General features: G+C 38.5%; 57 protein-coding genes (2 of these 57 only partly in view). 27 read left to right on the top strand and 30 right to left on the bottom strand.

The window, feature by feature from the left end; all coding sequences use genetic code 11:
- From glmS to FY048_RS09550, 8 genes are all read right to left on the bottom strand, one after another.
- Positions 1–1272 carry the 5' portion of a glutamine--fructose-6-phosphate transaminase (isomerizing) gene (glmS, locus tag FY048_RS09585; RefSeq protein ID WP_446090964.1) on the bottom strand. It extends 567 nt beyond the left edge of the window, so 1272 of the gene's 1839 nt are visible here — the first part of the coding sequence; it begins with the start codon at positions 1270–1272; its stop codon lies off the left edge, out of view.
- A gap of 12 nt (positions 1273–1284) precedes the next feature.
- Complete coding sequence (gene glmU, locus FY048_RS09580; RefSeq protein ID WP_017388915.1) at positions 1285–2649, bottom strand: bifunctional UDP-N-acetylglucosamine diphosphorylase/glucosamine-1-phosphate N-acetyltransferase GlmU; 1365 nt, start codon at positions 2647–2649, stop codon at positions 1285–1287.
- A 15-nt stretch (positions 2650–2664) separates the two neighbouring features.
- Positions 2665–3180, bottom strand: coding sequence for a phosphatidylglycerophosphatase A family protein (locus FY048_RS09575; protein ID WP_005044357.1), 516 nt, complete (start codon positions 3178–3180; stop codon positions 2665–2667).
- On the bottom strand, positions 3158–4075 hold the full coding sequence (thiL, locus tag FY048_RS09570) for a thiamine-phosphate kinase (RefSeq protein ID WP_056482025.1): 918 nt from the start codon (positions 4073–4075) through the stop codon (positions 3158–3160). The genes FY048_RS09575 and thiL overlap by 23 nt, the downstream gene beginning before the upstream one ends.
- Positions 4076–4091: 16 nt before the next feature.
- Positions 4092–4541: a transcription antitermination factor NusB gene (gene nusB / locus FY048_RS09565; RefSeq protein ID WP_005037915.1), complete on the bottom strand. Its 450-nt coding sequence runs from the start codon at positions 4539–4541 to the stop codon at positions 4092–4094.
- 3 nt (positions 4542–4544) lie between these two features.
- Entirely contained in the window at positions 4545–5015 is a 471-nt protein-coding gene (gene ribH / locus FY048_RS09560) for a 6,7-dimethyl-8-ribityllumazine synthase (protein ID WP_002119264.1), read from the bottom strand.
- A gap of 11 nt (positions 5016–5026) precedes the next feature.
- Entirely contained in the window at positions 5027–6148 is a 1122-nt protein-coding gene (gene ribBA / locus FY048_RS09555) for a bifunctional 3,4-dihydroxy-2-butanone-4-phosphate synthase/GTP cyclohydrolase II (protein WP_003654193.1), read from the bottom strand.
- A gap of 241 nt (positions 6149–6389) precedes the next feature.
- Positions 6390–7697: a hypothetical protein gene (locus FY048_RS09550; RefSeq protein ID WP_446090963.1), complete on the bottom strand. Its 1308-nt coding sequence runs from the start codon at positions 7695–7697 to the stop codon at positions 6390–6392.
- A 59-nt stretch (positions 7698–7756) separates the two neighbouring features.
- Here FY048_RS09550 and serB point away from each other — a divergent pair, with 59 nt between their 5' ends.
- On the top strand, positions 7757–8980 hold the full coding sequence (gene serB / locus FY048_RS09545) for a phosphoserine phosphatase SerB (RefSeq protein WP_446090962.1): 1224 nt from the start codon (positions 7757–7759) through the stop codon (positions 8978–8980).
- A 23-nt stretch (positions 8981–9003) separates the two neighbouring features.
- Here serB and FY048_RS09540 read toward each other — a convergent pair whose 3' ends face one another.
- Positions 9004–9276, bottom strand: coding sequence for a hypothetical protein (locus FY048_RS09540; protein ID WP_446090961.1), 273 nt, complete (start codon positions 9274–9276; stop codon positions 9004–9006).
- A 113-nt stretch (positions 9277–9389) separates the two neighbouring features.
- On the opposite strand from FY048_RS09540, the gene aciT reads away from it, so the two are divergent.
- Positions 9390–9725: a ciprofloxacin tolerance protein AciT gene (gene aciT, locus FY048_RS09535; protein ID WP_446090960.1), complete on the top strand. Its 336-nt coding sequence runs from the start codon at positions 9390–9392 to the stop codon at positions 9723–9725.
- 251 nt (positions 9726–9976) lie between these two features.
- Positions 9977–10456 (top strand): hypothetical protein, encoded by a 480-nt coding sequence (locus FY048_RS09530; protein WP_035366362.1) that lies wholly within the window; start codon positions 9977–9979, stop codon positions 10454–10456.
- 43 nt (positions 10457–10499) lie between these two features.
- Here FY048_RS09530 and dtd read toward each other — a convergent pair whose 3' ends face one another.
- The gene (gene dtd, locus FY048_RS09525) at positions 10500–10943 is read right to left on the bottom strand and encodes a D-aminoacyl-tRNA deacylase (RefSeq protein WP_322902810.1); all 444 of its coding nucleotides are present in this window, start codon (positions 10941–10943) and stop codon (positions 10500–10502) included.
- A gap of 168 nt (positions 10944–11111) precedes the next feature.
- Here dtd and pncB point away from each other — a divergent pair, with 168 nt between their 5' ends.
- The 5 genes from pncB to FY048_RS09500 all read left to right on the top strand — a co-directional run bounded on the left by pncB (position 11112) and on the right by FY048_RS09500 (position 16362).
- Entirely contained in the window at positions 11112–12326 is a 1215-nt protein-coding gene (gene pncB / locus FY048_RS09520) for a nicotinate phosphoribosyltransferase (RefSeq protein WP_446090959.1), read from the top strand.
- 140 nt (positions 12327–12466) lie between these two features.
- Positions 12467–13315: a sulfurtransferase gene (locus FY048_RS09515; protein ID WP_446090958.1), complete on the top strand. Its 849-nt coding sequence runs from the start codon at positions 12467–12469 to the stop codon at positions 13313–13315.
- Positions 13312–14163, top strand: coding sequence for an archaetidylserine decarboxylase (gene asd / locus FY048_RS09510; RefSeq protein ID WP_004790127.1), 852 nt, complete (start codon positions 13312–13314; stop codon positions 14161–14163). Before FY048_RS09515 ends, asd begins: the two co-directional genes overlap by 4 nt.
- 429 nt (positions 14164–14592) lie before the next feature.
- Complete coding sequence (locus FY048_RS09505) at positions 14593–15813, top strand: acetamidase/formamidase family protein (protein ID WP_446090957.1); 1221 nt, start codon at positions 14593–14595, stop codon at positions 15811–15813.
- Between the two features lie 129 nt (positions 15814–15942).
- Positions 15943–16362, top strand: coding sequence for a hypothetical protein (locus FY048_RS09500; RefSeq protein ID WP_049837554.1), 420 nt, complete (start codon positions 15943–15945; stop codon positions 16360–16362).
- A gap of 71 nt (positions 16363–16433) precedes the next feature.
- On the opposite strand, the gene FY048_RS09495 is transcribed toward FY048_RS09500, so the two are convergent.
- The gene (locus tag FY048_RS09495) at positions 16434–17195 is read right to left on the bottom strand and encodes an AcfC family putative adhesin (RefSeq protein WP_446090956.1); all 762 of its coding nucleotides are present in this window, start codon (positions 17193–17195) and stop codon (positions 16434–16436) included.
- Positions 17196–17427: 232 nt separating this feature from the next.
- On the opposite strand from FY048_RS09495, the gene FY048_RS09490 reads away from it, so the two are divergent.
- Positions 17428–18624 (top strand): alpha/beta fold hydrolase, encoded by a 1197-nt coding sequence (locus tag FY048_RS09490; RefSeq protein ID WP_446090955.1) that lies wholly within the window; start codon positions 17428–17430, stop codon positions 18622–18624.
- Between the two features lie 68 nt (positions 18625–18692).
- On the opposite strand, the gene phoR is transcribed toward FY048_RS09490, so the two are convergent.
- The 3 genes from phoR to FY048_RS09475 form a co-directional block, all read right to left on the bottom strand.
- Positions 18693–20051, bottom strand: a complete 1359-nt coding sequence (gene phoR / locus FY048_RS09485; protein WP_446090954.1) for a phosphate regulon sensor histidine kinase PhoR — start codon at positions 20049–20051, stop codon at positions 18693–18695.
- A 9-nt stretch (positions 20052–20060) separates the two neighbouring features.
- Entirely contained in the window at positions 20061–20771 is a 711-nt protein-coding gene (gene phoB, locus FY048_RS09480; protein WP_446090953.1) for a phosphate regulon transcriptional regulator PhoB, read from the bottom strand.
- A gap of 253 nt (positions 20772–21024) precedes the next feature.
- Entirely contained in the window at positions 21025–21696 is a 672-nt protein-coding gene (locus FY048_RS09475) for a TetR/AcrR family transcriptional regulator (RefSeq protein ID WP_009391386.1), read from the bottom strand.
- Positions 21697–21909: 213 nt separating this feature from the next.
- Here FY048_RS09475 and FY048_RS09470 point away from each other — a divergent pair, with 213 nt between their 5' ends.
- The gene (locus tag FY048_RS09470) at positions 21910–22743 is read left to right on the top strand and encodes an SDR family NAD(P)-dependent oxidoreductase (RefSeq protein WP_446090952.1); all 834 of its coding nucleotides are present in this window, start codon (positions 21910–21912) and stop codon (positions 22741–22743) included.
- A gap of 57 nt (positions 22744–22800) precedes the next feature.
- Here FY048_RS09470 and FY048_RS09465 read toward each other — a convergent pair whose 3' ends face one another.
- From FY048_RS09465 to FY048_RS09445, 5 genes are all read right to left on the bottom strand, one after another.
- Complete coding sequence (locus FY048_RS09465; protein WP_225623387.1) at positions 22801–24168, bottom strand: MATE family efflux transporter; 1368 nt, start codon at positions 24166–24168, stop codon at positions 22801–22803.
- A 105-nt stretch (positions 24169–24273) separates the two neighbouring features.
- Positions 24274–25428, bottom strand: coding sequence for a pyridoxal phosphate-dependent aminotransferase (locus FY048_RS09460; RefSeq protein WP_446090951.1), 1155 nt, complete (start codon positions 25426–25428; stop codon positions 24274–24276).
- A gap of 28 nt (positions 25429–25456) precedes the next feature.
- Positions 25457–26767, bottom strand: coding sequence for a DUF445 domain-containing protein (locus tag FY048_RS09455; RefSeq protein ID WP_446090950.1), 1311 nt, complete (start codon positions 26765–26767; stop codon positions 25457–25459).
- A gap of 13 nt (positions 26768–26780) precedes the next feature.
- Complete coding sequence (locus tag FY048_RS09450; RefSeq protein WP_004640061.1) at positions 26781–27344, bottom strand: CC0125/CC1285 family lipoprotein; 564 nt, start codon at positions 27342–27344, stop codon at positions 26781–26783.
- Between the two features lie 59 nt (positions 27345–27403).
- A complete protein-coding gene (locus FY048_RS09445) occupies positions 27404–27943 on the bottom strand; it encodes a DUF924 family protein (protein ID WP_446090949.1) in 540 nt (179 codons plus the stop codon).
- Positions 27944–28111: 168 nt separating this feature from the next.
- Between FY048_RS09445 and gshA the strand changes: the two genes are divergently transcribed.
- The 6 genes from gshA (at position 28112) to FY048_RS09415 (ending at position 37183) form a co-directional block, all read left to right on the top strand.
- Positions 28112–29689, top strand: coding sequence for a glutamate--cysteine ligase (gene gshA, locus FY048_RS09440; RefSeq protein ID WP_446090948.1), 1578 nt, complete (start codon positions 28112–28114; stop codon positions 29687–29689).
- A gap of 16 nt (positions 29690–29705) precedes the next feature.
- Positions 29706–30227, top strand: coding sequence for a disulfide bond formation protein B (locus FY048_RS09435; protein ID WP_062850310.1), 522 nt, complete (start codon positions 29706–29708; stop codon positions 30225–30227).
- A gap of 157 nt (positions 30228–30384) precedes the next feature.
- Positions 30385–33768, top strand: a complete 3384-nt coding sequence (locus FY048_RS09430; RefSeq protein WP_446090947.1) for a type VI secretion system Vgr family protein — start codon at positions 30385–30387, stop codon at positions 33766–33768.
- A gap of 3 nt (positions 33769–33771) precedes the next feature.
- Complete coding sequence (locus FY048_RS09425; RefSeq protein ID WP_017391067.1) at positions 33772–34308, top strand: hypothetical protein; 537 nt, start codon at positions 33772–33774, stop codon at positions 34306–34308.
- Positions 34305–36701: a M23 family metallopeptidase gene (locus tag FY048_RS09420; protein WP_446090946.1), complete on the top strand. Its 2397-nt coding sequence runs from the start codon at positions 34305–34307 to the stop codon at positions 36699–36701. The genes FY048_RS09425 and FY048_RS09420 overlap by 4 nt, the downstream gene beginning before the upstream one ends.
- Positions 36702–36709: 8 nt before the next feature.
- Positions 36710–37183, top strand: coding sequence for a hypothetical protein (locus tag FY048_RS09415; protein WP_202743193.1), 474 nt, complete (start codon positions 36710–36712; stop codon positions 37181–37183).
- Positions 37184–37462: 279 nt separating this feature from the next.
- Here the strand turns inward: FY048_RS09415 and FY048_RS09410 are convergent, their stop codons facing one another.
- On the bottom strand, positions 37463–38128 hold the full coding sequence (locus tag FY048_RS09410; protein WP_446090945.1) for a haloacid dehalogenase-like hydrolase: 666 nt from the start codon (positions 38126–38128) through the stop codon (positions 37463–37465).
- A gap of 82 nt (positions 38129–38210) precedes the next feature.
- Between FY048_RS09410 and FY048_RS09405 the strand changes: the two genes are divergently transcribed.
- The 4 genes from FY048_RS09405 to FY048_RS09390 all read left to right on the top strand — a co-directional run bounded on the left by FY048_RS09405 (position 38211) and on the right by FY048_RS09390 (position 40849).
- On the top strand, positions 38211–38561 hold the full coding sequence (locus tag FY048_RS09405) for a DUF5991 domain-containing protein (protein WP_446090944.1): 351 nt from the start codon (positions 38211–38213) through the stop codon (positions 38559–38561).
- 210 nt (positions 38562–38771) lie between these two features.
- On the top strand, positions 38772–39317 hold the full coding sequence (locus FY048_RS09400; protein ID WP_446090943.1) for a hypothetical protein: 546 nt from the start codon (positions 38772–38774) through the stop codon (positions 39315–39317).
- Positions 39318–39526: 209 nt separating this feature from the next.
- On the top strand, positions 39527–40171 hold the full coding sequence (locus FY048_RS09395) for a hypothetical protein (RefSeq protein ID WP_446090942.1): 645 nt from the start codon (positions 39527–39529) through the stop codon (positions 40169–40171).
- 144 nt (positions 40172–40315) lie between these two features.
- Complete coding sequence (locus tag FY048_RS09390; protein ID WP_198496675.1) at positions 40316–40849, top strand: hypothetical protein; 534 nt, start codon at positions 40316–40318, stop codon at positions 40847–40849.
- Positions 40850–40896: 47 nt separating this feature from the next.
- On the opposite strand, the gene FY048_RS09385 is transcribed toward FY048_RS09390, so the two are convergent.
- Positions 40897–42240, bottom strand: a complete 1344-nt coding sequence (locus FY048_RS09385; RefSeq protein WP_003654142.1) for a PGAP1-like alpha/beta domain-containing protein — start codon at positions 42238–42240, stop codon at positions 40897–40899.
- A 210-nt stretch (positions 42241–42450) separates the two neighbouring features.
- Between FY048_RS09385 and FY048_RS09380 the strand changes: the two genes are divergently transcribed.
- Complete coding sequence (locus tag FY048_RS09380) at positions 42451–43032, top strand: YqiA/YcfP family alpha/beta fold hydrolase (RefSeq protein WP_348948471.1); 582 nt, start codon at positions 42451–42453, stop codon at positions 43030–43032.
- Positions 43033–43046: 14 nt separating this feature from the next.
- Positions 43047–44930, top strand: coding sequence for a DNA topoisomerase IV subunit B (gene parE, locus FY048_RS09375; protein WP_151744183.1), 1884 nt, complete (start codon positions 43047–43049; stop codon positions 44928–44930).
- Positions 44931–45048: 118 nt separating this feature from the next.
- Here parE and FY048_RS09370 read toward each other — a convergent pair whose 3' ends face one another.
- Positions 45049–45552: an ureidoglycolate lyase gene (locus tag FY048_RS09370; RefSeq protein WP_446090941.1), complete on the bottom strand. Its 504-nt coding sequence runs from the start codon at positions 45550–45552 to the stop codon at positions 45049–45051.
- Complete coding sequence (gene alc / locus FY048_RS09365; protein WP_446090940.1) at positions 45549–46559, bottom strand: allantoicase; 1011 nt, start codon at positions 46557–46559, stop codon at positions 45549–45551. The genes FY048_RS09370 and alc overlap by 4 nt, the downstream gene beginning before the upstream one ends.
- A gap of 200 nt (positions 46560–46759) precedes the next feature.
- Between alc and hpxO the strand changes: the two genes are divergently transcribed.
- Positions 46760–47917, top strand: coding sequence for an FAD-dependent urate hydroxylase HpxO (gene hpxO / locus FY048_RS09360; protein WP_446090939.1), 1158 nt, complete (start codon positions 46760–46762; stop codon positions 47915–47917).
- 52 nt (positions 47918–47969) lie between these two features.
- Here the strand turns inward: hpxO and FY048_RS09355 are convergent, their stop codons facing one another.
- From FY048_RS09355 to puuE, 5 genes are all read right to left on the bottom strand, one after another.
- Positions 47970–48695 carry an outer membrane protein OmpK gene (locus FY048_RS09355; protein ID WP_446090938.1) on the bottom strand — a complete coding sequence of 242 codons (726 nt, stop codon included), beginning with the start codon at positions 48693–48695 and terminating at the stop codon, positions 47970–47972.
- Positions 48696–48816: 121 nt separating this feature from the next.
- A complete protein-coding gene (locus tag FY048_RS09350; RefSeq protein WP_446090937.1) occupies positions 48817–50184 on the bottom strand; it encodes a nucleobase:cation symporter-2 family protein in 1368 nt (455 codons plus the stop codon).
- A gap of 24 nt (positions 50185–50208) precedes the next feature.
- The gene (uraH, locus tag FY048_RS09345) at positions 50209–50532 is read right to left on the bottom strand and encodes a hydroxyisourate hydrolase (protein ID WP_016139842.1); all 324 of its coding nucleotides are present in this window, start codon (positions 50530–50532) and stop codon (positions 50209–50211) included.
- On the bottom strand, positions 50529–51032 hold the full coding sequence (gene uraD, locus FY048_RS09340; protein WP_446090936.1) for a 2-oxo-4-hydroxy-4-carboxy-5-ureidoimidazoline decarboxylase: 504 nt from the start codon (positions 51030–51032) through the stop codon (positions 50529–50531). The genes uraH and uraD overlap by 4 nt, the downstream gene beginning before the upstream one ends.
- Before the next feature lie 99 nt (positions 51033–51131).
- Positions 51132–52097 carry an allantoinase PuuE gene (gene puuE, locus FY048_RS09335; RefSeq protein WP_446090935.1) on the bottom strand — a complete coding sequence of 322 codons (966 nt, stop codon included), beginning with the start codon at positions 52095–52097 and terminating at the stop codon, positions 51132–51134.
- Between the two features lie 252 nt (positions 52098–52349).
- Between puuE and FY048_RS09330 the strand changes: the two genes are divergently transcribed.
- From FY048_RS09330 to dsbD, 4 genes are all read left to right on the top strand, one after another.
- Complete coding sequence (locus tag FY048_RS09330) at positions 52350–52700, top strand: HPF/RaiA family ribosome-associated protein (RefSeq protein WP_016139845.1); 351 nt, start codon at positions 52350–52352, stop codon at positions 52698–52700.
- A 152-nt stretch (positions 52701–52852) separates the two neighbouring features.
- The gene (locus FY048_RS09325) at positions 52853–53398 is read left to right on the top strand and encodes an ankyrin repeat domain-containing protein (RefSeq protein WP_252611249.1); all 546 of its coding nucleotides are present in this window, start codon (positions 52853–52855) and stop codon (positions 53396–53398) included.
- Between the two features lie 12 nt (positions 53399–53410).
- Complete coding sequence (locus FY048_RS09320; protein WP_005300589.1) at positions 53411–54178, top strand: transporter; 768 nt, start codon at positions 53411–53413, stop codon at positions 54176–54178.
- 18 nt (positions 54179–54196) lie between these two features.
- The gene (gene dsbD / locus FY048_RS09315; RefSeq protein ID WP_446090934.1) at positions 54197–56023 is read left to right on the top strand and encodes a protein-disulfide reductase DsbD; all 1827 of its coding nucleotides are present in this window, start codon (positions 54197–54199) and stop codon (positions 56021–56023) included.
- Here the strand turns inward: dsbD and FY048_RS09310 are convergent.
- Both FY048_RS09310 and FY048_RS09305 read right to left on the bottom strand, forming a co-directional pair.
- Entirely contained in the window at positions 56018–57211 is a 1194-nt protein-coding gene (locus tag FY048_RS09310; RefSeq protein ID WP_446090933.1) for a GGDEF domain-containing protein, read from the bottom strand. The genes dsbD and FY048_RS09310 overlap by 6 nt on opposite strands.
- 174 nt (positions 57212–57385) lie before the next feature.
- Positions 57386–57671: the final stretch of an alpha/beta hydrolase gene (locus FY048_RS09305; RefSeq protein ID WP_446090932.1), read on the bottom strand. It continues 626 nt past the right edge of the window; 286 of the gene's 912 nt are visible here — the last part of the coding sequence; its start codon lies beyond the right edge, outside the window; it ends in the stop codon at positions 57386–57388.

Here is a 57671-nt window from a genome sequence, read left to right as displayed (position 1 = left end):
TTGTCCAATTTTCAAGATTAACAACATAAGCGCAGCGAGCTGAGTCGTGAACGCTTTAGTTGAAGCAACACCAATCTCAGGACCAGCAAGAGTCAATAAGTGATGATCAGTTTCACGAACCATTGAAGACGTAGCAACGTTACAGATAGTCAAAGTCTGAATATCGATATTGTTTGCTTTCGCACGCTTTTGAGTTTCACGTAGAGCAGCTAAAGTATCAGCAGTTTCACCTGACTGTGAAATACAAATATAAAGTGTATTTTCAACAATTACAGGGGTGCGATAGCGGAATTCACTCGCGATTTCAACTTGGCAAGGCACACCAATGAGTTGTTCAAACCAATATTTCGCAATCATTCCTGAGTGGTAACTTGTACCACAAGCGATGATTTGTACGCTTTGAATTTTGTTGAAATCTGCTTCAGAATTTTTCAAGAAATCATCACGTAAGCTATTGCCATCAAGCGCTTGAGAAATCGTTTGCTTGATTGCTTCTGGCTGCTCATAAATTTCTTTGAGCATGTAGTGTTTGTATTCACCTTTTGATGCACTGCTTACGGTTGCATCAAGCTCTCGCACTGGACGCTCAACGCGCTCGCCATTTGCAAATACTTCAATTGAAGTACGTGTAAGACGTGCAATATCGCCTTCTTCTAGGTACATAAAGCGGTTAGTCACCGGTAAAAGAGCAAGTTGGTCTGAACTAATAAAGTTTTCACCAATACCTACGCCAATCACTAAAGGTGAACCTTCACGTACAGTAATCAGTTCATCTGGATAATCGCTGTGGATAATACCTAGCGCGTAAGCACCTTTAAGCTGAGGTACAACAGTTTCAACAGCATCTAAAAGGCTATCTGTGCTTTTTAGAGCTTCAGCAACTAAGTGTGCAACAACTTCAGTATCTGTTTGAGAAGTAAAAACGTAACCTAAAGCTTGTAGGTCGTCTTTTAACTCTTGATAGTTCTCAATGATACCGTTATGTACAACAGCAACCTTACCAGACATATGCGGGTGAGCATTGTTTTCAGTTGGCTTACCATGGGTCGCCCAACGTGTATGCGCAATGCCGATAGCCCCTGTAAGTTGGTGTTCAGCAACTGCATCTGCAAGATTGATGACTTTACCTACACGGCGCTCACGTAAAATTTGTTGATTATTCAGTAAAGCAACACCCGCAGAATCATAACCACGGTATTCAAGACGTTTTAAACCTTCAATTAAAATCTCGGTTACACAACGCTCTGCAACGCCTCCGACGATACCACACATACTTCAATCCTCTTATTTTTTAACCTTTTGGGGACGTTGATAATTTGCTTTTGAAATTTGTTGCGCACGTTCAAAGGAGAGACTTTGTTCGGCTACATCTTTCGTAATCACAGAACCCGCACCAACTGTTGCGCCATTCCCAATGGTCACCGGAGCAACCAGCGAGCTATTAGAACCGATAAAAACGGCATCGCCAATAGTGGTTTTGTGTTTATTTGCACCGTCATAATTGCAAGTAATTGTACCTGCCCCAATATTTGATTCAGCACCGATTTCTGCATCACCTAAGTATGTGAAATGGTTAGCTTTACTACCTAGTCCAATCGATGTGTTTTTAACTTCAACAAAGTTGCCGATATGCACTTCATTTGCCAATTTAGCCCCTGGGCGTAAGCGTGCAAATGGTCCAATCTGAGCATTTTCACCTACAACTGCGCCATCAAAAACGCTATAGGCCTGAACTTTAGTGCCTGCTGCAATTTTGGTGTTCTTTAAAATACAGCCAGCGCCGATTTCTACAAAATCACCAAGCTCACATTCACCTTCAATAATAACATTGATGTCAATACGAACGTCTTGTCCAACTTTTACAGAGCCACGTAAATCAAAACGTGCAGGATCAAAGAACATTACGCCTTGCTGCATGAGCTTTTTGACTTGCTCTTGCTGGAACTGGCGTTCTAAAGCTGCAAGTTGTAAGCGGTCATTTACACCTTCAACTTCAAAAGCAAGCTCTGGTTCAACAGAGGCAACTTCTAAGCCATCTGCAATTGCCATTGCAACGATGTCAGTTAGGTAATATTCACCCTGTGCATTTTCATTTGAAAGTTTAGGCAACCACTCATGAAGTTTTGCGTTGCTAACACAGTAAATACCTGTATTAAATTCTTTAATTTGGCGTTGTGCTTCATTTGCATCTTTATGTTCAACAATGGCTTGAATTTTGCCATCTTGGCGCACGATACGGCCATAACCTGTTGCATCATCTACAGTAAGCGTAACTAAGCCAATTCCTGTCTGGGTTGATGCATCTAATAATTTTTGCAACGTATTTGCATTAATGCATGGTACATCGCCTGATAAAATCAGTGAAACACCCTCTTTAGGGAGTACGGGTAAAGTCATTTGTACGGCATGACCTGTACCAAGTTGTTCAGCTTGTTCAACCCACTGAATATTTTCTTGGGCAAATGTTTGTTGTACGCGGTCACCACCATGACCATAAATCGTAATAATATTTTTAGCTTGTAATTGTTTTGCTGTTTGAATGACATGCCCTAATAGTGGGCGACCTGCTAAAGGTTGTAGTACTTTAGGAAGCTGAGAACGCATACGCGTTCCTTTGCCAGCAGCAAGAATAATGACGGTAGTTGACATGTATAACTCTAATGATTAAGTCAAATGGATAATAATTAGTGTACAAAGAGCAGCCCATACACCGGCAATAATATCGTCAAGCATAATACCAAAACCACCATGCACTTGACGATCAATAACACGGATAGGCCAAGGTTTCCAAACATCGAAAATTCGAAATAATATGAAGCCGACGATCACCCACATCCAGTTCATTTGTTGTAAATAAATGAGAGGAAGAAAGGTAATAGATTGCCCTGCAAATTCATCCCACACAATTCGACCATCATCGTGTACGTTTATAACTTTTGCAGTTTGACCACAGATATAAATCCCGACCAAGGACATGATAATCATCGCGATTAAGCTTAAGTTAAATCCAAGCGATAACCAGATCGGAACAAAGAGTAGGGCAAAGGCAGAGCCAAAAGTACCAGGGGCTTTAGGTGCGAGACCAGATCCGAAACCAACTCCACAGAAAACGATGCAGCGGTTGAACCAAGACATGTCTTTAAAATGAATCGGCGGCTTATGCAAAGTGTTGGTATCCATGAATTTGCAATGGGTAATCTGAACCCAAGTGCTCAAAAGTTAGTTGTGTTTGCTCAACGATCTGTCCGATCATTGTAATCTTAATGTCTAGTTGTTTTTGCAAAAGTTTTTCATAATTTTGCGGTGTTATTGTAAAACATAATTCGTAGTCATCACCACCAGCTAGCGCATATTGCCAGCGCTGCTGTTCTGGTAGTTTTTCTAGCGTTGAATCAATCGGTAACTTTTCTAAAAGTAATCGAGCACCGACCTTTGAAGCTTTTAAAATATGGCCTAAATCTTGGGCTAATCCATCAGAAATATCAATCATGCTAGAAGCAAGACCCTTCAACTGTTGTCCAAGCTGACAACGTGGTGTTGGGTAGTCTAGTCGTTGTTGTAAGGGATGACCTAGGTGTTGTAAACCATAAGCTGCATCTCCAACTTGACCACTCACACAAACATAGTCACCGACTTTTGCGCCTGAACGTAACACAGCTTGTCCGGTTTCAATCCAGCCCATGGCCGTGACGGTAATGGTGAGATGTGGACCTTGAGTTGTATCTCCACCAATGAGAGCAACACCAAATTGATTACAGCAGTCATAGATTCCCTGACTGAATCCTTCAAGCCATTCATGGTCAATGGTAGGTAAGCTTAACGCAAGTAAAATACTATGAGGTTTAGCACCCATGGCAGCAATATCTGAAAGATTGACAGCCACACTTTTCCAGCCAATTGCATGGGGAGAGGTATCAAGAGGGAAGTGACGACCAGCAACTAGAGTATCTGCACAGATCACCAATTGTTGGTTTTGGGGAGGGGTGATTAAGGCTGAGTCATCTCCAATACCTAAGGTGACATCTGTGTAAGATTGTCTGTTAAAGTATTGGTCAATAATAGAAAACTCAGCCATATCAACTTCAAACCTATTAGTTTGCTTGTTGTTTTTCAGCACTACGTAGTGTTGAACTTAAACGATCTAAAACGCCATTAATGTATTTATGGCTATCTGCTCCACCAAAGTGTTTGGCGAGTTCAATGGCTTCATCAAGAACTACACGATAAGGTACTTCTAAATGATCACGTAACTCGTAAGCACCTAAACGTAAGGTTGCGAGCTCTACACCATCAAGTGCACTAAGTTCACGGTCAAGTACCGGAATTAACAATGCATCAAGATCTTCGCGCTGTGCAATCACTTGCGTTAACAGTTCGTGATAGTAATTTAAGTCTACCTTGTGCATCGCATTTTCAGCACGAGTACGTGCTTCGATTTCATGTACAGGATTGTGACTCATTTGCCACTCATAAATACCTTGTACAGCAAAACGACGTGCTTTGCGTTTTGCTGCATAAGCGGCTTGCAGTGTTTGAGACATGCTTTAAATTGCCTTTAATAAATTAACCATTTCAATTGCAGTTAAAGCAGCTTCGCTACCTTTATTACCTGCTTTTGTACCTGAACGTTCGATGGCTTGCTCGATGCTATCAGTAGTTAATACACCATTGATGACAGGCAAGCTGCTTTCTAACGCGACTACACCTAAACCTTTTGCACATTCACCAGCAACGAAGTCAAAGTGTGGTGTGCTACCACGAATAACTGCGCCAAGTGCGATGATTGCATCAAACTGATTTGATGTAGCTAATTTTTTAGCAACAATCGGGAGTTCCCATGCGCCAGGAGCATGAATAACAGTAATGTTATCTTCATTTACACCATGACGTTTTAATGTGTCGATTGCACCATCCAATAAGTGTTCAACAACAAAACTGTTGAAACGACCCACTAAAATCGCATAACGACCTTCGCTTGCGAGATGTAATAAACCTTCAATACGGCGAATTGCCATAGCAACCTCGATTATTTCGTTGTGATTTGATCAGCAGTGACATATTCCACTACTTCTAAATTAAAGCCAGATAAAGCATTGAAACGTAATGGTGAGCTAAGAAGCTTCATTTTTTCAACACCTAAGTCACGCAAAATTTGAGCACCGACACCAATCGTTTGATATTGATGTGAAAGTGCTGCATTGGATTTCACCGGTTTTGGCTTATTTAAATCATCCAACGCTGGTCCCAAGTCTTGCAAATGATCTTGCCCGATCCAGACTAAAACACCGCGATCACTCGCTGCAATTGTCTGTAGTGCACGGTCTAGATTCCACGCAGGTTCGCCATCAGCTTTATTGAGCTTAAGCAAATCGCGAATTGGACTGAAACCATGTACACGTACTGTTGTAACACCTTCTTTTGGCTCGCCTTTAACTAAAGCCAAATGGATGTCCGGATTACCAATCTCACGATAACGATAGAGTTCAAATGAACCATATTCTGTTTGAATGGTTTTTTGATCCAGACGTTCAACCGTTTGCTCATTGGTCATGCGGTAGTGAATCAAGTCCGCAATTGTACCAATTTTTAAGCCATGCTTCTCGGCAAAAATTTCTAAATCTGCACGGCGTGCCATTGTGCCATCTTCATTGATGATTTCACAAATGACAGAAGCGGGTTCAAGACCTGCTAAGCGTGTTAAATCACAGCCTGCTTCAGTGTGACCTGCACGATGCAGAACACCACCTGGTTGAGCCATTAACGGGAAAATATGACCCGGTTGTACAATATCACTTGGCTTTGCATGCGCTGCGACAGCAGCTTGAATTGTATGTGCACGCTCTGCTGCTGAAATACCAGTCGTAATACCTTCAGCGGCTTCGATTGATAAGGTAAAGTTTGTACTATGCTGAGCACCGTTTTGGTCAACCATCAACGGAAGGTTTAACTGCTTACAGCGCTCACGGCTTAACGTTAGGCACACTAGACCACGTGCATGGGTAATCATGAAGTTAATGTCTTCAGGACGAACATGCGTTGCTGCAATGACAAGATCACCTTCATTTTCGCGATCTTCGTCATCCATCAAGATAACCATTTTGCCTGCACGAATATCGGCGACAAGATCTTCAACACGACTCAGCGGCATTCGCTTTCACCTTTTTTTGTCGTAAGACAATTTCTATTTAATAAATTTTGCATAGTTTACGCTGTTTAGAGAATTTTGCCTATGATTCTGATTTATCCAAATTTGCAACGAGATAGAATAGATCCAGCTTTATTTATACAAATAAATCATAAGAAAATGGAATAATTTAAAATAAAAACGATGAATTTAAATAAAAAAAAACCTAGCCAAAAGGCTAGGTTCTGATGTGCGCACTTACTTTTTATGAAGCTGCACTGCTTGGACTATCATTTTGTGGGATTGATTTTTTGCCCATCAAAATTTCAGTTCGGATATTTTGAGCAAGTTCAGCGCACTCTGCATTCATGCCATTGATCATAAATGCATGACGAGTCATGACATTACTTGGGTTTGGCATTGCAACAAGTTGATAGCTATCCTGAATTGCCTTGAGTTGATCATTCTCAAGATATAAAGCAGATTCTTTCGCATGAAGGTGCTGTGCTAAACGTTGAGCAGCCTCTTTCGCATCAATTTGCATCGCTTCTACAGCATTACAAGTTGCGCTACGAGTTTGTAAAGCAAAGCGTTTATCTTCGCGATAACGTTTATATAAAACGTCAGAGAGCAGTTGGAATACAGTTCCAATCATCAGCAGACACTCTACCGCGTGAGTATGCGAAGTTGAAATCGCAAGTGTCGCACCATCAGCATTAAACTCATTTACCACTTCAATATCTGTTAGCTTCAATTGGTAATGCTTCACACATAACTCAATACTCTTGTTTAAAAAGAGCTGACAGAGTTTAAAGTACGGAACAGATACCGATTGGTTAACACTGCTTAATAACTGTTTAGGGTCATAAAACTGGATATTGAGTGCCAAAGTATGTTGGTCAGTTGAATCTGAGGTTTTCTCTGGCTGCGGGCGAACCAGTGGTTTACCTTTCGCTTGCTGCTGAGCTTGGGCAACCAACGTCACTGTATTTTGTTTTTCGAGAGCCAATGCTTGAGTTAACTGCTGAATTTCATGTTTTAAGCGGTTCTCTTCATTAATGCGTGCTAAATATTCGCTACGGGTCGGACGAGCAATCGCGCGATAAGCAAGCCATAATAAAACATGCAAAAACAGAGACGCTAAGATTGCCAGCCATTGAGTACGCAGAATTTCACCAATACTTGGCTGAATCAGCGTGATCTCGATAGAGCCCACTTTCTTTTCGTTTTGCAGCGCATCGCGAGCAAAAATCTCACCTTGGCGAGTTTTTGAAATTCCGCTCGTTGCCAGCACTTGTTTATTGGCATCAAGAATGCGAATAGACGCAACGCTTGGATTGGTTGCATAGCGATTGGCAATCAGAGCTAAAGATACCGTATTTGCCGGTTCTAGCTCGGATAAGCTGTCTGCAACGAGCTGACTGGTCATGAGCTGACCTTGACTCGCACGGTTTTCATTGAGCTGGTGTGTCGTTGCAATCACCAATAAAAAGGTATGCAATGCAAAACTAACGATCAGTAGGCTAGCAAATAGCCCTTGTCTAGGCGCAATCAAGTTAAACTTCCAAGGCAATTATATTGAAATTCGATTATGATTCTTACAATAGTTGTCACTCAGACTAGAGTCAATTCATGCGAGAAATCATTCTTATATCCTTTTTAGGACCAGACCAACCAAACCAGTTTACCCGATTAATGCAAGTACTATCCGTACATTCATTGCAAATACTGGATGTAGGTCAGGCTGTTATTCATAATCAACTCACATTGGGCATTGTAGTCGCTTCCGATAATGAAACTGCGACCGCATTGGCAATGAAAGAAATTCTGATTTTAGCACATGATATTGGCTTAACAGTGCGCTTTAAACCAATCACAGGCGCAGAATACGATCAATGGGTAACAGAAGGTGGTCGTACTCGTTATATCGTCACGGCTTTAGCCCCTGAACTCACTGCTGCACATTTACAAGCAGTTACACAAATTGTGTCTAGCCAAGGCTTTAACATTGAAACTGTTACCCGTTTATCTGGCCGTGTTGACTTCAAAAAGGATAGCGCATTCCCACGTCGTGCATGTGTACAGTTTGGTTTAAGTAGTGGCCCAACTTTAGATGCACAAGCTATGCGTGCGGCCTGTTTACTTCTTTCAAGTGAATTAAATATTGATGTCGCTGTTCAAGAAGATAACACTTATCGACGTAACCGCCGTTTAGTTTGTTTTGATATGGACTCAACTTTAATTGAACAAGAAGTGATTGATGAGTTGGCGATTGAAGCAGGGGTAGGCGCGCAAGTTGCTGAAATTACTGAAAGAGCGATGCAAGGTGAACTTGATTTTCAGCAAAGCTTCCGTGCTCGTGTTGCATTATTAAAAGGGCTAGATGCTGCTGTTTTACCCAAAATTGCAGAGCGTTTAACCATTACTGAAGGTGCAGAGCGTCTGATCTCGACCTTGAAAGCACTTGGTTATAAAACAGCAATTTTATCTGGTGGATTCCAGTATTTTGCTGAATATCTACAAGGCAAACTCGGTATTGATGAAGTTCACGCCAACATTTTAGATGTGCAAGATGGTTTTGTAACTGGTGAGGTTAAAGGTGCGATTGTTGATGGCGCCCGTAAAGCTGAGCTATTACGCGAACTTGCGAATAAAATGGATATTTCTTTAGAACAAGCCATGGCAGTAGGCGATGGTGCGAATGATTTACCAATGCTTGCGATTGCAGGGCTTGGTGTGGCTTATCGTGCTAAACCTTTAGTTCGTCAAAATGCAAATCAGGCGATTTCAAGTGTTGGCTTAGATGGAGTGCTGTATTTACTTGGCATGCACGACAAAGATTTAAACCGTGCTTAACCTATAAGGCTAAGCTTTAAGCGCTACTTCAGAGTAGCGCTTTTTTTATGCAGAATAGTTATAAAATCAAGGGTGTTATGCTCAAATCGTGCACAGAAAAAAGGCAATAAAAAAATCTGAAAAAAACTTATTTTGGTCATTAAAAACAGCATATTTTTTTGTAATGACACGCCAGAATTGACGCCATATAGGGAATCGAACTTTTTGAATTTTACAAAAATGTAATGACAAAAGAATGTTGCGACAAAGTATGTCGCATTAAGAAAAAACGGGTCTTTTTTTCTAAAAAAAAACATCCATAATGCATCGTAAGCTTCACCACAAATTATGAATTAAAGTTGTTTTTGGAATGAGGTCGGGTTTTTAAGACCGAATGTTTTTAGACGTTTTCATTAAGACGGAGGTTTCTATGGTAACAGCGAATTTTGCCGCTATCGCCGGATTCAGCTTGATTGCTGTCGCGCTTGTTGCTGTTTTCTTTTCTCCTTACCGTCGTTGGCTTGGTTTTATGCTTGCAGGGATGTTCTTTTGGGGGCTATTGGAAGTGGTCCGTTTGGGAGTGCAAGTCACTTTTGAAATGCCAGTCACATATAGTTATTTAACTGCACTAAGTCTAGCGATGGTAATGGTTACATTTATTTTGTTACGTGAGGATAAACAGGCACAAAAGGCTTTGGCAAATCGCCAATATATAGAGCACACGCCAGTATATGAAGATGATCAGCAACAATGTTCTAGCCGATAATTAAATTGTTATCTAACGGTAAAAAGGTATGCACAGCATGCCTTTTTTATTTACGAAACGTGATTTTTATTATACAAAGCATTTATTAAAAAATAGCCAGTTATGCTACGATACGTGAGTCGGTTGACGTTTCATCTAGATTGCGTTGCCAGCTAAAAATTATCAGTTGATGCACAAAACTCAGGCAATGGTATGTCCTTGCTCAGTTTTGCTCTAAAGTTTTCATAAAAATACAATAGGCGTGAATGTTCATGAAACTTTCTTCTATACCTGTAGTCAAATTACCTCTCGTTGATGTCAGTACAGACCCGTTAGATTTATTGGTAGCAGGTTTAGTGCTGCGTATGAAGCAATTGGCACGTACTAGCCCTAAGTTTATTGAATTGATTCATGACCGCGCTTTCCGTATTCAGATTGGTACGGATTTAGGTGTGGCACGTCAGATCATTATTAATAATGGACAGATTGACACTGTTGCTGGCGCAGCTGAAAAAGCTGACTTTATCTTGCAATTTGCAGATAGCGAACAGGGTGTAAAAACCTTGATTAAAGGTGACCCAACAGCGTTTATGACGGGTATGCAAAACGGCAGTATTAAAATGGAAGGAGACTTCAGCCTACTCGTTTGGTTTAACCAAGTGGCTAGACTTATTCCACCTAAATTGCCAAAACCAGTTAAAGATAAAGTACGTCAGGCACGTGCTTTTATTAAAGAGAAAACTGGTCGTTAATCGCCAGATATAAAAAAACTCCCGTTCGGGAGTTTTTTTATATCTACGCTTCGACTTCCAAGTTAAACGTCACTGGACCATCATTAATTAAATGAACTTTCATATCAGCAGCAAAAATGCCAGTTTGTACTTTTTCAAATTGTGAATGGGCATATTCAACCAGCTGTTCATATAACGCTTTGGCATCTGCTGGTGGCATGGCTGGCCCAAAATCTGGACGTAAACCCTTTTGCGTTTGAGCCATTAGGGTAAATTGCGAAACAAGCAGGATTCCACCATTTGCTTGAGAGACATTCCAGCCCATTTTGCCCTGTTCGTCATCAAAGATACGATATTTCAAAATCTTATCAATAAGCTTCTGACCCATGGCTAAAGTATCATCTCGACCAATGCCTAAAAAAACCAGTAGTCCGTGTTGGATTTCACCAGTAGTCTCACCGTCAACCACCACTTTGGCTTCAAGAACTCGTTGTATTAAAGCACGCATAGTTAAAGCAAATTTCTGCAATTAATTGAATTGATTTAGTTTAGCAGAATTTAAATTAAATGATTTTTAAAAGGAAATTTCATGGAGTTGCAACAATGGTCTAAAAGCTCGCAATTCATTTATAAAAATATGCTTTAATGCTAAGAAGCAAGCGAATAATCATTGACTATGTCTCCAATTATCCATTCTTTACTAGATACAGACTTGTACAAATTTACAATGTTACAAGTGGTTTTGCATAAATTCCCGCAAACCCATAGTGTCTATCATTTCCGCTGTAGAAATTTAGAAGACACAGTCTATCCACTAGTAGATATTTTGGATGATTTAAACGAGCAACTCGACTATTTATGTAGCCTTAAATACAAAGAAGATGAACTTCAATATTTGCGTAAATTACGCTTTATAAAAAGTGACTTTGTTGATTATTTAGAACTATTTCAACTGAAAAGACGTTTTATTCGAGCTAGCATTGATGCCGAAGGTCGTTTGGATATTCATATTGAAGGCCCGATGGTTCAAGCCATGATGTTTGAAATTTTTGTATTGGCGATTGTAAATGAACTTTATTTTAGCCGTATTAAAACCGATGACGTATGGGCTGAAGGTGAGCGCCGTTTAAAAGCCAAACTTGAATTGATTCAGCAATATGAAAAAACTCAAAAACCGAATGATCCGCCATTTCTAGTCTCTGATTTTGGTACACGTCGCCGTTATAGCTTCGTTTGGCAAAAGCATGTTGTGGCAGCCTTTCATAAAACAGTGCCAAATGTGTTCCGTGGTACAAGTAATGTCTTGCTTGCTAAAGAGTTAAATATTACCCCAATTGGCACCATGGCTCATGAATTCCTGCAAGCTTTTCAGGCACTTGATGTAAGACTGCGTGATTTCCAGAAAGCGGCTTTAGAAACATGGGTACAAGAGTACCGTGGCGATTTAGGAATTGCCCTAACTGACGTTGTTGGTATGGACGCTTTCCTCAGAGATTTTGACTTGTATTTCGCGAAACTATTTGATGGCTTGCGTCATGACAGTGGTGACCCCTATGAATGGGGTGATAAGGCCTATGCGCATTATCGTAAATTAAAAATTGATACCAAAACCAAAATGCTGACCTTTAGCGATGGCCTTAATTTGCCAAAAGCATGGGAATTACATCAATACTTTAAAGACCGTTTTCAGGTGAGTTTTGGTATTGGAACCAATTTGACCAATGACATGGGCCAAAAGCCGCTTAATATTGTGTTGAAACTCGTTGAATGTAATGGACAGTCGGTTGCGAAAATTTCGGATAGCCCAGGTAAAACCATGACTGATAACGATACTTTCTTGGCTTATTTACGTCAGGTTTTTGAAATTGAAGAACTTGAAGAAGTGGTTTAAGTAAAAAGTAGTCTCACTATTTTTAAAGGTGAGAATGCTGATATCTGATTTTCTGCTAAAGAGTTGCAGAAAATCAGAGTTTGTTAGATATATGCTTATGCTAATATGAAATTAAGCTGGTATAAAAAGAAACCATGACGATGACCCTCCCTGATTTTAAACTTGATTTATTAATAGAAGCAGAAGAATTAGTGCCTTTTCTAGGCAATGAATATATTCGCATTGTAGATTTGAGCCGTGCTTCTGTTTATGAGCAACTTCATATTCCGCATGCTATTCACTTACAACCAAAATGGTTAGTGACTCAACACGAAGAAGCCACTGGCATTTTGCCAGATGAAGCAGGTTTACAAGCACTGATTGAGAAATTGAATATTTCACCTAATCATCATGTTGTGGTCTATGACGATGAAGGCGGAGCATGGGCTGGGCGTTTAATCTGGAATTTGCATTGCTTAGGATTTACCCGTACCAGTTTAATTAATGGTGGTATTCATGCATGGTTAGGCGCGGGTTTGCCAACTACAGCAGAAGTCGAAAAAGTTTCTCCTGTGGCAGACTTAATTCAGATTGATTTATCGCATGCTGCTCAGTTCCGTGTGAACTATGAAGAACTACGTAAACAAGTCGAGCAAGAAAATATTCAATTGTGGGATTGCCGGACAAGTGATGAATATAGTGGGGTCCGTTTAGCAGCGCGACGCGGCGGTCACATTCCAAATGCACTCCATTTTGAATGGAGTACTGCACTTAATCGTGAAAATCATCTAAAATTGCATCCGCTTGAACGCACGCGGCAGCGTCTTGAACAACTTGGGTTCGATTTAAAACAACCTGTAGTCGTATACTGCCAGTCACATCACCGTTCCGGTTTAGCCTATATTTTGGCTAGGCTCTTGGGCTGGGAAGCTAAAGCCTATGATGGTGCGTGGAGTGAATGGGGCAATCGCCTCGATAGTCCTATTATTACTGGAGAATCACCGTCGTGAGTTTCACATCTCGATTAAAAAAAGAATTATTTATTAAAGCGCAAAACCTTGTACCACAGCATCAATTGAGCCGAGTGGTCGGTAAAGTTGCAGCGAGTGAAAATCCAGTTGTGAAAACTGCTGTTATTCATGCATTTAAAACCAAATATGGAATTGATTTATCGATTGCTGAACAAGGCAATGCACTGAAATATAAATCTTTTAATGACTTTTTTACTCGTGCTTTAAAAGATGGCGTGCGTCTCGTTGACGAAAATGCAGATAGCATTGTTTCACCTGCTGACGGTGCTATTTCACAGATTGGTAAAATTACTGCGGGTGAAGTATTTCAAGCAAAAGGCCAAAGCTTTTCTGTAGAGAAACTCATTGGCGACCCACAACTTGCTCAGCCGTTTCAAGAAGGCGAGTTCGCGACAGTCTATCTATCTCCACGCGATTACCACCGTGTTCATATGCCGTTTGCAGGTACATTAACTGAAACTTTGTATGTACCAGGTGAGCTATTTTCGGTAAATCAGGTGACTGCTGAAAATGTACCTGGACTATTTGCCCGTAATGAACGCATGGTGTGTTTGTTTGATACTGAACTTGGCCGCATGGCAGTTGTGTTAGTGGGTGCAATGATTGTTGCTGGTATTGAAACTGTGGCAACAGGTAAAGTAAAACCTTCAGGTCGTATCGAATTACAGCATCATCAGTTAAAGCTAGAGAAAGGTGCTGAGCTTGGACGTTTTTATTTAGGTTCTACCGCGGTTATTTTATTTGAAAAAGATAAGATCGAATGGGAACAACGTTTTAAAGCTGAGTCTGTGGTTGTAATGGGCGAGCGTATGGGACATACAGTTTAGTCACTTTTATAGCCTGTATAATACAAATAAGCCCTGACTTTAATTATTCAGGGTTTATTTTTTCGAGTTAAATCATATAAAAGTAAAATATATAACTATGTTTGTATTTATATTATATGGAAATATAATTATTATTAAGTGATCTGAAATAGGACGTTATATGAACTAGCCTATAAATATGTGTCTGAAGAGAGCAAAAATATTAATATGATTAAAAATTAATAAATAAAAATAGAAAGAAATATTTAAGTTAGACTTAAGTCGTAATTTTAATTTTATTTGAAGATAAGTTATTAAATCTAAAAAAATTATTTAATTTTATAAATATGATGTGCTTTTTAGTTATTGCACAGTTTTTAGCCTTGGCACAATGATTGCTAAATATTCAGGACCTTACTGTAATTTTCATATTTTTTAGGTTCTGAAATCATGTTAAAAGTTAAACGCCTGACAGCTTCGGTTTTATCTGCACTTTGTATTTCACTCAGCCATGCCAATGATTTTAAAGTTTTAAATCAAATTTCAAAACAGCCGACTCAACTTCAAAGTGGCGAATATAAAGGTAATTATTACGTTCCATCTACTTTAAATACCATTACATGGGGCTATTTACCGAATCGAGATGCCAAACCCGTCCTTACCGTTCCGTCGGGTAGTGTTGTGACATTTGATACGGTTTCTCATGAAGGTTTGCTTGAAGACCAAGGGCGTAATGCTGAAAAGTTCTTTCAATCGAAAGGTGTCAAATCTAATGAAATATTGGAAGATGCAAAAACAATTACGCAGTCAAATCTAAAGCATGATTTTCATAAAGATGGGCCACATATTGTGACTGGTCCTGTTGCAATTGAAGGCGCACAGCCCGGTGATATTTTGAAAGTTGAAGTACTTAAAGTTGAGCCACGTGTACCTTACGGTGTTATTTCAAATCGACATGGTAAAGGTGCTTTAGTAGGGGAATTTCCTAAAAAAGCAAAACAAGAAAATGCATCGGCTGAGCATCCTGAACGCTATGGAAATGTCTCAATTTTCACCCCAATTGAAAAAAATGCCAAAGGTGAGTACGAAGGCGTATTAAAAACAGAATCGGGTAAATCAATACGTTTCCCGCTTTACCCTTTTATGGGAATTATGGGGGTAGCAGCCAATACTTCTGAGCCTGTTCATTCTGTACCCCCTGCAATGTATGGTGGAAATATTGATATTAATGAACTAGGTGCAGGTTCAACAGCCTATTATCCTGTTCAAGTCAAAGGTGCCTTATTTTATACGGGTGATAGCCATTTCGCACAAGGGGATGGTGAAGTAGCATTAACTGCACTCGAAGCTTCAGCACGTGCGACACTAAAATTTACCTTACTCAAAGCAGGTAAAGATAAAATACCGGGTAAAGAGCTAAAACAACCTTTAGCTGAAAATGCTGAGTTCTGGATTACACCGGGACTTGATGAAGATCTAGATGAAGCGATGAAAAAGTCTACACGTGAAGCCATTCGTTTCTTAAACCAAGAATATGGTATTGATGAAGCAACAGCTTATGCGTATTTAAGTGCCGCAACTGATTTTGAAGTTTCACAAGTTGTAGATAAAACCAAAGGGATCCATGCAAAAATTAGAAAAGCTGATTTTAAAGAGTTTGAGAGTAAATAATTAAGTGAACTAAGCTTGGTATTTAAAATATTAAATACCAAGTTAAATTCATTTTAACTATTAATAAGTTTTATATATTTTATAATTAAGTATAATAAAAATCACACATATTTATTAGTATAAAATCTAATGCACTCACTTCCGAACGCTCTACTTTATATTGCTGCATTATTAACATTCTGTGCTGCATTACTTCATTTTGTTTGTGTGTTCTGGGGGGCAAATGGTTTTCGGTTTTTAGGGGCCGGGAAAAGTATTGTTCAGATGGTCGAAAGAGGGCATTGGTATCCTAATTTTACAGCTATAGCTGTGGGGTTAATTCTAACGGTATGTGCTACTTATGCTTTCTTTGCAGCAAAGGGAATACAGGTATTACCATTTACTAAACTTATTTTGTCGCTTGTTGCAGCGGTTTTTCTTATCCGTGGTCTGGCTTTTCCGTGGTTAAAGTCAAAATTTGTCGGTAATAGTGATTTATTTTGGTATATCAGTTCAGCCTTTTGTTTAATACTGGGAAGTTTATATGCCGTTGGAGTATATTTAATTTGAAATGAATATATTCTAGTTGAACTAGAGTGAATAATTTTAAAAAGAAAAGGGAGCTACGCTCCCTGTTTTACTTATTTAGTCCAACCATATTTTTTGAAAATAGTATTACCTTGCTGAGACGATAAGAACTCTACAAAACGTTTAGCTTCAGCGTCTTTTAGACTATGCTTGGTTAAGGCTACACCTGTATCTCGATAGACAACTAGCTCTGGTTCGATAGGGATAATTTGCCCAACATCTGGGTTACTAACTCCCCAAATATTAAAGACTAACCAAGCATCATAGTTACTATTTTCTTCCCAGTTTTTCTTGGCAATACCCGTATTGGCTGCATAGGTGACAATATTTTTTCGAACAAATTTGGTTAATTGAATATTGCCAGTTCTACCCGCGATATCCTCCCACATACCGACCTGACCTGCACCATGAGTAACTAAAACTTTAACGCCAGATTTAGCTAGGTCTTTAAATCCTTTAATATTTTTAGGATTTCCTTTGCGTACTAAAATGGCCGCGGGGCGTAAATATAAAGGTTCCACCGAGTCTTTTATAATTTGCTCAGAAAAAGTATTTTCAAAATCAGACATCATGGCTTCAGAACCACTATATATAACATCGGCATCTAGTTTCGCTTGGTCAGACCATTGAGAAGTAGGCCCAGACATTACATGGACTGCTATGCCAGTTTTATTGGTGAATTGTTTGGCGGCTTCTTTCATGGCGGGTGCTGGCCCACCAGGACCATACACTTGTACGTCTGCAAAGCTATGGATAGGTAGAGAACCGAGAATAAGACAAATCAGGTACGGTATAAATTTATATTGTTTTGACATTTTAATCGCTATAGTAATTAAGAAAATATCAGCATATATTTTTTATTATTTAAACGGGATTAATTTTTGCAACGATATTTATAATACATTTCTTTAAAATATATTTTAATTGGTTATATGTAAATGTAAATTATTTTGAGTTGAATATAAATATAGATGATTTTATGGTAATTTATATTTTATAAATTGATTATTTGAATAGATATATTGTAAATAATAGAGGAGTAATCCCTTGATTAAAAAAAGTAATTCTTTTTTAAAAATTTTATTTAGCAGCGCTTGTTTGGTGTCTGGTTCTGCTATGGCTGCTCCCATTACAGATTTGGGTAAGCAAATTGTGAGCGACAAACCGGGTTCAATACTGTCTTTAGAACGGCAAGATGTGACGAATTTATTTCCTCATGCAGATCAGCGGTTGTTGATAAATTATCGTAGTCGAGGTATTCAGGGCGAGCCCATTGTGACATCGGCTTTTATTTTATTACCTAAAGGTACACCACCAAAAAATGGCTGGCCAATACTTGCTTGGGCGCATGGCACGACCGGAGTAGCTGATACTTGTGCACCTTCGGGTGATTATGTTGGTGGGCCCGTTCACTCATATCAAGAAGTTGCTTCCAAAGCTTTAGATGGCTGGCTTGCACGTGGCTATGCAGTGGTTGCACCTGATTATCAGGGCTTAGGTACACCGGGTGGCCATCCTTATATGAATGCAAAGAGCCAATTGCATACGGTAGTCGATGCGGTGCGTGCATTACATTTGCTTAAGCCCAAGAGTTTTAATAAACAGTGGTTGGTGATGGGACATAGTCAAGGCGGGGCTGCGGCAATTGCAGTGTCTGCCTATGGTCAAAAAGATGCGCCTGAACTGGATTTAAAAGGGGCAATCGCTCTTGCACCAGGCGGCTATCAATATGAAGGCATTGCAGAATATGTGCAGAGTCATCCAAACCCGGAACCTAGTGTGGCAGCATTTTTCCCGATAGTATTATTGGGTGCGCAAGCAGCAGATCCAAGCATCGTTCCTGAAAAGCTGGTAAGTCCAGAAATGAACGCGGTGCTGACTCAAGGGCGCAGTCGTTGTTTATCTGAACTTCAATCTGATTTAAAGAAATCTCCTTCTAGCATATTTCGATCTGATGCGGATTTAAAACCTCTTTTGGCTTATCTAAAACAGCAGTCCATTGAAAATATGGTGCCTACCGTACCGTTAATGATTGTTCAGGGTTCTAAAGATCATTTAGTCGACCCTAGAGGGACATCTGCTTATTACCAGCAGCTATGTAAATTAAAAAAACCAACCATCTATCAAACGATTGATGGCGGAGATCATCGCGATGCATTACGCCAGAGCAATACATTTGCCACTAACTTTTTAAATGTAATAGACAAAAATCAGACGAAATCATATTGCTCTAATTTTAAGTAAATTATTTTAAATAATACAAAAAAGCCGACTTTTCATAAGTCGGCTTTTTATATGTACGGGAGATAATTTTAGGTCATGTTATATAGTCTTTCTTTCGGAAAAACTACGGTAAAGGTTGAACCTTCATTTTCTTTAGATTGCACATCTAAATGGGCACCGTGTTGCATAAGCACGTGTTTTACAATCGCCAAGCCTAAACCTGTACCACCTGTTTGGCGACTACGGTCGCTGTCAACACGATAGAAGCGCTCAGTTAAACGTGGCAAATGTTTTGGGTTAATTCCAATACCTGTGTCTTGTACACTAAAGTACGCATGTTCACCATCGTCGTGCCAGCCAATCGTAATAGTTCCACCTTTTGGTGTGTACTTGATGGCGTTAGTAATTAAATTACTAAATGCACTGGCAATTTCCATGTCAGAACCAATCAGGTCACAATGACTATCAATGTGTAAATTGAGTGTGTGTCCATAATCGGCATTGTAGGCCTGAGCATCATCAAAGAGTTGATTCATTAAGCTCGGCATTTCAATAATCTGATTTTTTGCAACTTTCTTGTTGTTTTCTAAATTCGATAACAGCAGTAAATCATTCACCAAAGCATTCATGCGTTTGGTTTGTGACTGCATCTGATCAAATGCACGTTTCCAGCGTGGACTAATATCTTCTTGATCGGTAAATGTCTCGATATAACCACTGAGTACAGTTAATGGTGTACGAAGTTCATGAGAGATATTATCGACGAAGTCTTTACGCATTTGTTCAAGGTTGTGCATACGCGTAACGTCGTAAGCTACCAATAAGCGACTTTCTCCACCAAATCGTGTGAGTTTAACCTGTACATAGCGGTCATCATCAAAATTAGAGTGAAGCTTGATACCATCGGGTGCCTGATCAATATTGTTAAAATATTCAATAAAAGTCGGCTGACGTAAAATCGTTAATAAGTTACGGCCGCGGTCGAGAGGGCTGATGCCCAATAAACGTTCAGCAGCAGGGTTCCACCATTCGATTTGATGTTGGTCATCAATCAAAACAACGGCTTCGGCAAGGGCAACTAAAGATGATTGAGCTCGGTCAATTAAACCGACCATTTCGGCCTGAACAATTCGTTCCTGACGCTGAGCACGGTAAACATTAAACAATAATGCCCCCCAAATCCCGTTTAGATTTGGAGGAACGTCATAAGGCTTATTCGCAATCCAGTCATTGACCAGATATAAAGAACGCAACTGGAGTGTAAAAAACACCACGAAGGCGATAAAAATACAGCTCCAGAAATACCCAAGGCCTAAACCGACTAAACCGGCAATAATTAGAAAAAATAATAAAAGCCGTAAATCTTGTTTGGCAAACGTCCATAAACTACTGTAGCGGGAAAGCTTTTGTTCACGTACCTGTTCGGGGACGGGGTAGGGTTCATACATAAATCTTGGTTAACCTGCGGCTAAATCTGCACGTGTTGAAAAGCGGTAGCCTGTTCCACGCACAGTTTGAACAAATCGGTCAACACTGAAAGGTTCTAAAACTTTACGTAAACGACGGATGTGTACATCGATAGTTCGATCTTCGATATATACATTACCTCCCCACACCTGATCGAGCAACTGGGCACGTGTATATGCACGCTCTGGATGGGTCATAAAAAAAGCAAGTAAGCGATATTCAGTTGGACCCATTTCTAAAATACTATCGCCAAAGCTAACACGCTGGCTTACAGGATCAAGAATTAAACCATTAGCATCAATGGTTTTTTCACCACTTAATGCATTAGCACGACGCAGAACTGCCTTAATACGTGAAACCAGTTCACGTGTTGAGAAAGGTTTAGTCATATAGTCATCTGCGCCAGCGTCAAGACCTTGTACTTTGTGGTCTTCTTCTCCGCGGGCAGTCAACATAATGACTGGAATTTCTGATAGGTTCTCATCTCGTTTTAAGCGGCGACATAAATCGACACCACTTACGCCTCCAGGTAACATCCAATCAAGCAAGATAAGCGCCGGACGTTGGTCGACGATAATTTGATGAGCCTGTTTGGCATCTTCTGCCTGTAAACACTGAAAGCCTGCCATGTCCAAAGAAGTATGGATCATTTCACGAATAGGAAGCTCATCATCGACAATTAAAATATAGTCATCTTTCACAGCGCAATATCCTATAGATTTAACGGTGAACCGTTTTGTAGTTATGACAGGCTTATTACAAAGATTAATTATGACAATTTCATTGCAGAAAAGTCTATAAAATTGAATTTAGCAATAATTTGTGACAAAACTAAGGCAAAGGTATGACCAAATGATGACATGGAAGCTTAAATATTCTTAAATTCATTCAACATGTTACCCTTTTTAAGTCTTTTAATGTTTTCACATTTTTGAGTGTCAAAAAACTTTAATATTATTTTGAGACCTGAGCTAATAAAGATAAGAAAACAATGCGGCACGCGGTTAAAACCTGTTCAAGAGACTGCTCAAAGCCTCCCATGACCCATCGAATTGCGATTTGAGTGACATATCCATTTAGGCCAGTTGCGATTAAAGAGAGCTCATTTTCATGGTGTTGAATTTGCGGCATGGTCAACATAACAAAGGCCTGAATCATGCGATCAAATTGCGCAAGTGTCTCTTGAATGGTGGCCTGATTATGTAATTCTTGGACCAAAACTGCATCAACATAGACAATACGAGCTAATCTTGGGTCGTTTTTTAATGTGGTCAGAAGCGCTCTTAAGCCAGCATCCACCATTTTTTCTGGATCAGGTGTCGCTTTAATGACAGCTTGCATCAAGTTTTGCTGTAATTCTTCAATCATTTTTAAAAAGATGGTTTGAAATAAATCTTCACTCTTTTTAAATGATTCATAAAAATAGCGTTCTGTGAGTTTTGCTTCTTGGCAGACATCCTTGACGGTCACGGAAAAAAAACCGAGCGTTCCATAGGTGGCAATGCCAGCTTCAATCAGTTTTTCTCGGCGTGCCTCTTTACGTTCAGATAGAGATAACCCTTTGAACTGACGTTCTTTACTCACAGTTTTTGTTTTCTTTTTACTGGTTGAGTCGTTAGTCGCCATAAATAAGTCGTTTCCTAAAAGAATGGTTTCCTAATTTATAGGTTTTGGCCAAATATGCTTACTATGATAAAGCCCTCAGCAGAATTGTGCCATTCTATCTGAAATTACAGTGTACTATATTGACAATGGATATTGTCAAAATTATATTGAAGAGGTCTGAATTGCACATGCAATGAACCGACTGTGCAAATATCGAAAAACAAAGGATGGACAATGAAAAATTTTAAAAACAAAGTCGCTGCAATTACGGGCGCGGGTTCGGGCATTGGGCAGCAGTTAGCAATTCTTTTGGCAAAACAGGGCTGCCATCTTTCATTAAGTGATATTAATGAGAAGGGATTAGCGCAAACTGTCGAGTTATTAAAACAGTATAGCAATATTACTGTTAGCACCAAAAAGCTTGATGTTTCTGACCGTGAAGCAGTAAAGCAGTGGGCACAAGAAACTGTTCAAGATCATGGCTCGGTTAACCTGATTTTTAACAATGCTGGTGTTGCGTTAGGCTCAACTGTTGAAGGTGCAACCTACGAAGATTTAGAGTGGATCGTTGGGATTAACTTCTGGGGTGTCGTGTACGGAACTAAAGAGTTTTTACCGTTCATTAAGCAAACTCAAGATGGTCATATTATTAATATTTCGAGCTTATTTGGTTTAACCGCTCAACCAACCCAATCTGGTTATAACGCGACTAAATTTGCTGTGCGTGGTTTTACTGAATCATTACGCCAAGAGTTGGATATTGAAAAAAGTGGCGTAAGCTCGTTGTGCGTACATCCGGGTGGAATCCGCACCAATATTGCTAAATCTGCAAAAATGAGTGATAGCCTGAATAGTTTAGGGATGGACCCGACTAAATCAATTCAAAACTTTGACAAGCTACTACGTACTCCACCTGAAGAAGCAGCTCGTCAAATTTTACAAGCGGTATTAAAAAATAAACGCCGTTTATTGATTGGCAGTGATGCAAAAATTCTTGATGCATTCCAGCGTTTATTCCCAACGGGATATCAACGTGCTTCAACCATTGTGACCAAATTAATGAAATAATTTTTTAACGTAAAAAAGCCATCAAATGATGGCTTTTTTTATGTGGTTTGAATAGTTCTAAATAAGAACTTTGATCTTCTTTTTCTTCCAGATAAATTGGTAATACAAGCCTTGAATAATACATAAACTCACAAATGCCAAGGCATAGGCAACCCAGATTCCTTTAAGCCCCCACATTGAGCTAAACCAGTAAGCACATGGAATTTCAATAAATAAAATAGCAGAGATGTTTAAGAGCATTGGGACAGTCACGGTTCCGCTGGCACGCATGATCGATGCAAAAATGGCACCTGCACCAAAGAATAAAATTGCCCAAAGCACAATAAATAAAAGTTGCTGCCCTAACACCACCACAGTTGGGTCGGTAATAAACAAAGCCATTAAATATTTTGAAAATAGATAGCCAAGTGCAATTAAGGTACCTGTAAATAAAAAGTTCATTCCCAAAGCTGTGCGGGTTACCCGTGCTAACAGATCTGATTTGCCTGCACCAATCGCTTGTGCTGCAAAAATTGAAGCTGCAATTGAGATCGACAAGGCAGGGAACTGAATGTAGTTGAGTACCTGATTCACTGCACCATACGCTGCTGTAGCATGCGATCCGTAATGGTTAACCAATCCAACAATAACCAAGCCAGCCATTGAGGTGGTAATCATTTGAATGCCGGTTGGCACGCCTAAGCGCAAAATAATTTTGCTCAGTTCTGGATTGTGACGGATATGTTGCAGAAGCTGCCGATTAGGTCTAAGCGGGTGATTTTTCTTGTTCAGATAAATTGCCAGAAAAATTAAGATAGCAACATAACCCGTGATCGTTGCAATTGCTGGAGCAATAATTCCTAGGGCGGGTAAGCCAAAATAACCTTTAAGCAATATCGGGGTAATCACTAAGCCAATTACGCTGGTTAATGCCAATGCAAGTAAAGGCGTGGTACTGTCGCCTACACCCCGTAAAATTGAGGTATAAATAATATAAACAAACAGAAGCGGGCTACCCGCCAGCATCCATTGTACATAAGGCAAAGCAAGATGCATTACCTTTGGATCTGTACCTAATAATTCTAAAATATCGTGGGCAAAAAACACACCGATAATCGCGGTAATTACCCCACCAATCAGTGTCATAAACAGGGTAGAACCGACCACACTTTGGACTTTCTCTATATTTTGTGCGCCCCATGCTTGCCCTACTAAAACAGTAGTACCCGTTGAAATCCCGATAATAAAAGCGAGGAGCAAGAATAAAATAGGGAAAAAAACAGAGACGGCAGCAATCGCATCAACTCCCATCATTTGACCAACGAAGATGGTGTTAATCGTTCCCGATAAGTTCTGCAAAATATTAGTTGCAATAAGGGGGAGCAAGAAAACAAAAAACGTTTTCCATAGATTTTGCTGGTGAATTAAAGACTGTCTTGGTGGCATGTGTTCTCCATCGCCCATCTCTTTGATGAGCGGGGCGGACATTCAACTTAGCATATTTAGGTGAAATTTCTTGTAGTGTTTTACTGTGCTAAGTTTCTAAATTTATTAACATTCATTCAAGATTTCTCCTGCTTTTTGCAATGTCTCATCATTTTTAGCAAAGCAGAAGCGAATCAGGCGTAAAGACTCGGGCGCTTGCTGGTAGAAAACCGAAACAGGAATAGCCACAATTTTATGTTGCTCCGCAAGAAACTGGCACATTTCTACATCGTTTAAATCGGGTCTAATTTGACTGTAATCAAGGTTTTGAAAATACGTACCTTGAGATGGTTTTAACAAGAAACGGCTATTGTGAATCGCCTGATTAAATCGATCTCGCTTAGTTTGGTAAAACTGCGAAAGCTCTTGAATATGTTCTGGATGTTGCTCAATATATTGCGCTAGAGCAATCTGAAAAGGCATCGTGCCACAGAAATTCGCATATTGGTAAATCTGGCGGAATAAACGCATTAACTCAGGTGACGCGACGCAATAACCTGTTTTCCAGCCCGTCACATGAAAGGTTTTCCCAAAAGACCCAATCACAAAACTACGCTCTCTGAGCTCTGGAAAATGCAAAGCACTAAAGTGTTGTTGACCATCAAACACTAAGTGTTCATAGACTTCATCGGATAAAACCACAATGTTTTTATCTTGAATCAGTTCAATGAGTTCTAACCAGTCTTGTTTATCCCAGATGGTACCTGTTGGATTATGGGGAGTATTCACCACAATCATACGGGTTTTGTCATTAATCAAATCTTTAACTTGCTGCCAGCTCACCTTAAAGTCAGGTGCTTCAAGTGCAATATGAACTGCTTTACCGCCAGCTAACTGCACAGAAGGGCCATAACTGTCGTAACTTGGGTCAAAAATAATGACTTCATCACCTGCGTTAATGCATGCCTGTATGGCACAAAAAATTGCAATGGTTGCGCCGGGAGTAATCGTGATTTGCGTTACAGGGTCAAGTTGAAGTTGGTCACGCTGCTGAAATTGTAAAGCGAGTTGTTCGCGTAAACCGAGAATGCCATCGCCGGGTGGATATTGATTATGCCCAGCTAAAGTCGCCTGAGATAAAGCTTCCAGTAAGGCTTGTGGTGCCGGAAAATCTGGAAAGCCTTGTGACAGGTTGAGAGCACCTAGACGATGTGCCATTGCTGTCATGGTACTAAAAATAGTCACACCTTGAGTGGCCAGTTTTGACTGTAGCTGTAGCATATTGTTCTCTTATTAAAAATATTTAAAGTTATAAAATTGATTCAATCACTGCTCGAATTACACCGAGGGTTAAACCAATAAATGCACCGACCACAACGCCATTTACTCGGATCATGTGTAAGTCGCCACCGACTTCATTTTCAATTTTCCCAATCATTTCGCGTGAATCCCATTCATGAATGCGTTCGCTCACATAGCGGATGATTTTATGGCTATATTGATCTGTAAACGTCAGCGCAAGTCCTGTCATTTCTTTGTTGAGAACTTCACGTACTTTGGCATTTTGAACAAGGTTTTCACCCAGTTGCTGAATAGCAGCTCTTAGGTTCATTGCAATGCCAGAGTCTTTTTTCATTAAATCTTCTTTAATGGCATTACACAAAATAGTAACAGCACCACTGATGAAATTGAGGACTTGTGGACTATCGAGAAGGGCATCTTTACCGCTGTTGAGGCGTTGGCTAGCAACACTATCTGGTTTTGCCAGCTCAAGCATAAGAGAGTGGGCAATGGTTTCAATTTCTTGTCGCCATGGATGTTCATCGTCTGCCAGCATCGATTCTACTTTTTCAACCAGTGAGTCGATAGTACGTTGTTGAACATCAATACCAATCCAGCTTGCGCCTTTTGCAAGTGACCAGACACCAAGTGCTTTAAACATTTTTCGGGTTAATTCACGGGTTTTATCCGGGTTTTGTACCACCCATTCATGCGCGATATCGAGTCCACGCTGTAAGACGTCTTGATGGAAATCATTTTCCAATACCGCGCGTAGCATTTCACTTGCGAGTTTATTGACCTCGGTATTACGTACCCACTGCACACTATTGTTTTGCACAAAATTGGCAATTTGATCTTGGCTAACAAACTCAAAAATTTTCGGAACAGTTTGCTGAATGAGCTGCACCACTTGCGTATTGTTTTGTGGGCTTGCTAACCATTGACCAATTGCGAGGCTTAAGTCAGTTTTTTCTAAGCTTCGTTCTACCACTTGAGGCGAAAGAAAATTTTCCTGTACAAAACGGCCCATTGACTCTGCAATGCGTGCTTTGTTGCGTGGAATAATCTCGGTGTGGTCCCTTAAAAATTTAGGAATCGGTAACTTACCAAATGGGTTCCGAAATAGAACTGTAATCGCGTACCAGTCGGCTAAACCACCTACCACGCCAGCTTCAGCCCCTAACATCAAAATATGAATAAAACCTGTGTACTCTGGCAGAAAACGGTCGGCTACCATCAGTGCAACCCACAGCACAACGACAATAATAAGCGCTAGAGTGGCAAAATATTTGCTACGTTTAAGACTGGGCACGTGGTGGACTTCTTCTGCCATGTTCATAAATTTATCCTATTCATTTTTGTTTTACTGGAGGCTCAGGCGGGGGCAACAGCTCTCCTGTCGGACTCAATCCATATTTTTGTCCGATTGATTTCAAGATCAAGGTTGCATCAAAAGCATCCTGAGGAGCCTGCTTCTGATCCCGATAACATTCAATAGTATACGACACTTGAACAGGATCGATATTGACCACTTGTGGGTAATCATAGAACGGATCATGCCAGAAACCAGGGTAACGACGACCATAACCATATGGGTAAAAACTTGGAGCTGATGGATAAACCACAGCTTGACGTGGCGGTTTCTGACTCTGATTACTTGGATCATTTTGCACTTTAAAAAAGCGGAAGCCTTTTTGTACTGTCGTTTGTGCTGATTTTACCAAAGTGATTTCTTCAGCTGCGCCATAGCTCATATTCGGGTCAGCTTGAAAACTAATCCGAAAAGTTTGGGCATTTAAGGGATATGCTGAAAACTGACCAAGCTGATCAAAGGTTCTTGGTTTACTTGGCGTTGTTGCACAAGCAGTTAAAGTTAAGGCAGTGCCTAAGGCTAAACAAAGAGAGAGATATTTCATGATGAACTCCCAGCTAAGCATTAAAAAATAAATGACTCAGCGTTAAAAATTAAGAAGTTTTAAAAACTACTGTTTGGTTCTAATAAAAATTCGGTTTCCTCTGGAGTGGAGGCACGTCCAAGAATCGCATTGCGATGAGGATAACGACCAAAGCGATCGATAATCACTTTATGCTTTTTCTCAAAGCTTAAGTTAATTTCATTGCCGAGGCGTTGAAATAGTTTCAAGGCAAACTCATGGATCAATTTTGATTCACTATGCATAAACGGCATATATAAAAAAGAGCGTTGCTCTGGATTAAGCTGTGCATCTAATTGCAAGCTAATGGCTTCTTGTGCCAAAGCTAAAGCAAGGTTGTCGTAAGCAAAAGATTGTGGTTGATCACGATAAATGTTGCGAGAAAACTGGTCTAGTACAATAATCTCTGCCAGACGGCCTTCAGCCGTTTTTCGCCAAGACCAAAGTTCTGCTTGAGTTGCCTGTTGATGAACGTCAGAAAAATTTTCACAAATCTTTTTGTCAAAATCATCACTTTTTGCAAACCAAAGTGAACGGTGTTCAGGTGAAAACCAGAAGTTTAAAATGTCTTGATCGTTCATGATATTGACAACTCTTTAGCAATTATTCTTCAATAAAATCACAATTCTTTCGTGTCTTAAATAACAAGATTGTGATAAAAATTGCCAAACTGGAATGATGTGATTATATAAGTAACCGTATCATCTCACGATTTTGTATATAGTGATCTTTAATAAGCGAGCAAATGCATGAGTCAACCCACTACACCATCTCAATCAGTTATTCCTGCTTGGGTGGATTCGTCGCTACTACAAGGCATGTTACGTGGAATAGAGCGTGAAAGCCTACGTATGCAAAGTAATGGGTTCTTATCGCAAGAGTTACATCCAAAAGCATTAGGTTCAGCTTTAACACATCCGCAAATTACGACTGATTATTCAGAAGCATTGATGGAGTTTATTACCTCTCCAAAGCCAACCATTGGTGAAGCTTTACATGAGCTGACTGATATCCATGCGGTTGTGCATCGACATTTAGAAAATGGTGAAAAACTTTGGCCGCTTTCTATGCCATGTATGTTAGATGACAATGAAGAAAGGATTCGTCTAGCGCAATATGGCACTTCTAATATTGGTCGCTTTAAAACACTATACCGTCGTGGGTTAGGAATTCGTTATGGTCGTCGTATGCAGACGATCTCAGGTGTGCATTACAATTTATCTTTTCCAGATACGCTTTTTGCTGAGTTGCAAGCTCACGAAACTGATGAACAATTAAAATCATTAAGTTTGCAGGATTATCGTAGCCATCGTTATTTTGGTCTTATTCGTAATTTTATCCGTTTAACGCCACTGGTGATGTTTTTGGTGGGTGCAAGCCCAACGGTATGTCGTTGTTTCTTGACCGGACATAAACATCAGTTGTTGCCTTTAATCAAAGGTTCATACTATTTACCGTATGCTACAGCTTTACGTATGGGGCGATTGGGCTATCAAAACTCAGCCCAAAAAAGCTTAGGTATTCATTACAACAATTTAACTGGTTATTTGGATGGTTTACAAAAAGCCGTTCATTCTCCTTACCCACCATTTAGCCGTTTAGGGTTAAATGATGCCGCTGGTGAGCCGTTGCAAATTAATGATCATGTTTTGCAGATCGAGAATGAATATTACAGTCTCGTACGTCCAAAACAGGTGCCTCAAGCGGGTGAAACGCCATCTCAAGCCTTGAAAAATCGAGGAGTGGGTTATGTTGAACTACGTGCTGTTGATGTAAACCCATATTCGTCAATTGGCGTTGATGAAACGACAGCTGGCTTCCTTGAAGTGTTAGCACTTTATTGCTTGTTAAGTGATAGCCCAGAGCTGTTAGGCCCTGAGCAAGATTTGATTGAAAAGAACCAGACTGAAGTGGTGAATCGTGGCCGAGCGCCAAATGCAACCATTACAGATTTAAACGGGTCTTATCACATCGAAGATTGGGCACGTTTGTATATTGCTCAAATGCAAGATTGTGCGCAGTTACTCGATCAGACCTATGCAACAGAACTGTATGGTTCTGCATTAGCGATCATGCAAGCACGAATTGATGAAGTTGATGAAACTTTGTCAGCCCATGTGATTGACGATACGTTAAAGCATGGTGGAACTTGGAGTTTTGGTAGCCACATGGCCCAGTTACATGCTGAAAGTTATGAACAGCATGAGCTTAGTGTGGAAACCTTGAAACATTTTGAGCAATTGGCTGCACAATCGTTACAGCAGCAAGAACAACTTGAGCAAGATACTCAGGTCAGTTTTGACCAATATCTTGAACAATATCGATAATAAAATGAGGTTTTACATGCGATTAAGTTACCGTTTGGTGAGTGGACTACTTGTTTTAGCAAGTATTGTCGGCATGTCTTTTGCGTTGTATCTGGAACATGTAAAAGGTTTAGAGCCATGTCCGCTCTGTATTTTTCAACGTGTTGGCTTAATGGCAATGGGCCTTGTGGCACTGATTGCATTTTTGCATAACCCCGTTTCCAATGCAGTTAAACGCTTTTACGCATTTTTGGCTGGCATCGCAATTTTATGGTCAGTGGGTGTAGCAGGGCGTCATGTCTGGCTACAACATTTACCACCTGATCAAGTACCAAGCTGTGGTCCGGGCTTAAACTATTTAGTTGATGCCTTACCAATGAAAACAGTTTTACAGGAAGTCCTGTCGGGTTCAGGTGAATGTGCAGCGATTGACTGGACCTTTTTAGGCCAATCTTTACCAGTTTGGTCATTGGTCTATTTCATTTTGCTATTACTCGTATGTTTATGGCAATTGTTCCGCTTCTATCCAGTGTTTAAGACTGCTAAAAAAAGAGTTTAAATAGATTAAAAAAAGCCCAACATGAAGTTGGGCTTTTTTATTGTTTTAAAATTAATCAAAATATAAAAAAATGAATTGAAAAAAAGCATAATATTGTAGACAGATAGTTCTGTTTTTTATAAAGTGCAGCCGTTTTATATCCTTATGATTATAAAAAATGTTTTTTAATATCTTTAATGTTTTGGAAAAAATAGGATTAAGCGCACAGAAACGTGCGATCCACGTGCAATTTTCTAATGAATTGCTCAATCACCAAGTTTTTTTACAACGTATAGAAGGCCAACATCAGCTAAATGGGGGAATTCAGGCTGAGTTAATTTGCCTTTCGACGAGTGCCCAAATTGCATTGAAGCAGTTTATAGGCGTTCAGGTGGCTGTTGATCAGATTACAGATTCTGGACAATTATTTCGAACTACAGGAATTGTGACTGAAGCCAGTTATGGCCAAAGTGATGGTGCTTTAACGCTTTATAAATTGACCTTAAAAGACGCGACAAATTTATGGCATAAACGCCGTAATAGTCGTGTTTTTATGAATAAAAGTATCGTAGAAATCACGGAAGTTCTATTCAAAGAATGGCAAGAAAAAAGTCCACTTTTTGCAGCGAGTTTAAGCCTAGACCTGAGTGGGTTAAGCCAGAGTTATGACACTCGTCCATTTATCATGCAGCACAATGAACCCGACTATGACTTTCTTACGCGTTTATGGCGAAGTGAAGGTGTGAGTTGGTTAGTTGATGAATCAGAACTTTTCGTTCCTCATTTTACTGCTCCGGTACAGGCCCAAAAGCTTAGATTAATTGATGATAATAACCAGTACCAAGCTTTAGCACGCCGTAGCATTCGCTATCACCGCAGTAGCGCGACAGAATATCAAGATAGTATTACAGGGTTTGTTGCGGTGCGGAGTTTGCAACCAACTGCGGTACATGTGCAACGCTGGCAGCCCGATGCCTTAGCACAAGAAGAAGGTGCTGGTTCCGTCATTACTACCCATACACATTCAGATAACTTTGATTCAGCGAGTTTAAGCCTTGAGCAAGCATGGCACATGAGTCCAGCTTGGATGCAAGATTTAAAAGGTGAGGATCAAGCTACTGCTTCAACTAGTAATCAGCTAGAGAAATTAAATCAGCAATTTAATGACATGTATGCAAGTCAGGCCAAATACTTTAAGGCTTATAGCAGTGTCCGCGATAGCCAAGTCGGCTATTGGTTTAATCTAAGAGAACACCCGGAAATTGATCAACATGAAGGGGTTGATCAAGAGTTCCTGATTATCGCTAAAAATTTCTATAACCAAAACAATCTACCTAAAGACTTACATCAGCAAGTTAGTCAGTTGCTAACCCAAAGTCGTTGGGACAAACATGGTTATGACGATATTGAGCGTCAAGGTAATGAGCTGACTTTAATTCGCCGTCAAATCAAAACGACACCTGAATATAATCCAGAACAGCATCGTCCGATTGCCTACCCACAAAGAGCGAAAGTTGTGGGGCCAGAGGGAGAAACCATTCATGTCGATGAATGGGGACGCATTAAGGTCCGTTTTCTATTTACCCGTAGTGATGATCATGGGCATGATGGTGGGGCAGGCAGCAATGACAACGATACCGACTCGGCTTGGGTTGATGTACTGACTCCTTGGGCGGGTGAAGGCTATGGCGCACGTTTCTTGCCGCGTATTGGTGAAGTAGTGGTTATTGACTTCTTTGATGGCAATATTGATCGTCCATTTGTGACGGGCCGAATCCATGAAGCGCAGCGTTCACCAACCAAGTTTGATGTGAAAGGACAGCTTCCTGCGACTAAAAAACTCAGCGGTATTCGTAGTCAGGAAATCAGCGGTAGTGGTTTTAACCAATTACGCTTTGATGACACAACTGGGCAAATCAGTACCCAACTACAAAGTAGTCATGCAGCAACACAGCTGAATTTAGGTAATTTAAGCCATCCTAAAGAACAATCGACTAGTCAAGGTCGTGGTGAAGGCTTTGAGCTGAGAACCGATGCGTGGGGGGCAGTGCGTGCAGGTAAAGGCATGCTCATTAGTACCTATGCACAAGAGCAGGCAATTGCAGATCATTTAGAGGCTGCACAAGCACAATCCTTACTTTCACAAGGCTATGAAAGCATGAAAATGCTCAGTGAAGTTGCAGCCAAGCAACAAACTGATGCTTTGAACGTGATTAACCGGTTACCCAAATTCATCCAATCACTTGAATTGAAAACCACGGGGCAGGCTTTAAATAGCACGGTAAACCTATTTAAAGAAGGGATTAATAACGATCCTATTCATGCGTTAAAAGATTGTGGTGGTTTTATTGAAGATATTGGTGCACTAGGCGGCGATGCAAAAGGAGTTGTAGATGAATTTAATACTTTCTTTAGCGATGCTAAAGATGCGGTAGAGAATTTAAAAGCCTTTATTGAAAATGTTGAAGAGCATGGTGCTGATATCGTCAAAGGTAAACTCGCAAGTATTAAAGATCGAATTCATCAAAATCCATTTGAAAGTCTTAAAGAGGTCAGCAAAGTCTTAGGGAATGTCGAGACTAAAGACTTTGACTTGATGAGTGTATGCGGAACTTTTAGTAAAGGCAGTAAATTGGAAGTGACACCTTCTAAAGCATTGGGTTCTTTACAAGGCTTTATGGAGGGTTATACCCAAGGTTTAGAAAGTAGTTCAGATGCTAAGCAGCAAGAACAAGGCAAAATCTTTAGACAAGCCCTTATGTTATTAGCATCGCCAAATGGTATTGCCTTGACTACACCTGAAAATATTATCTTACAGGCCTCACAAGATATTGCTGAAAGTGCCAGTGGGTCAATTAATTTGAGTGCCCAGAAAAATATTATTGGGCATGCACAAGACAAAATTAGTCTGTTTGCTGCACAAAAGGGTTTTCGCGCTTATGCAGCAAAAGGAAAGCTCGAACTACAAGCGCAAGATGATGCCATTGAAGCGATTGCCAAGAAGGTCATCAAGCTCATTTCTACTGAAGATAAAATCGAACTTACTAGTCCAAAAGAAATTGTATTAACAGCAGGTGGGTCGCAGCTCAAAATTAATGCGGATGGCGTATTTTCAACAACAGGCGGTAAGTTTGAAAGTAAAGCTGGACAGCATTTGTTTACGGGTGGGGCAACAGTAAATGCTGAGTTGCCGAAAATGCCTGAGAGTGGAATTTTTAGTCGAAGATTTGATTTTAGTGATATTTTCAATTTAGAAAATTTGAAAGAGGAAATTAGATTTAAAGTTATCAATAAAACAAAGAATACAGAATATGTTGGAATGTTAGATGAAATGGGTCGAACACCAAGAATATTTAGTGATTCATCAGATACTATTGAAATTCAATTTATTAGCAATAATGACAATGAAAGTATTATACCTACGAAGGAATTAAATGAAGATATTTATGATCATGATACTGGGGATTTTGTAGATGATGGAATTCAGAGCCAGCTTGCAGAAGCGCTAGATGATGAATATAAAGATGATCTAGAAGATGATTTTAATAAATTTGGAGTTTAAGAGATGAAACGCAGTCTAATATTGCTACTGAGCACATTTATCTCAATACAAGCTTTTGCTGAAGAAAATGCTTGTGAAAAAATTTGGGATAGCTTCAAAAATAAGAATGAAAGTATCAAAATTGATAAGGTTAATATCCCATGTAAACAAATTTGGGAAGATAACAATAAAGCAAAGCTTGTAAAGACTATTGGCTTAAACCCAAAAGATCCTCAATGGATGTCAACAGGGGAATGTCAAGTTATTGAAGTGAATAAAAATAAATATCAAGTTTATTATGCTTATCTAAAAAATGATCATAGTGATATAAATATCATTAGTGATACTAATGGTAATTATTTTTCATATTTTAGAAATTTAGGTCGCTATGATATGTTTGAAGATAAGTTTTTTCCAACAAAAAAAGCGAATAAAAATGGTGTTGAGTTAAGTTGCCCTGGATTGGGGAATTTTGAGAAAATGAAACCTATTTTAAGTTCATATATCAATAATAAAAAAATTGATATTAAACGATTTAGTTTTGAGGACTTAAATAAATGAAAAATGGTAAATCTATAAATCAAAAGTCATATCCATTAACGCGATATGGATTTATTTGTGCCGTTTCAAGAATGGAATCATCATCAGATTTAAGTTTACCCTTAACGGCACCAGTAAACATTAGAGCAAGCCAAAATAAAAATTCTCGGGGTTATATTGGTTTTTTCCAGTTTGGGGAAGCTGCACTTATCGATCTTGGTTATTATAAGCATTGGAAAGATAATTCTGATAAAACTGAAGAAAACGATTGGACTGGGAGTTGGATTGGACACAATGGTGTTAATTCTTTATCAGATTTTTTGAAATCTCCTGCTAAGCAGGTTCAAATTATTGGAGAATGGATAGATCTTCTTTGCAAACGATTAAGAAATAGAAGTTTTAATGAATACTATGGGAAAATAATAAATGGAATTGAAATTACTGAATCGGGTGCTATTGCAGGGGCTCATTTAGTTGGTGACGGAGGCTTAGGTTCTTTTTTAGGTATATCAGGTTTTAAAGGAAATTATAAAGAAGTAGATGGAAATAATGTTCATATTAGTAAATATATTGAGATGTTTAACCATTATGATTTAGAAAGCTGTTGTAGTAGAAAAATATATATAAAATTAAAGAACCAAATTGGACAAATAGCAAAAAATAAAAAAGTAACTATTGAATCTGAATATAGTGGTAAGTTTAAACAATCAAAGTTTATTGTAAATGCAGAGTCAGATGAGCAAGGACTATTACCTGTTATTATTAGACATCCAGGTAGTAAAATTATAATTAAAGCAGATGGTAAACAATCAGCTGTCATCATACAAGCCTCTGATAAAAAACAATCTATTGAATTAAGTGTAAGTGAAGATATTAAAATTCAATCTGTCTTACAAAAACCTGCTGAACCAGAGCCAAAACAAGAAAAAGTTGTTGTTGTGGAACAGAAAACTGTTGATTCGAAGAAAGATGAGGTGAAAAAAAATGCTTCTAAAGATATAAAATTTGATATAGCCATAATAGAAAGTGACACAAATAGAAAAATAACGAATATGAGGTTTTTCGTAAGATATAAAGGTAAGATCAAAGAGCATACTTCTGATAGTTCAGGAATAAAAACTGGTATAATTGCAGAAGAGGGTGAAAATTTAGATATATTGGTAAATGGAAGTAAAGGTTACCAAAAACTAAAAACAATATCCGTAACTAAAGGAATAGAAAATAGCTGTATATCAGTCCCATTAGGGCTAGTCAGCGTGAAATTGAAGATACATGATAGTAAAGGTAAGATTTTAAAAAATAATAATTTTTTTGTTTCATATAGAGGTAGAGAAATAGAGAAAACAACTGATAGTAATGGCTTTATTCAATTAAAAATGTTGAATGCATTTGTTTATAAATTGCTACTTTCAAATAAGAAACCTGTTTTGACATTAAGAAATGATCCAAGTATTTCTGTAATTAATGTCAACTTAAATCCTGCAGCTACAACAATACAGATGCCTCGAGTAGCTCCAAATACTCCAAGTAAGACAGTACCAGCAAAAAAAGCACCAGCGAAAGAAACACCGCCTAAGAATGAAGAGAGCTTTGTTGATTACTTAATTGATTTTATTCCTTCACTGGGAAAAACAGAGAATGTTCATACAGAGAAAAATGGTAATCCTTTAACCAAACAGTATGGTAGTGATGTCGCTTTTACTATTAAAACAATCAATAAAGAGACAGGTAAAGAAGAAAATCTAGCTTATTCAATTAAGTATAATGGTGCAAAAAGAACACATTATACTGGACAAGATGGGATTGGATTAAAAAACCATCGGGGCGAAGAAGGGAAGAAAATTGAAATTGTTGTAGATGTTGATAGTAAAGAACAAGTACTTTATACCGCTATTTTGAAGAATCCTATGCCAGTTATTGAGTTAAGAATAGATAAATTGAAAGAGGATGAATCTTATCTGTTCCCATTAAAAACTCGTACAAGTTCTTATAAAAATGGGAGCGGTAGATTTGGTTCAAATCGTAGTGGTGGAACACGGAAACATGCAGGTTGTGATCTGTATGCACCAGTAGGAACTGAAATTAGAGCGATGGCTGATGGAAAAGTACGTGTGGTAAAAGCTTTTTATTCTGGTACTGATGTAATTGAAATTGTACATAAAAAACATATTATACGCTATGGCGAGGTTCTGGCAGGGAAGTCCTTAGTAAAAGTTGGAGATGATGTAAAACGCGGGCAAACTATTGGCTATGTAGGTAAACTCACAATACAAGTTCCAAGTATGATGTTACATTTGGAGATGTATTCTAATCCTAAAGATACCGGCCCATTAACAGTTCGTGGCAACAATGCCTATCAACGACGGTCTGATCTAATAGATCCTACTACTTTTTTAGATAATTCAACATTATGAGATGAGTAATGAATAAAATTTTAATAGTCCTAAGTATTTTACTTTTGACGGCTTGCAATGATGTTAACAAAGTAGAAAAAGAATCTAATGTATCTATTGAACAGCAAAAAGAATCAAATTCAGTTATAAAATCACAGTCAAATAATACTAATGACTCACTGATAAAGGAGACTTCTGTTTCTCAACTGAGAGATAAAAAAATAGAGAATTCAAAACCACAAATGGATGCTCAGGATAAAATTACTTGTATGGGGAAAACCTTAAATGATTGGTATACTTTTGATGAAAAATTAGAACAACCAAAATGTAAGAAATTAAACGGTTATAAACTAAAGAATTATCAATGTTCTGTTGAGAAAAATGTATTCGATTTAAATTCTGATGCTATTAAAATTACTATGAAAGATACTAGAGTATTTGCATTCAATTCTCTTGAGCAATGTCAAGAAGCTGTTGAAATGTGGGAAGCGAATGGTATTTAGAATTTGAAAAAATTGATTATAGTCATGAATCATTATATTTATTTAGAAAATATAAAATTATTTCATTAAAAGTAGTTTTAATGAATATCTAATATATTTTTATAATTCTAGATTTTGATATAATTTTTATCTAACTTGTTGTAAAGATACGTTAAGAATTAAATTAGCCGATAAATAGCTTATAAATATATAAAAACAATTTTATAGGCACTTTTATTACTAAAAGTGCCTATATAGGTTAACTTAATTGATTCTATAGCGTCTTTGGTTAAATAGTTGTTAGACGGCTTCTATAAATAATATCAAAACTTTTAAACCCAATTTAATATTTTTAATTTTGTTGTTGTCCCCGTTAATTAAATAGGGCAGTTTAGCGCCAATTAAAATAGGTAAGTCATCTTCAATATCATCACTGTATGTCGCGAACCAAGGTTGATTGACATTAAGTTTATTCAATCTTCTTACTTTTTCTTCAGATCTACAATGTATTCCACTTACCCATCCACCTAGCCTCTTTTGCAAAGGAGTACCAATAATTTGTACATCTAGATTGATAGACCCGAGTAAAATATTTGCTAACCTTTCTGGTGCAGCTGTGGCAATAAACACAATTCTTCCACTTGCTAAATGATCTTTAACTTCTGTTATACCTTGCTCAAACCAATATAATGAATCAGAAGTAGTATCTTTTATATTATTGGAAAAAATTTTAAAGCTGTATTCTAATTCTTCTTCATTCAGACCGCAGGTTGCAATCCACAAATACAATGAAGCACCTCTAGATTTATATTTCTTGAATTTCATAAGAGGTAAAGCAATGGGAGTAACAATAAGTGCACCGATGAATCTAAGAAGATTAGATTTCAATTTATCCGTTAACCATGCCTTTGTAGAGTCACCCGAAAGTAATGTCCCGTCCAAGTCAAAAACAACGATTTCCTTCATATATTTCTCTAAATTTGGTAATAGTGATAAGAATTAATTTTCAAAAAGAATATTTTTAATAGTTATTTTATAAATTAATTAAATGAAATTTTTATTATTATTGCTGGCTCTTTCTGCTACCACACTTGCAAATGCTGATAAGTGGAATGGTACTTATCATTATTATAGTTCAGAAGAACTAACAGATGGAAATGTTACGACGATAGAATCGGTTTTAATACTAACACCCAAAAAGTGTGAGTATTCTATTGCTGGCTTTCAGGTTGATAAATCTTATATATGCAAAGTGAAAGAGAAAAATAACGAGTTATATTTCTTTAAAGTTAAAAGTGGCGAAAAGTTAGGAAAAGTAGTTTTTAAGAAAGGAAAATATTATCTTTATTCCGATGAAGTTTTAGATATTAAAGATAATCTATTTTATAAAGATCAATAATTGATATAGGGCTTTTTATAACCTTTTCTATTTCTAATATTTGAAATAGAAAAGATTTAAAATTTTATAAAGAAGCTCAACATAAGTTCTCTTTTTCTATCTCTTTACAGCTCATTCTTAATATTCTAGCACATGGTTCGATATATCTAAGATGAAGATCTTAATCCCTAAGTGATGAAGATATTGATGAAAGCAGTTGTATGATAGAACATGAATATGTTTGAAATATTTAAACGGAAGATAACGGAAGTTACAGGATTTAATATGAAAAAGACTTTTATATCAATTTTATTATTAAGCGGAATTATTTTTAGTTTTAATATATATGCAAATGACGATAATTTTGTGGTTTCTGCAAAATGTAAGGATGAATATAGTTCTAATTGTGACATTGTGAGAACTATAAATAATAAGAATGAAATAGTTATAAAAGATGTCAAACTTTTAAATATTTCAAAAATAAATAAAAACTTATATAAAGTAAAAACATCTTGTGGGTCTCCATGTTTAGTTACGCTTTTCTATAGTCAAAATAAAGAGGATTCCACAGACGAATTTATTGCTATTGATAATAAAAATAATTGTTTAATTGAAAGTGATAGTCAGAAAAAAGTCATTTATGCAAGAAAATTATTTACAAATAACCCTAGAAAAATTGTCGATTTAAAAACTAAAGAGTTTAATGGTTTGTTACAAAGATTTTATTATTATAGTTATTCTAAGGAGGAAAGTTTTTTTCACCTGATGGTAGTTTAAATTTAATTGCAAATGATTATGGCGAAATATTGGTTAAAAAGAAAATAAAAAATCCTTGTAGTGGTGATGGAAAATAATTTATTTAGTGCCTTTAATTGATAGAAATACTAATTTTCTTATTAAGTCTAGTATAAGTGTTAAAAACTTAGTATCAGAATTAATTTCTGGATGGAAAGTTGAGTCTTTTGATGATTAAGAGATTAGTGTTCATGGTTGTAGAGAAAAGTATAAACGTGCTTAAAGATTTAAAAAATAAAATTATAAAATTTTACCTTTTTAATATTAAGAAGCTAACTATATTGGCTCTTACATTTTTGAGATTTATTATTGCTTCGACTGTTTATGCAAAAGATACATTTAATGTTGAATTGAAATGTAAAGGACATGATCAAGAGTATTGTGACATTGTAAAGAATGCTGATAATAAAACTAATTTTATTTTAAGAGACATGAGATACCCTGAGGTTAATCAAGTAAATGAAAATATTTTTCATGCTTATGGTAGTTGTGGTTCACCATGCCAATATCACTTTTTTATAAGTAAAACAAAGGAAGATCAGACAAAAGAGTTTATTGCTTTAGATAAAAATAATAATTGTCTAATTGAAAGTGACTCTAAACAGAATTTTATTTATGCTAGAAAATTGTTTAATAAAAATAAAAAAATGATCGTTGATTTGAAAAATAAAGAATTTAATAATTTTCCAATAGATGTTGCTATATATAACTCATTTCAAGAAAAATCATATTTTGATGATCAAGGACAATTACATTTAGTAGGCATTTTGGCAGATGTTGATAAAAATGGTGATAGCTTATACTTTAATAAAATAGTTAAGAAAGCTTGTGAATAATAAAATGAATGATTGCGGTGGTAAATATTTTTTAGTTAATTTGAGTGCAATCAAAAAAATATTATTGGATTTATAAAAGATAAGCTTGAATGTAAGATAGCGGTAGATTTTTTGAAAATTTTAGAATAAAGGTCTAAGTTAGTAATGAAACTATTAAAGATAGCAGTAGTGATATATCTTTTATTAAATAGCATAAATTTATATGCAGAAAGCGCTAAAGAATGTATGAAGTATTGGAGTAAACCTGCAGTACAAGTGAGTGTACTGCCAGATATTCAATGCCCTGATGTCTGGGATGATAGTTTTAGGCCAGAAAATAAAAAATTAGTAAAACGAATAGGATTTAATCTAAAAGATAAAAATTGGATTTCTACTGGATCTTGTAGCCATGTCCAGTATAGAACTAAAGACTATTATATTTATTGGGCTGATATGAAAAATAATAAAACTGATCTTATTGTGATTTATAGTCCTAATAATTCATTTGCTTACTCAAGAGCATTAGATCAAACAAAAATTCAAGAAGGATTCAAAATAGAGGATTATGTCGACGTAAATTTGTCTTGCGGTAAAATAGGGGAAGATATAAATATTATATCTGTTTTAAATGGATATTTACTTAAGGAAACATCGATTAAGAATATTTCTAAATATAAACTTTATGACAGATTTAAATGATTGAAAACTAAAAAATCTAAAAAAGCCCAACATAAGTTGGGCTTTTTTTACGTCTCTACAATTCCTTCTAAATCTTCGAGGGTATAGTTCGGCATATCAATAATATGAGTTTGAATACCTTCTTGTACATAATCATTAGCATGAGGATATAGCCAGCGAGTAATCTGTTCGGCAACGCTTGAATGATACTGAATTTCAAAGTGATTTAAGCCATAAAATACGGCTTTATGTGAATCTGGAACTTTAAGCTGAAAACGTGGATTAGGATGTTCACCCAGCGCGCTTTTCACACTCACCAAGTAATCACCAATCACAGTAAGCGCTTTATTGCGTACTTTTTCAAATTCGAGTGTTCCTGCCACTAAAAAAGTATTGATATGGGAAGGAAGTGGGGCCGGAGCACGGTTATCATCCATCATGCCAATTCGGGCATCCATATATTCCCAATCGTCATCACGAACACTACCGTGGCGTAAGTCTAAAATACCGTTACTGCGAATATTAACCAGTTGACCAAGTAAACCTACAAAAGGGAAAGCCCCAAGTTTATCTTGTATGGTAAAACCAAAGCGCTCCAAGACTGCACCATGATGTGGGGAACCAATACACACCAGATTCTCGACCATATGAATCCATTGGTACATATTTTGTTTGCCATAAAATAATGCACTGCGAGAAACCAGCCCACCCATACTGTGACCAATCACATCAATGCTGGTAATTCTTGGATTATTTTTTACGAGATCTTCTAATAAGTTTGAGAAACTGCGTCCATTGGCCGAAATACGTCGACCTGTATTGTAATTTAAATACAGCATGGTGTTATGGTCACGCTGGGCTAACAGACGCTCTCCAATTCCACCATAATGGGCGTTTGACCAAGTCAGATGATTCATACACAAACCATGAACCATAATTACAATACGGCCTGCAAGCTCACCTTGCTGTATAGCTCCGTAGTGATCGTATAACACTATTGGTAGAGCGAGAGGACTATGCTGTTTAAGTAGGTAATCCCCAAAAACACCATTCAAAATTCCTACCAAAAAATGTAGGCTTGGGGTGAGTGGTTTTTCGTGAAGTGTTGGATATTTTTCAATAATGCGACGCAAACCGGGCGCTAAAAAATAACGACCATATTTTTGTAAAGCGCCATAAGAAAATTGATATGCCTTTTGTACAAATGGTCTTTTTTGAAAGTTTTTAGCGTTTTGTGTACTAATACCAAAAGCATTTTTTAAGACTTCAATATTAATAACTTGTATTAATTCATGTACACCATTTAAGCTGGTGCTGAACAGTTGAGCTAAACCTTCTAGTACGTCTGCCTGACTAGGTGGCGTACGATCCCATTTACAATAAGTTTCATGTAGTGGTGTTAAGCTCGGCATATCTTTTCCCCATATACGTTATAACCGACGTTTTAAGCTGTACTTTTTATCAACGGCAGTAAACGTTTCCATCTTAGTAGTTTAAATAACACATTTTTTTAAAATACTGATGAATGGTTAGTTGAGTGGTTTTTCTTGTCTAACAATTGTGCTTTTCTATACAAACTGAGAACAAAATTGTGAAATTAGTCTCAATTTAGAGGGAAATATATGAATATTATCTACCTCCATGGTTTTAATAGTAGCTCTCTTTCGATTAAAGGATTGAGCTTAAGGCAGTATTGTAGCGAATTAGGGATTAATGTGCATTTGCCAAACCTCAATAGATCTCCAGATCAGGTGGTTGAGCAGGTTTCAGAGCTTATTGAAAGTCTGGATAATGTTGCACTTGTAGGTAGTAGTTTAGGTGGTTTTTTTGCGACATACTTTGTCGCGAAATATAATATTCCGGCTGTACTGATTAACCCTGCTATGCAACCATGGAAGTTGTTTGATGAGTTATTTCAGGTTGAAAGCATGCCCTATGTGGTGAATGATCAATGGTCGATTGATCAGGTTCAGCTACGACAGTTGCAGCAACTTGAACTGAAACAGCCTGAAAATGCCGACAAAATACTCGTCTTGTTGCAACAAGGCGATGAAATTTTGGATTATCGTCAAGCACAACGCTATTATAGTGCTGCAACGCCATCCTCATTGATTTTGACGGATGCTCATGGCAATCATGCTATGGAAGATTTTGAAGAAAAATTACCGTTAGTGATCGAATTCTTTGCGCACACCATCAAATAAGGAAAACGTACAACGTGACACAATATACGGCTCAATCGCTTGAAGTCCTTTCCGGTTTAGACCCTGTTCGTCGTCGTCCAGGGATGTATACCGATACGACTCGACCTAACCATTTAGCTCAGGAAGTTATTGATAATGCTGTTGATGAAGCATTAGCGGGTCATGCCGACAAAATATGTGTCACGGTTTATAAAGATGGTTCATTGTCGGTTGAAGATAACGGCCGTGGTATGCCAGTCGATATTCACCCTGAATATGGCCAATCTGGTATCGAAATCATTCTGACCAAGTTACATGCTGGCGGTAAATTCAGTACCGATAACTACCAGTTTTCTGGTGGTTTACATGGTGTGGGAATTTCAGTTGTAAATGCTTTATCAACACGTGTTGAGGTCGAAGTACAACGTCAGGGCAACCTATACCAAATGGCGTTTGAGCAAGGTGAACCCGTTGCACCTTTGGCTGTTCTCGAAGGTAAAGCACCAAAACGCGCGACAGGTACAACAGTACATTTTTGGCCAGAAACCAAATATTTTGATAGTCCGAAATTTGCTTTAAAAGCGCTTAAACATAATTTAAAAGCCAAAGCTGTTTTAGCCGCTGGGTTAAAAATTATTTATATCGATCAAATTAACGATGAAAAAATCGAATGGCAATTTGAAAATGGCCTCGTCGATTATTTGATGGATGAATTGCAAGATCGTGAAATCTTGCCAAATCCGGCTTTTGTGAGTAATGGTCAGGCAGATCGTGCGGCGTGTGAATTTGCAATTTGCTGGAATGTAGAAGGTGGTGAGCAGGTTCAAGAAAGTTATGTAAACCTAATTCCAACTGCACAAGGCGGAACCCATGTGAACGGGTTACGTTCAGGGGTAACCGAAGCATTACGTGAGTTCTGTGAGCTGCGTAACTTGTTGCCACGTAATCTTAAACTATCCGCAGAAGATGTTTGGGATGGCGTGAACTATATTTTATCACTCAAGTTCCAAGAACCACAGTTTTCAGGTCAAACTAAAGAGCGTCTTTCTAGTCGAGAGGCATCTAATATTGTTTTAAATATTGCCAAAGATGCTTTTTCACTTTGGCTGAATCAACATGCTGAAATTGCCATGCAATTGGCAGAAATGGCGATTTCGAAAGCGGGTCGTCGTTTAAAAGCCGCGAAAAAGGTTGAGCGTAAAAAGATTGTTTCTGGTCCTGCTTTACCGGGTAAATTGGCTGACTGTGTGGGGCAAACTCGCGAAGACAGTGAGCTATTTATTGTCGAGGGTGACTCTGCAGGTGGTAGTGCCAAGCAAGCACGCGATAAAAACTTTCAGGCCATCATGCCAATTCGTGGAAAAATCTTAAATACTTGGGAAGTTTCTTCAGATGAAGTTTTGGCTTCTCAAGAGGTTCACGATATTGCGATCGCAATTGGGGTAGACCCAGGTAGCGATGATTTATCCGAGCTACGTTATGGCAAAGTTTGTATTTTGGCCGATGCGGACTCCGATGGTTTACATATTGCTACTTTGTTATGTGCGCTATTCGTTAAACACTTTCCGACACTGGTGGAAGAAGGCCATTTGTATGTGGCGATGCCACCATTGTTCCGTATCGACATTGGTAAAGATGTCTTCTACGCCTTAGATGATGATGAGCTCGAAGTCATCTTGAAAAATGTGAAAGGCAATCGTAATCCGCAAATTACCCGATTTAAAGGTCTGGGTGAGATGAATGCGATTCAGCTACGTGAAACGACTATGGATCCAAATACTCGTCGTTTAGTGCAGCTCGATCTTGACGATGCTCATTTTACGGCAGGTTTACTCGATAAATTACTTGCCAAAAAACGTTCAGCGGACCGCAAGCAGTGGCTTGAGCAGAAAGGTAACTTAGCCGATATCACCGTTTAAAAGAGAATTAAAAAAACCCCGCTTAATAGGCGGGGTTTTTATGTAAACCTAGATTATTAGAAATCACCACAACGATTGCTGTCATTAAACTAAAATAGACAGATCTGTATATTTTAATTTAGACCATAATTTTTATAGCGTGTGGAAATTGAAAAACATCACAATTCGCTCCGCCTCCAATTCGATCCACTACTGCAAAATCACTCGGTGCTTCAAAGGTAAGCAAAGGATGATGCCATGTACCTGCCCGATAATTTATGCTTTGCTTTCCATTTGAAACAAATGCACATAATTTTGAAATATCGGGAGTATTCTCGTCCAAAGCAGGTGCCACAATAATTAAAAACTTTTGCTGTTGTAATGGAATAAATGCCTGAGAGCCTTTCGGATGACGCTCTAGCATTGAAATTTCTAAAGGTAAAACGCTGGCCTTAATATTACGAAAAATACTAATTCCTGCTTTTGCTTCACCTTCAATTTCTGTTTCAACGAGCGCGTGGTAGCGCTCGGTGTGTGCATCATTAATATGAAAAAAGTCATGCCCGTCACAACAAATGACTTCTCCGAATGGCTGAAAGCTCTCAATGGTTAAGGGCTGAATTTGGACATTATTCATGATCATGACTGGGCAATTTTCCCCCATAAACGTACACGGCTAATGCCGCCATCTGGAATCATGTTGATACGAATATGAGAGATTTTTTCATGCTGTAAAATCTCATTCACATATTCATGAATATGGTCCATTTGCATAGGTTGAGCTTCAAGTAAATAAGCCCAGAACATACTCTGTGGAATCAGCTGTGCATCGGTTGCATTTTCAAGGTAAACCGCCTGAATGGATACTTGGGCAGGGAAATTCCCTTTAAAGTGAGCCGTATCAATTTCAAGCTTATCAATTTTCCCGCCTTTACCCAGAGCAAGAATACACCAGTCATAACCCGGTGCTCGGCGGCGTTTGGTTTCCCATCCATCGCCCATATTGACGCCACGGCCAGGGTTAATCAAATTACGCGGATGTCCAAAGTGCGCATCACTATAGGCAACTACGCGGCCACCATTTTCAAGGGCCAATAAATCGAGAGTTTGCTCACTATCAGTTACCTGAATATGAACTTCTCCATAGACACGTAAACGGGCAATACCACCGTCTGGGAAAATATTGAGGCGTATATGAGTGAAAAGTGCATCATTATTGACCATAAAAATATGATGCTGGCTTGGGCCGAGTTCTGTATTTCCCAAAAGACTCTCCCATTTTGCCCCTGTAAGGTCATCATTTGGTGCATAACATGCTTCTAATGATGCAGATGCAGGATAATTTCCTGTAAAGAAGCTGGTATCAATATCGAGTGCACTGATTTTTCCACTTACACCAAGCTTCACAATGCACCAGTCATAGCCTGCGTGACGCTTACGACGCGTTTCCCAACCGTCCATCCATTTGCCGTTGTCATCAAATTTATCTTCAACAAAAATAGGTGCATCAAATTGCAGCATACGCTTTGCTTCTGCAAAGAAATCATCTGAACACTCAATGACTTGTGCACCAATTCGGGCATCTGCCAAATTGGTTTTCGTATTCAAAATTTCAGGAAGTTCAAATGCTGGGGCGTGCAATGTTGCCATAGTAGATTATCCGTATTTCTTGTTAAAAACATGATTTTTCATTTTAAAACTGCGCCAACACGGAGCGTGCTGAGACGAGTTTTACACGTAAATATATAAGCATGGTGCATGCCAGTTTTGTGGAAAAGCTAAATAAATTTTGAAGGATGGCATGTTTTTAGCATAAGCACTCTATAGGTGAATATCTATAGGAGCGTGTTATGAATGTGGTGATTATTGGTGCGGGAATGGGAGGTCTAACCACAGGCATTGCATTAAAGAAATTTGGTCACCAAGTTCGTATTTTTGAGCAAACTGAAAAAATTCTTCCAGTTGGCGCTGCAATTTCGCTGTGGTCGAATGGTGTGAAATGTCTAAATTATCTGGGATTAACTGACAAAATCGCCAAACTTGGTGGACAAATGGATGATTTGGCCTATGTGGATGGTCTAACTGGAGATGTGATGACACAATTCAGTTTACTACCATTAATTGAAGAAGTAGGCCAAAGACCATATCCAGTTGCTCGTGCCGATTTACAAAATATGTTGATGGATGAATTTGGCAGAGATCAGATTTATTTAGGCAAAAAAATGGTCAGTCTTGAAGACAATGCTGATTTTGTTGAGATTCATTTTGCAGATGGCAGCTCAACGCAGGCTGACTTATTGATTGGGGCTGACGGTACTCACTCACTTACACGGACCTATGTTTTGGGCCAACAAGTACAGCGCCGTTATGCGGGTTATGTGAACTGGAATGGCCTGGTTGAAATATCTGAAGATTTAGCTCCAGCTCAGCAATGGACGACTTATGTGGGGGAAGGCAAGCGAGCTTCTTTAATGCCGGTTGCAGATGGTAAGTTCTATTTCTTTTTAGATGTGCCTTTGCCAGCAGGTCTAGATAATAATCGAGATGATTATAAAAAATTTTTAAAACAATATTTTGCTGATTGGTGTTTACCAGTACAGCAACTCATTGAACGTTTAGACCCGCAAAAGACCAATCGGGTAGAAATCCATGACATTGAACCGTTTACTCAGTTTTATAAAGGTCGTGTAGTGATTTTAGGTGATGCTGCACACAGCACGACACCTGATATTGGTCAAGGCGGTTGCCAAGCGATGGAAGATGCTATTTATTTAGCACGTTCTCTGCAAATTAACACTTTAGGTGTCGAAGATGCTTTACGAAGATATCAAAACAAGCGCAATGAACGTGCAAATGAATTAGTACTTCGTGCGCGTAAACGCTGTGATGTGACTCATATGAAAGATGAATCGGTTACACAAGCGTGGTATGCAGAATTACGCCGTGAACAAGGCGGACATATTATGCAGGGGATTATTAGCAATATTGTAGGTAATCCACTCGATTAAAACAAAAACAGCAAGGAATTTTCCTTGCTGTTTAATCTTCTAAAGCATGATTTTAGAAGTGGTATTTAACCAATGCGCTGACGTTATTTTCGTCTGCACCTTTAATACCGAATTTGTTATTCCACACAGAATGCTCAATACCGAGGTAAAGACGTGTGTCAGGAGAAATGTGTTTACCTACATTCCATTTCCATTGTGTTGTCCAGTTCAACTCGCTGGCATGGTCGCCTTCAGCAGTTGACCAGTCAAGGAAACCATCTACCAAGAAATCTTCAGATCCTAATTTTAATGGAATGCCGTAAACGAATGTCATTTGATAATCGTCGTCGGTCTTGTCATTATCCGCACGGTAGAAGTTTAAAGTTGCATATTGGAAATATGGGATATTTAAGTCAACTGCAAAACCATACAAGAAATTGTTGAAGTTGTTACCGTTTTCCCTATTGCCTTCCCAAGTAGTACTAATAAGTACATCTTTGATCGGACCATACGCCAGTTTTTTGCCTGACACTTCGCCTAAGCTTAAACGTGGTGATAACTCAAAATATGTACTTTTATGATCATCTTCACCACGCATATGGTCCATGAAGAAAAACACATCAGCATATTTAACTTTCGCCGCATATTCCAAAGTAATGGTGGTTTCTTTGTCATCTACAACTTCATAGTTTTCACCATAAAGTCCAGTCACGCTAAAATCTTGCCAGATTGGTTTTGCCTGAACCATGGCAGTTGCAGATAACAAGGCACAAGTCGCCGCAAGTTGCTTTAATTGCATTTAAATGATCTCCCCCCAAATAAAGCACGCTAAGGATACAGTGTCTTAAGCAAAAATGAAGCCAAATTTGATCAACGGTTAAAAAAATGCCCACCGAAGTGGGGCGCTAAAAACTAAAAGATTAATGTGGGTTTTGTGTCTTTATTGTTTGGCTTAAATGCGGGGTAGGCGAGCTGCGAAATGTGGGGAAATGATTAAATAATAAATTCAATAAGATAGCAAAAATACATGTTGAGCTAATGCCTGAATGAAACAAAGTTTGTACCCAAACTGGAAAATGACCATAAAACTCATGATTAATAATTGGAATCATTCCTGCCGATAAAGCGGTCGCTACAATAATTAAATTTTTCTGATCGTTATAATCTATTTTTGCCAAAGTACGAATTCCACTCGCTGCAACCGATCCAAATAAGACCAAACCTGCACCACCAAGTACAGGCATGGGGATTGCTGCAATCAAACGACCCATAATAGGGAGTAGCCCCAAAATAATCAGAATCATACCACCTGCTGCGACTACAAAACGGCTTTTGATACCTGTAATGGCAACCAACCCAACATTTTGGGCAAAAGCACTTTGCATGAAAGAACCAAAGATAGGCGCAAAAGCACTTGAAAACATATCTGCACGAACACCATTGGCGATACGTTTAGCATCTACTTCCGTTCCTACAATATCTCCGACAGCAATAATATCGGCCGTAGTTTCCGTCATAATGACTAGCGTCACAATCAACATCGATAAGATTGCACTAAGCTCGAAAGTCGGCAAACCAAATGCAAATAGGTGTGGGAATTGCAGCCATGCGCCTGAGCTCACCTGACTAAAATCACCAAAACCCATAAAGTAGGCTAGGGTGGTACCAGCAACAATAGCCAACAAAATCGATAAGCGTCGGATGCTTGCTTGCGGCAGCATATTTAGAACAATCACAATACCTAAGGTCAGTAAGGCTAAAGAGATATTTTCTACGCTACCCCAATCCGGTGCTTTATTGTTACCGCCCATCATCCAGCGAATCGCAACGGGTAAAAGAGATAGTCCAATTATCGTGATGACGCATCCGGTCACAACGGGTGGGAAAAAACGAATAATTTTTGAAAAGTAAGGCGCAAGGCATAGTCCAATCAGAGATGCGACAATAACCGCACCATAGACAGCAGGTAAGCCGCCACCAGTGGTGATAATGGCGACCATGGTTGCCACGCCAGCAAAAGACACACCCTGAACTAAAGGTAATTTTGCGCCTAGATATTTGGTTCCAATGGTTTGAATCAGTGTTGCTAACCCACCTACAAATAGGGCTGCTGCAATCAACATTCCGACTTGTGCTGAGCTTAATCCAGCTGCTGTTCCAATAATAAGTGGCGGGGCTACAATGCCCCCATACATGGTCAGCACATGCTGTAAGCCGTAAGCAAAACTTTTGGAAATTCCTAAATATTCATGCTCTGGAGAAATCGCATTTTTTTGCTGATGATTCATATTTTTCTCCTATTTATATTTGAATTAACTACCGCGATAAGTCGAGTAAGCAAACGGGCTGATCAGTAATGGAATGTGATAATGCTGATTGACGTCTTCTATAAAAAATTGAATACAAACACGTGGGAAAAAAGTTTTGATTTGCTGAGATGAAAAATAAGGCGCAATTTCAAATTCAAGTTGATAAGCACCTTTTTCAAAGTCTTTTATTCCAAAATCACCCACTCGACCGTCTGGATTGGTGGTTGCGGTCGCAATCAGCTCATGGGTTTCTGCATGAAACAACTTCACTTCTACGTGTGCAGCTGGTTTGCCTAAATTCGTATCTAAAATATGAGTGCTGATCATGCTTGTATTTCCTGAGCTAGACGTAATAGAGCAATCGCTGCGAGTTGCTCATGTACAATTACTTTTTCGATAGCCAAGTCATGTTGTAAACGTTCATGTAGTTTTTTTAAAATCTCATCGCTACTCAGGCCTGTCGCTTTAATTAAAAAAATAAAGCCAAACTTTTGTTCATAATCAAGGTTGCCTTGTAGCAGCGCTTGTTGCGTTTGTTCATCTAAAGAAATGCCAGCTTGTTCCTGATTTGAAAAATGTTGCTCTTTTTCATTAAGTTGCTTTTTTGCTTGTCGTTCACCAATTTTTGGGTGGGTTGCTAAAGCAGTTTCAATGTCTTGCCATGACCACATTTGACTTAAATTTTCTGCATGCTCTAAAAGAGACGCTTTTGATGAATAAGGGCGTTCTGAGATGATTTTCTCGGCCCATGCGGGAATGTGGACACAGTTTTTTAACAAAGTCTTGAGTTGTTCGGGTGGGGCTTGATTAAACTCGGCTAAAAACACTGTTATTCCTAAACTCGTTGTCGTGATATAGAGTTTTAGCAATAACAGTGCCAAGAGGGGTTTGTGATTCGCTTATGAATTTGGAAAATTAAAAATCAATTATTTAGTTATGTGATTTTTATACCAATGTTCAGCAATATCTTGACGACTACATATCCAGACACGATCGTGCATTTGAATATAGTCGAGAAACTTTTGTAGTGCTTTAAAACGACCCGGATGCCCTAAAATACGGCAGTGCATTCCAATTGACATCATTTTTGGTGCAGTTTCTCCCTCTGCATACAGCACATCAAAACTATCTTTTAAATATTGAAAAAACTGTTCTGAACTATTAAATCCGCCCGGTGAGCAGAATTTCATGTCGTTACATTCCAAGGTATAAGGAATAATTAGATGAGGACGTGATGCACCCTCAACATCGGTGAGAGTCGTCCAAAAAGGTAGATCATCGCCATAATAATCAGAGTCGTATTGAATTTGTGGGAACTCTGCAAGTAACTGACGGGTATTGGGACTGTCACGTCCGGTGTACCAACCGATCACTTTATTTCCAAACAAGTTTTCTAAGACAGATAAAGCTTGTTCCATATGCTGTTTTTCTAACTCAATATCAGTATCTTGATAGTGAAGCCAACGATAACCATGAGAAACCACATCATAATCAGCTTGTTTAATCGCTTCCACAATATAAGGATTGCGGACAAGTGCCATTGCAACTCCAAAAATAGTCATTGGAAGTTTGCGCTTTTGGAACTCATTATGAATGCGCCAAAAACCAGCACGCGAACCATATTCGTACATCGAGTCCATCGACATATGTTTCGCTGGGTAACTTGCAGCGCCAATAATCTCCGATAAAAACTGTTCTGAGCCTTCATCGCCGTGCTCAATATGTTTTTCGCCACCTTCTTCATAATTAAGAACAAATTGCACTGCAATCTTGGCATTGTTAGGCCATTTAACTTGTGGAGGCTGTCCGTGATAACCGATCAAATCACGTGAATAAGGAGACTTTTGAATGTGCTCAATGAGCTCGGCTCCAGATAGATAAGATTTGGACACGATTGCTCTCCTTTTGTTCAATTTTTCATAAAAATTTAAAAAATCAGCTTGCATATTTTTATAGATGGACTGATATTGAATGTATGAAGATCTTCAAAATTAATTAAAACCAGTACGTTTAAGTCAGGAGATAACAAACCATTACACCATCAAAATGTACAATTGAAGTCAGTTCATGCATGCTTAAAACATGCCAACATAAAAAAGTTTTGCATAGAAAAGTTCCACAGTAAGAAAGAAAGGATGGTATTTATGAATATTGAAATCCGCACAGATAAAAACATCCATAATAGTGAACGTTTAATTACTTATGTACGTACAGAACTTACTCAAGAATTCCAACGTCACAGCGAACGTATTACGCATTTCTCGGTTCATTTTAGTGATGAAAATGGGGACAAAAGTGGTGATAAAGATATCCACTGTATGATTGAAGCACGTCCTTCAGGTTTGAAACCAGTTGCAGTTCACCATAAGGCAGGAAATATTGACGCTTCAATCCATGGCGCGATTGAAAAATTAAAACGCAGCCTCGAACATACTTTTGAGAAAAAAGAACACCCGAGAGGTGGGCAACCAGAATTCATTGATGATGAAGTTTAATTGAAAATGCTAAAAAGCCCTTCGGGGCTTTTTTTATATTTGATGAAAATAAACTATTCACAACATTAGGTTTGCAATGCGATGCAATCAACCTCTAAAATCTGGATATGAGATTAGGCATAATAGCCCTAATATATTTTTGAGAGATGGTCATGTTAACCACCCAGCAGCAAGCTTTAATTAAAGCCATAGAAGAATTAGAACTCGCGCAAGTGCAGAAATTACTTGCTGACGGACTTGATCCGAACTTTATTGATCCGGAGCAAGGGCCACCTGTATCAATTATCTGTGACGGAATTTTTAAATGGTGGGAAAATGTATCGGAAGCTTATGAAGCTGGTACACCATTATCAAAAGAAGAGAAGCAACAAGCGTTACAAGTTTACCTCGATATTCTTGAAGCTCTAATTCAAGCTAAAGCCAATGTACACCTTTGGGATGCAGAAGAGTTTTATGGTCCGTTATGGGATGCTGCAAGCTCGGCATGTGCTCCAGCTGTTCAACGTTTACTCGATGAAAAAGTTGATCCAAACTCACGTGATGAAGAAGGACTCACCATTTTATCTTCAATCAGTCAGTTGTTCTTTGATTGTGATTTTGATGAAATAGATTGGTCAGAATCGCTTGAAGAAGAGCGTGAAACATTAGAATTATTGCGCCGTCATGGGGCTAAAATGACGAAAGAATTAACTACTTGATTGGATATTAAAATGAAAATAGTACAAATTTTAACTTTTGCTCTTACAACTGTTGCTGCCGGAAGTACTTTCGCCGCAGAGTTTTCCTTTGACCGTCCTGGAGCAGGCTTCGGAACAGGTATTACACCAGTGGGTAAGTTAGCTTGGGAACAAGGTTTACCTAGCGCAACTTATACAGAGTCGACTGTCGATGGCGTTAAAGAAAAAACCGTAACTGTAAATGAAGATATGCTATTTCGTACAGGTTTGGCTGATGGCTTAGAATTACAATTAGGGTGGCAAGGTCCAGCATGGACTCAAACCAAACGTGCTGGCAAAAAAACTGACAATTCAGGTTTTGGTGATGTAAGCATCGGTTTGAAAAAAGCAATTGATCTAGATGATGAAAATTTATCAATGGCTGTGTTAGCTCAGGCTGTCATTGCAACTGGTAATGATGAATTTACTGCGCATGATGATATCTATAGCCTAAGCTCAGCAGTGGCTTATAAGTATGATGACTTGATTGACACCTCAATTACCATGCGTTACGAAGTGCAAAACAGTAATTGGGCTGTGACTGCAATTCCAGCAATCAACTATAAGATCGCTGGTAAACTTTCTGGATATTCTGAATTCATTTACCGTAAAGCTGAAAGCCAAGACTATGAATACGGTTTAGGTACAGGTTTAGTCTATGCTGTAAATAATCGTACTCAGCTTGACGCAAGTATCGGCGTCGATTTAGAGGGGCAAGACAAGAGCTACAATGGTGGCTTAGGCGTGGCGTTCTTGTTCTAATCGAAGCAATTTAAATTTATGTTAATGAAAAAGCTTATTCACCAGGGAATTCTTTATTTTCTAGCAGTTGCTGTTTGTGTGTTTAGCCAGTTGGCTGCTGCGCAAGATAAGCTGCTCTCGCCCGAACAGGCTTTTTCTTTTTCGGTTGAATCTTCTGAGTCGCATACTGCGAGTTTATCTTGGCAGATTCAGCCAAATTATTATTTATATCAGCATAAATTTACCGTACAACAAGGTACTCAACCTTTAGCTTTAAAATTACCTAAAGCGATTGCTCAATATGACGAAAATTATGGGCAAAGTCAGGTTTACTACCATCAAGTTAATTTCAAAATTAAGACAAAGCCTTCAGAGCACTATAGTGTGACTTGGCAGGGCTGTGCCAAAGACCGTATTTGTTATCCCCCACAAACTATTGAGTTTCAAACTGATGCAGATGGCTTGGTCGGTGTCCAAAACCAAGCGGGAACAGCGCCAAAACGATTTCTCGATTTAGCAAATTCCCAATCCGACACTTCTTCAGATTCAAAACTTTTAGAAAAAGAGCAGAGTACAGAGTCTGTAGTAAATCCATCTACGCCACAAATTGCGCAAGATCAGATTTGGTCAGCTAAGTTAATTGAACACTCGCTTTGGTATGGAATTTTATTATTTCTCGGTTTAGGCATGTTGCTCGCATTTACGCCATGTTCTTTACCGATGCTGCCTATTTTAACTTCATTAATTATTCGAGAACATAAAGGTCTAAAGGCTTGGGTCATTGCACTTACTTTTGTTTGTAGCATGGCATTAGTCTATGCAGGCTTGGGTTTAATTGCTTCTTCAGCAGGCTTAAATTTTCAACGCTGGTTACAACAGCCTGCGACTTTAATTGCTTTTAGTTTGCTGTTTATTATCTTTGCTCTGAACTTATTTGGCTTGTTTGAAATTCGTTTACCGCAGACATGGTTAAATCGACTTGACCGTATTCAGTCGATGCAACAAGGCGGCACTTTAGTAGGTGCGGGAGTCATGGGTGTGGTTTCTGCACTCTTGGTCGGTCCGTGTATGACCGCTCCTCTGGCTGGAACTTTATTATTTATTTCTCAAACACAAAACCAATGGCAAGGGGCTTTGCTTTTATTTTGCCTAGGTTTTGGAATGGGAATTCCGTTGTTACTGGCAAGTATTTTAGGGGCCAAATTCTTGCCTAAAGCCGGTGACTGGATGCATCAGATTAAAGTGATTTTTGCTTTTCTGATGTTGGGTTTAAGCCTCTACTTTATTCGTCCTTTATTGCCAGATTGGGGCATGCAAGTACTTAGTCTAGTGCTAGGCCTCGCTTTTATAGCCTATGCTGTTTATCAGTTTTTCTGGAAAAAAGGGCAGCTACAGTGGCTCTATGCGATCTTATTATTAATCGTTACCCCTTTTGTAGCCTATAACCAATATCAACATATTCAAAATCGAACTTTGCAAAGTTCTGAGCACATGGCCGAGTGGCATGTTGCGACTAGCGCTGCAGACTTCCAAAAGATTTTAGCAGCCGCACCTACTGATCGGGCTATTGTGGTTGATGTATATGCAGATTGGTGTGTTGCTTGCCAACCGATTGAGTACCGTATTTTAAAAGCACCAGAAGTTCAGTCAGCTCTTGCACCTTATTATTTAATTAAGCTTGATTTGAGTCATTATGACCAGTCACATGAAGCTCTACTCAAACAATGGAATATTTTAGGACCACCGACTTATCTATTTTTAAGCCCAGAGCAAAAAGAAATTCGCGCTTTACGTTTAACGGGTGCTTTTAGTCAGCAAGAACTTTTGCAGCAACTTGCGAGTTTGGCAAAACTAAAAGAATCATAGTGTATTAACAGCTTCATTCTGATGAAATGTACGTACCTGATTACGTCCTGAAGCTTTTACCGCATAAAGTGCTTGGTCTGCCTGCCGAATAACAAGATAAGGGTCTTGTGCAAAAGCTGAACAGCTTATTCCAAAACTTGCACTAATATGAATGGGATTATTTTGAGTGCTACAAACAGGTAATTCTTGCAAAGCATGACGACAACGCTCAGCAATTTTTTCTGCTTGAATAATATCGGTATGGGGGAGTAATAAAATAAATTCCTCTCCACCAAATCGACCAATAATATCTTCATTACGCAAGTTTTCAGAAAGACATTGAGCGATTTCTATTAAGACCTGATCACCTTGGTGATGTCCGTATATATCATTAATTTTTTTAAAATGATCGATATCAAGAAGTACCACCGCATATTCAAATTGCTGTTGGTGCATTGATTCTAAATGCGTATTTAAACTACGTCTATTTAATACGTTGGTTAATGGATCAAGTTGGCTTAAACGTTGAATATAGGTTTCACGCTGACGCCATTGGGTCAGTAATATTTCAAATAAAATAAAACACGCCAATAAGATGGGCATAATAAAAAATGCCATGCTTCCTAACCAAAAGGGATTAGTTTGGGCACGTTGCATAGCAATCAGATTAAATAAAGGCGCATAAGGCAAAGCACCTTTCATACTCAAATAAGTACATACAGTTAAAATAATTGTTGCAGGTATAAGGGCGCTATAAACAATTTTTCGGTCAAATAACACCAGACCGACACCAATGGTACCGACATAACCCACCATGGTAGCGGGGCTAATGCTGCCAATTAAATATCCATCGTGACATAGCATGAGTGCAAAGAATTGCACGCTAATAAACGGAATAATTTTTTGTGCCCACTCATGATTTTTGTAGCGATAGCAGGGAATAATCAATGAAGCTAATAAAAATAAGGTAAATAGATTTAACCAGATTTGCGATTCAACTAAAGGTAAATGTGCCCATTGCCAGACACTTGGTGTAATTAAAATATAGCCTTTCCATAAAATCCAACTGAAATTCATTGCACAGGCAAGTGTGAGCATGAGGGCGCTTTTTTGTAATGGCGTCCAGTTAATGATGTGATTATTGTGGATGAAATCGATTATCACCTGTTTTGTTCTATGTATTGGATGAGTGATTAAACGACTTTTCATAATAAGTAAGGGCTCCTAAATATAGATGCCTCTTTGTTGGACCATCCTAAAATTGAATTATCTAAATAATTTATTTTTTAAACATAACATGATTTTCAATTTATACATGATGACTTTTTATAAAGAAAATAATGTGAAAAGTTTTATTCACTGTTCACATCATTCATAGATAAATTAAGTTTTATCGAGTTCATGGGCAAATTCAGCAATATCTGCCAACGCTTGTTTTGCTTCATCAAACCATGCATTAAACATCTGGAAGTTATGCCACATACCTGTATAAAGTTTGAATTGAACTTTAACACCTGCATCTTCGGCTTTTTCTCTAAAACGCTTGGCATCGTCTAATAATATTTCTTTAGAACCTACTTGAACCAAAGTCGGCGGTAGGCCATGCAAGTCATCGAAAATAGGCGAAACACGTGGGTCATCGGCTGCAATCTGATTGCCAATATAATGT

This window comes from Acinetobacter sp. 1124_18A (assembly GCF_052824995.1).
The sequence above is the reverse complement of the archived record's forward strand: the minus strand, read 5'-3'. Positions and strand labels throughout refer to the sequence as shown.

Coding starts and splice junctions, on each gene's coding strand:
- glmU (WP_017388915.1), bottom strand. CDS start 2,649: ATGTCAACTACCGTCATTATTCTTGCTGCTGGCAAAGGAACGCGTATG.
- FY048_RS09575 (WP_005044357.1), bottom strand. CDS start 3,180: ATGGATACCAACACTTTGCATAAGCCGCCGATTCATTTTAAAGACATG.
- thiL (WP_056482025.1), bottom strand. CDS start 4,075: ATGGCTGAGTTTTCTATTATTGACCAATACTTTAACAGACAATCTTAC.
- nusB (WP_005037915.1), bottom strand. CDS start 4,541: ATGTCTCAAACACTGCAAGCCGCTTATGCAGCAAAACGCAAAGCACGT.
- ribH (WP_002119264.1), bottom strand. CDS start 5,015: ATGGCAATTCGCCGTATTGAAGGTTTATTACATCTCGCAAGCGAAGGT.
- ribBA (WP_003654193.1), bottom strand. CDS start 6,148: ATGCCGCTGAGTCGTGTTGAAGATCTTGTCGCCGATATTCGTGCAGGC.
- serB (WP_446090962.1), top strand. CDS start 7,757: ATGCGAGAAATCATTCTTATATCCTTTTTAGGACCAGACCAACCAAAC.
- FY048_RS09540 (WP_446090961.1), bottom strand. CDS start 9,276: ATGTTTTTTTTTAGAAAAAAAGACCCGTTTTTTCTTAATGCGACATAC.
- aciT (WP_446090960.1), top strand. CDS start 9,390: ATGGTAACAGCGAATTTTGCCGCTATCGCCGGATTCAGCTTGATTGCT.
- FY048_RS09530 (WP_035366362.1), top strand. CDS start 9,977: ATGAAACTTTCTTCTATACCTGTAGTCAAATTACCTCTCGTTGATGTC.
- dtd (WP_322902810.1), bottom strand. CDS start 10,943: ATGCGTGCTTTAATACAACGAGTTCTTGAAGCCAAAGTGGTGGTTGAC.
- pncB (WP_446090959.1), top strand. CDS start 11,112: ATGTCTCCAATTATCCATTCTTTACTAGATACAGACTTGTACAAATTT.
- FY048_RS09515 (WP_446090958.1), top strand. CDS start 12,467: ATGACCCTCCCTGATTTTAAACTTGATTTATTAATAGAAGCAGAAGAA.
- FY048_RS09505 (WP_446090957.1), top strand. CDS start 14,593: ATGTTAAAAGTTAAACGCCTGACAGCTTCGGTTTTATCTGCACTTTGT.
- FY048_RS09500 (WP_049837554.1), top strand. CDS start 15,943: ATGCACTCACTTCCGAACGCTCTACTTTATATTGCTGCATTATTAACA.
- FY048_RS09495 (WP_446090956.1), bottom strand. CDS start 17,195: ATGTCAAAACAATATAAATTTATACCGTACCTGATTTGTCTTATTCTC.
- phoR (WP_446090954.1), bottom strand. CDS start 20,051: ATGTATGAACCCTACCCCGTCCCCGAACAGGTACGTGAACAAAAGCTT.
- FY048_RS09475 (WP_009391386.1), bottom strand. CDS start 21,696: ATGGCGACTAACGACTCAACCAGTAAAAAGAAAACAAAAACTGTGAGT.
- FY048_RS09470 (WP_446090952.1), top strand. CDS start 21,910: ATGAAAAATTTTAAAAACAAAGTCGCTGCAATTACGGGCGCGGGTTCG.
- FY048_RS09465 (WP_225623387.1), bottom strand. CDS start 24,168: ATGCCACCAAGACAGTCTTTAATTCACCAGCAAAATCTATGGAAAACG.
- FY048_RS09460 (WP_446090951.1), bottom strand. CDS start 25,428: ATGCTACAGCTACAGTCAAAACTGGCCACTCAAGGTGTGACTATTTTT.
- FY048_RS09455 (WP_446090950.1), bottom strand. CDS start 26,767: ATGAACATGGCAGAAGAAGTCCACCACGTGCCCAGTCTTAAACGTAGC.
- FY048_RS09450 (WP_004640061.1), bottom strand. CDS start 27,344: ATGAAATATCTCTCTCTTTGTTTAGCCTTAGGCACTGCCTTAACTTTA.
- FY048_RS09445 (WP_446090949.1), bottom strand. CDS start 27,943: ATGAACGATCAAGACATTTTAAACTTCTGGTTTTCACCTGAACACCGT.
- gshA (WP_446090948.1), top strand. CDS start 28,112: ATGAGTCAACCCACTACACCATCTCAATCAGTTATTCCTGCTTGGGTG.
- FY048_RS09435 (WP_062850310.1), top strand. CDS start 29,706: ATGCGATTAAGTTACCGTTTGGTGAGTGGACTACTTGTTTTAGCAAGT.
- FY048_RS09430 (WP_446090947.1), top strand. CDS start 30,385: ATGTTTTTTAATATCTTTAATGTTTTGGAAAAAATAGGATTAAGCGCA.
- FY048_RS09425 (WP_017391067.1), top strand. CDS start 33,772: ATGAAACGCAGTCTAATATTGCTACTGAGCACATTTATCTCAATACAA.
- FY048_RS09420 (WP_446090946.1), top strand. CDS start 34,305: ATGAAAAATGGTAAATCTATAAATCAAAAGTCATATCCATTAACGCGA.
- FY048_RS09415 (WP_202743193.1), top strand. CDS start 36,710: ATGAATAAAATTTTAATAGTCCTAAGTATTTTACTTTTGACGGCTTGC.
- FY048_RS09410 (WP_446090945.1), bottom strand. CDS start 38,128: ATGAAGGAAATCGTTGTTTTTGACTTGGACGGGACATTACTTTCGGGT.
- FY048_RS09405 (WP_446090944.1), top strand. CDS start 38,211: ATGAAATTTTTATTATTATTGCTGGCTCTTTCTGCTACCACACTTGCA.
- FY048_RS09400 (WP_446090943.1), top strand. CDS start 38,772: ATGAATATGTTTGAAATATTTAAACGGAAGATAACGGAAGTTACAGGA.
- FY048_RS09395 (WP_446090942.1), top strand. CDS start 39,527: ATGGTTGTAGAGAAAAGTATAAACGTGCTTAAAGATTTAAAAAATAAA.
- FY048_RS09390 (WP_198496675.1), top strand. CDS start 40,316: ATGAAACTATTAAAGATAGCAGTAGTGATATATCTTTTATTAAATAGC.
- FY048_RS09385 (WP_003654142.1), bottom strand. CDS start 42,240: ATGCCGAGCTTAACACCACTACATGAAACTTATTGTAAATGGGATCGT.
- FY048_RS09380 (WP_348948471.1), top strand. CDS start 42,451: ATGAATATTATCTACCTCCATGGTTTTAATAGTAGCTCTCTTTCGATT.
- FY048_RS09370 (WP_446090941.1), bottom strand. CDS start 45,552: ATGATCATGAATAATGTCCAAATTCAGCCCTTAACCATTGAGAGCTTT.
- alc (WP_446090940.1), bottom strand. CDS start 46,559: ATGGCAACATTGCACGCCCCAGCATTTGAACTTCCTGAAATTTTGAAT.
- hpxO (WP_446090939.1), top strand. CDS start 46,760: ATGAATGTGGTGATTATTGGTGCGGGAATGGGAGGTCTAACCACAGGC.
- FY048_RS09355 (WP_446090938.1), bottom strand. CDS start 48,695: ATGCAATTAAAGCAACTTGCGGCGACTTGTGCCTTGTTATCTGCAACT.
- FY048_RS09350 (WP_446090937.1), bottom strand. CDS start 50,184: ATGAATCATCAGCAAAAAAATGCGATTTCTCCAGAGCATGAATATTTA.
- uraH (WP_016139842.1), bottom strand. CDS start 50,532: ATGATCAGCACTCATATTTTAGATACGAATTTAGGCAAACCAGCTGCA.
- FY048_RS09330 (WP_016139845.1), top strand. CDS start 52,350: ATGAATATTGAAATCCGCACAGATAAAAACATCCATAATAGTGAACGT.
- FY048_RS09325 (WP_252611249.1), top strand. CDS start 52,853: ATGTTAACCACCCAGCAGCAAGCTTTAATTAAAGCCATAGAAGAATTA.
- FY048_RS09320 (WP_005300589.1), top strand. CDS start 53,411: ATGAAAATAGTACAAATTTTAACTTTTGCTCTTACAACTGTTGCTGCC.
- dsbD (WP_446090934.1), top strand. CDS start 54,197: ATGTTAATGAAAAAGCTTATTCACCAGGGAATTCTTTATTTTCTAGCA.
- FY048_RS09310 (WP_446090933.1), bottom strand. CDS start 57,211: ATGAAAAGTCGTTTAATCACTCATCCAATACATAGAACAAAACAGGTG.